The following is a 57,671-nucleotide window of genomic DNA, read 5'->3' on the forward strand; positions in this document are numbered from 1 at the left end:
GTCAGTGTAATTTTCATGGTTCGTAGCATGATCCTGCTTTAAGGAAAAATCAAGCACCTTCAATGATCACGGGTATAAAAACGCGCGAGGATAAAGAGAAATGAACGAATTCTGGCTCTCATTAGAAGGGCGCTTTGGCGAAATGAGTACGCGTGAAAAAGTGCTCACCGCATTGTGCGGTTTAGTTGTCGTGATCATGTTGCTCTTTACGCTGGTATTGGAGCCAAAGCTTAACGAGATCATCAGTAATGAGAGGCAACTAAGTAATTTAAAGCAAGCCAATCAAAAGATTGAAATCGATACGCTACGTATTCAGGCGCAACTTAAGAAAGATCCAAATGCTGAGATTGATCGCGCGATATCTAATCTGTTAGCTGAGAGTCAGCATCTTTCGATGCAATTAGCGGAGATCATCGAGCATCTTATTACACCTTCGCAAATGGCTGAGCTGCTTGAAAATGTGTTGGAGCAGCAAAGTGGCATTCACCTTTTGTCTCTGCAAACCTTGCCATCTGAGCCAATAACGGAAGATAAAGAAGCATCGCAATACTCTGGTTACTACGTGCATCCTGTTCGTATGGAACTGACTGGTGACTATTTTTCTATTGCTAATTATCTGAATAAATTGGAGAGCCTTCCTGCGAGTTATTACTGGCGCAGCTTTAGTTATAAAGTCGAAGAGTACCCGAAAGCGAAGCTTGTGTTAGAAGTCTACACACTAGGATCTAGAGAGGAGTTTATTGGTGGTTAACAAACTCATCATCTCATTGCTTGTAATGGCAGCGGTAGGAACCGCTTGGGCAAACCAAGACCCAACGGCCCCACTTGGTTGGGAAAAACCAGCGGTTGAAACGTCAGCGAAACCAAAAGTTAAACGGTACCGACTGCCTAAGCTCAACAGTATTGTGTGTAAGCCAAGTACTGATTGTATCGCGATTATGGATAACAAACTTGTCGAAAAAGGCGAGCTATTTAAGGGTTATCGCGTCGCGAGCATTAATAGTGAATTTGTAACTTTAAAGCGTGGTAACCGTCAGTGGGACCTAGAGCTTTTTGATTTAAACGTAAAACAATAATAACCAGAGCCCGATCAGATATGCGCAAATTAGTTGTAGGAATAACGATTGCTTCTTTAATGGGATGTTCAATGGGTCATCGGAATCCAGTGGAAGTTAAAGAAGCGCTCAATGAATCGATCAATCAAGCGAACAGCCGCACATTGGAAGAAATCCCTTCTTCTGTTGAGGCAGACTTGATGCCAAATTTAGACTCGAACGTTGCATCAGAGCAAGGCACCTCGAAGCGTTTTCGTATTCAAGCGAATGCGGTCGATGCAAGAAGCTTTTTCGCCTCGTTGGTGAAAGGCACAGAGTACAGCGTGGCGATTCACCCATCGGTACAAGGTAATATCACTGTCAACTTGTCAGATGTGACATTGGATGAAGTTCTGAATGTCGTACAGAATATGTATGGCTATGACGTGGTGAAGTCTGGCAAAGTTATTCAAATCTACCCAGCAGGTATGCGTACTGTGACCATTCCAGTCGATTATCTACAGTTCAAGCGTTCTGGTCGCTCATTAACCAGTATTGTTACGGGCTCTGTAACCTCGGCTGGTACGTCTAATTCTGGTGGTAGCTCAGACAGTTCTGACTCGTCAGACTCTAACAATGGAAACAACAACGATAGCTCGACCACATCTACGGGTGGTACACGCATTGAAACCATCACTGAAAGTGACTTCTGGCCGATGCTGCAGCAAGCTGTTGCGAATCTAATTGGTTCAGGCAAAGGGCAAAGTGTGGTTGTAACGCCACAAGCGGGAGTTATTACGGTTCGAGCATTTCCAGATGATATTCGCGAAGTACGCGAGTTCTTAGGTGTATCGCAGGAGCGCATGCAGCGCCAGGTCATTCTTGAAGCTAAAATCCTAGAAGTGACGTTGAATGATGGCTACCAACAAGGCATCAACTGGTCAAACTTATCGGCGTCAATTGGTAACTCGGGTAGTATCGTAGTCAACCGCCCTGCGTCGACATTACCACCATTGGATGCGATTGGCACGCTATTGGGCGGTCAAACCAACGTGACGATTTCGGATGGTAACTTCAATGCCGTGTTGAGCTTCATGTCTACGCAAGGTGACTTGAACGTCCTTTCGAGCCCTCGTATTACCGCTGCCAACAACCAAAAATCTGTCATCAAGGTCGGTACTGATGAGTACTTTGTTACAGAGCTATCGAGCAATGCAGGCAACGGTGAAAACTCAAATGCAGTTCCTGAAGTGGAACTGACGCCATTCTTCTCGGGTATTTCCCTCGATGTGACTCCGCAAATTGATAACAAAGGCAATGTGTTCCTGCATGTTCACCCCGCAGTTATTGAAGTCACGGAAGAAGTGAAGCAATTGAACTTGGGCGGAGATTTCCAAAACATCCAACTGCCATTAGCGAAAAGCTCTATTCGTGAATCAGACTCGGTTATTCGTGCTAAAGATGGCGATGTTGTGGTTATCGGCGGGTTGATGAAACAGCAAAATCGTGAGCTTGTTTCTAAAGTCCCATTTTTGGGCGATGTACCAGCACTGGGGCATTTGTTCCGCAACGTGAATAACGTAACTGAGAAAACAGAATTGGTCATCTTGCTAAAACCGACCGTAGTTGGCGTGAACTCTTGGCAGAAAGAGCTAGAGCGCTCTCGTGATCTGCTGCAAGAGTGGTTCCCAGATGCGCAATAAGCGCTGGGAAAGGTTCTGTTTTTCAATAGGTTTGTGATTCGAGTATGTACTTGTCACACTTTGGATTCCGAGTTCAGCCTTTTTCGTTAACCCCAAATACAGAAATGTTCTTGGGGTTAGTCCCTCACTATGAGGCGATCCAAACCATCCTAGCTGCCGTGCAAATGGGAGAAGGGGTGATTAAGGTGACGGGAGAAGTAGGCACTGGAAAAACCATGGTATGCCGTAAGCTGATCGAGCAGATTGAATCTGAAGTTGAGCTTATTTACTTACCCAATCCAGTGTTGAATGGGGAACAGTTGCAGTTTGCTGTCGCCAGAGAGTTGGGTATCGAGAACGATGATCCGCTGCGTATCGTTTCCCTCATTCAAGAGCACTTGATTCAAGTACATTACTTGGGAAAGAAAACCGTCTTGATCGTTGATGAAGCGCAAGCTCTTTCCCCACAAGCTTTAGAAACATTACGTCTATTTGGCAATCTAGAAACGGAACAAGATAAGCTCATTCAATTGGTGTTATTCGGACAACCTGAGTTGGATGAAAGATTGGCTAACCATGAGCTAAGGCAATTTCGTCAACGCATTACGTTTAGTTGCCAGTTACGTCCTCTCTCTATCGATGAAGGCGTGGCTTACATCAATAATCGTTTAGATAAAGCAGGCAATGGGGCGCACATTTTTTCTATTGAACAGAAAAAAGCGATTTGGCGTTCATCCATGGGGATTCCGCGCTTGATAAACCAAATTAGCCACAAGTCGTTGCTTGCTGCATTTAATGAGCGTTGCACACTATTGAAAAATCATCACGTTTACGCCGCTATGCACGATACGTTTGATGCCCGTAAACCTAAGTTTAAAACACCCGTATTTTGGGGATGGAGTCAACCTTGAGTGCCATCAATAAAGCATTATCAGAACTTGCTGAAAAAACATCGCCGTCAGAGCTTACTCGTGCGGAGATTCCAAGTGTCTCACGCAGTAAACCTTGGCTTTGGCTTGTCGCCGGTTTTTCGTTAAGCCTTGCGGTTGGTAGCTGGGCGGTCTCTCGCGGTCCTGTCCCTTCAGGCGAGCTATCACAGTTTCAAACCGACGCTATGCCACTGTCGTCTGTGAATGTCTCACCAATTGTTTCATCGGAGCGCACTCACTCGCCAACGAGTAAAATGACGCCCGATACAACTCAAGTGGTTTACACCAAACTAGCCACACAGCCGGTAGCGCAACAGCCTCACATGCAAGAGACTGATAGGTTCACGCCAAGATCTGAGATAAATATCGCCTCTGATGATGCAGTTTTACTCGCGCAGTTAGCAACGATGCCGAGCGAGGAGCAATACGATCACGTAACCCACACAACATCAGAAAACAGCTCAATGCGTATTGAGCAGGTTGAGCTTACTCACCGCCAATTATCTCTTAAAGCGGTTAGCCGAGCGGAAAAAGCACTGGATGCTAACGATATGCAAACGGCGTTATCGGCTTATGCCGAGGCGTTGCGTTATGAGCCAATGAATGCAGACACGCGTCAAAAGTTATCAGCGTTGTACTTTGGTAAAGGTGACACGCGTAAAGCATATGAGATTATTCAAGAAGGTATCAACCTAGATACGAACAACCAAGTACTCCGCTTGGCCTTGTCTAAGTTGTTAGTGAAAGCTAATCAACCTGAAGCGGCGCTGAGCCCGCTTGTTCATTTGCCTCCAGTACCAAGTCGAGATTACTTGGCGATGCGTGCGGCATTGGCACAAAAACACAAGCAAAATGACATTGCGCTTGAGAGCTATCAACTCCTCACTCAGCGTGAGCCGGAAAACGCGCGCTGGTGGTTAGGTTTGGCTATTCAACAAGAGCGCGCCCTGGCTTTTACTGCCGCGATTAACTCTTACAACCAAGCTCTGGGTAAAGTTGGCATTTCGAATCAATCGCAAGCATTTATCCGTGACCGTTTGAGCATCTTGAAAGAGTTGGAGAGCGCACAATGAAAATTCAGTTGAGAAAACGCTTGGGCGATCTTCTGGTTGAGGAAGGTATCGTCTCTGAAGAACAAATCCAGCAAGCACTAAACGCACAACGCAGTACCGGGCAGAAGTTAGGGGATGCGTTAATTGACCTTGGCTTTATTACTGAAAAGCAAATGTTGGACTTCTTGTCTCAGCAGCTTGGTTTGCCACTGATCGATCTTGGTCGTGCGCCTGTGGATGCCGAAGCCGTGCAGATTCTACCTGAGGTACACGCACGTCGCTTACGTGCGATGGTCGTTGCTCGAAATGGGGACACACTGCGCGTTGCTATGAGTGACCCTGCGGACTTGTTCATCCAAGAATCATTGATGAACTTGTTGGGCCAATACAACCTTGAGTTCATTGTGGCTTCGGAGCGTCAGCTTATTTCAAGCTTTGACCGTTATTACCGCCGTACTAAAGAGATCGCCTCCTTTGCTGAACAGCTGCATGAAGAGCATAAAGATGTACAAAGCTTTGATTACGGTATTGATGAAGCCGATAGTGAAGAGGTTACCGTTGTAAAGCTGGTTAATTCCATGTTTGAAGATGCGGTACAGGTTGGAGCTTCGGATATTCATATTGAGCCAGACGATCAAGTATTGCGTTTGCGCCAGCGAATTGATGGCGTATTGCATGAAACGCTCTTAAATGAAGTGAATATTGCATCGGCTTTGGTTCTTCGACTGAAGTTGATGGCACACCTAGATATTTCTGAAAAGCGCTTGCCGCAAGATGGCCGATTCAATATCAAAGTTCGTGGCCAATCAATTGATATTCGTATGTCGACGTTACCAACGCAGTACGGAGAATCTGTAGTAATGCGCCTGCTTAACCAGTCCGCTGGTTTGCGTCCGTTAGAAGAGTCGGGCTTGCCGCCAGACTTGCTTGCTCGCTTACGTCGACAGTTGGCGCGTCCGCATGGCATGATTTTGGTTACCGGGCCGACAGGTTCCGGTAAAACCACCACGCTTTACGGCGCATTGAGTGAGCTCAACGAACCTGGGAAAAAGATCATTACAGCAGAGGACCCGGTTGAATATCGTCTGCCTCGCATCACTCAGGTACAGGTTAACAGCAAGATCGATCTAACTTTCTCGCGTGTTCTTAGAACCTTTTTACGTCAAGACCCAGACATCATTCTTGTTGGTGAGATGCGTGACCAAGAGACGGTAGAAATTGGTCTGCGAGCTGCACTAACGGGTCACTTAGTATTGAGCACTCTCCACACCAACGATGCTGTCGACAGTGCGTTACGTATGATCGACATGGGTGCGCCGGGTTACTTGGTTGCTAGTGCAGTCAGAGCTGTGGTGGCGCAGCGTCTTGTGCGCCGAGTTTGCCCCGATTGTAAAACAGAAGACCACTTAGATGAGTCTCGCCAGCAGTGGTTAGCTGGGCGTTTCCCAAATCAAGTTAGCACCATTTTTTATAAAGGCGCAGGTTGCCAAAACTGTAATTTGACTGGTTATCGAGGCCGAATCGGTGTGTTTGAAATGCTCGAACTTGAGCAAGAGATGATGGATAAGTTGCGCGCTAATGATGCGGTTGGCTTTGCGCAAGCCGCGCGCCGCTCAGAAAACTATAAGCCACTGCTTGCTTCTGCAATGGAACTGGCGCTACAAGGCACCGTCAGTTTGGACGAAGTGATGACCCTAGGTGAGGGCGATGCTTCTGGTAAGACTGATCCCATTTTCATATAGGTAAGTGAATGCCAACTTTTCGTTATCAAGGCCGCACGCTAGACGGCTCATCCACTAACGGCAAAATCGAAGCAGTGAACTCAGAAGCTGCGGCGGAAGCTTTGATGAATAAAGGGGTCATCCCGGTCAATATACGGTTAGAGAAAGAGTCGGCAAAAAGCCAAGTGAGCTTATCTAAGCTGTTTGTGCCTGCTATTCCGTTGGAAGTAATTATTCTTTTCTCTCGCCAGTTGTTTAGTTTGACTAAAGCTGGCGTACCTTTGCTGCGCTCTATGCGTGGCTTGTTGCAAAATTGCGAAAACAAACAGCTCAAAGAGGCGCTAGAAGATGTCGTTTCTGAACTGAGTAATGGCCGAGGTTTGTCTTCTGCGATGCAGCAACACAGTAAAGTATTCAGCCCACTGTTCGTTTCTATGATCAACGTCGGTGAGAATACGGGTCGGCTTGACCAAGCGCTATTGCAACTGGCGAATTACTACGAACAGGAACTTGAGACTCGCAAACGCATTAAAGCGGCGATGCGTTATCCAACGTTTGTCATTATCTTTATCACCATCGCCATGTTTGTATTGAATATCTTGGTGATCCCTGAGTTTGCATCGATGTTCACGCGCTTTGGGGTTGAGCTACCATTGCCGACGCGTATTTTGATCGCGACTTCTAATTTCTTTGTTAATTATTGGGTGTTGCTGGTTGTGGCAATGATTGGCGCGTTTACGGTGTTCAGAGCGTGGGTGGCGACGGCTGATGGTCGGGAGAAGTTCGATAAGTTTCGGCTTCGGCTGCCAATTGTAGGCGATATCGTTAATCGTGCGCAGCTTTCTCGTTTTGCCAGAACCTTTTCGTTGATGCTGAAATCAGGGGTGCCACTTAACCAGTCTTTGGCTTTGGCCGGGGAAGCCTTAGGGAACCGTTTTTTAGAAAACCGAATTCTTGAGATGAAGTCCGCGATTGAAGCGGGTAGCACCATTTCAGTGACGGCCATCAACAGTAAAATATTCACCCCATTGGTGATTCAGATGATTGCAGTAGGGGAAGAAACTGGTCGTATTGATGAGTTGCTGCTGGAAGTGTCGGATTTTTACGATCGAGAAGTTGATTACGATCTAAAAACACTGACCGCAAGAATAGAACCATTACTTTTGGTGATTGTAGCAGGCATGGTCATGGTGCTGGCATTGGGTATCTTCCTACCAATGTGGGGAATGCTCGACATCATCAAAGGCGGCTAATAGGTGGTTGAAAATCAAAGCCGAGCAACGCTTATTGTATTTGGGGTTATTGCTACGATTATGGCGGTGGGTTTGGCGGTCAAATTACGTCCTGTGACCGAGCAAGCACAAGTAACTGGAGCGAAGTTAGCGAGAGTTTGGATGCAAGATAGTGTTCAGCGTTATCGTCAAGCTTGGCTAGTACAAGGCGAGCCAGAACATATGCTGATGGATGGCTTAAACCTTACTATGACTGAGGGCGGGTTAGTGTCTCCCTTTACTCAGCAAGGTGTATTAGATTGTGGTTATTGGCTAGCGGTGCATTACCCCCAACGTAAAATAATGACCAACAAGTTAATAGATATCAGTGGAGCCATCAAAACTGATCGTTATGTCTGTCAATACACTTATGAAAATGGTCAGTCGATTGTAGTTATCTCAACTGCTAATCAACTGAAAATAGACGTCGAAATATCGGCGGAGTGATTTTTTTGACACCTAAGCACTATAATTGGTAATGAAAGTCGGTATAATGCAATCATAACCATAAGTAACAGGCTGTAATAGTGGGTAAACAATAATGTGTTTTTCTCATTGCAGCATGAACTGAATAATGGCGAATCGTCATTCTGCTCAAGCGGTAGATACAGTATCCACTTCACGGTCAGTTTTAGTGAAGGTTGCTGCCCCAAACCGTTTTGACAATATCCAAAATGGTCGCGTGACCTAAACGAAACTTTGCAGTTGTACTGCATGCTTACATAGAGAGAGTAAACAATGAAAAGACAAGGTGGTTTCACCCTTATCGAATTGGTAGTGGTAATTGTAATCCTAGGTATTCTAGCGGTAACTGCAGCACCACGTTTCCTTAACCTACAATCTGATGCACGTGAATCAGCTCTTCAAGGTTTGAAAGGGGCTATGGATGGTGCTGCCGGTATTGTATTTGGTAAAGCGGCTATTGAAGGAAAAGAAGCCACATTTGGTCAAACGTTAGAAAATGGTATCCAGACGGACTTTGGTTATCCAAAACCTGATACTAACGGCCTAGTTAAGGCAGTTTCTGGTCTGAATGAAGATTGGGCATGGGCATCAACAGCAAGTGCTTCGGGTGCAGTGGGTACATTAGTTGCTACTTTCCCAACTTCTACGCTGAAAGCAGGCGGCACTGACAATACTGTAGATAAGATTAAAGAGACAGAATGTTACGTTACTTATACCTCTGCGTCAGGTAAAGGTATCGATGAGGGTGCTAAAACAACAGTAACTGACACTAAATGTTAATCAGTTAAGAAGTTCCTTTAAAGGTCAGCTAGTCTGACCTTTATCTCTTTATTTTGGTTAATCTCGGAATAGTTCATATGCGTAAATCATCGGGCCTTAGTGCAATAGAGTTTGTCGTTGTGCTGATTATCTTAGGTGTGATCGGTTATGTGGTATTACCAAGATTTATCAGCTTTGAACCAGAAACTTACGAAGCGAAGTGGGAGCAAACCAAGCAGACCGCTGAGCACGTTTCTGAAACGCTGAGCAATAAAGAAACTTACGATCGAATTGAAGAAGAGATTGGCCGTTCAAAAGAGTAAAGTAACTAGACATTGGTTATTTGTTCGTCTGTTCACACTTCGAATCGAAAAATTATAAACCTATCATTAATCTCATAATTTCATCGTATACTTATCTCGCTTGCTCTAAGCCTAAGGTTGGGTTATGAAAATTCGCAGCTCTGCATTAGGGTTCACGTTAATGGAGTTAATCCTCGTGATTGTTCTCCTCTCCATCCTTTCACTTTTTGCAGCCAGCCGTTTTATGGGCTCTGGCAGTTTTTCTGCATATGCATTACAAGAACGTGTGATTTCTGTGATTCGCCAAGTGCAGGTGAATCGTATGCAGTCGAATGCTACAAGTCCTGATAACAACTTTCGTTTACAAGTTTCTAGTTCATGTGTTGGTTCGGTTGCTGCCTGTGCACTAACAGGCAGTGCACGAGATGCTCGTAGTGACGTGGTTATCGATAAGTCCGCAAATTTTTCTGTTATCAGCGGTGCCGAAAATACAGTTAATTTTAACCTTCTCGGCAATCCTGTAAGTGGTGCTGTAAACATCTTAATTGAAGATAAACATGGTCGAAGCCGCTGCCAAGTTGAAATTAATTCTCAAGGTTATGTTTCTAAAGGTACATGCTCATGAAGAAATCTAGTGGCATTACGTTAATAGAAATGATCATCGCGATTGTTTTAATGGGCATTGCGATGGTGGCGTTTACTTCTTTTCTTGTCCCTCAAATTCGAGACTCAGCTATACCTCATTATCAAACTCGTGCCGCTGCATTAGGCCAAGGTTTTATGTCTCAGATATTGTCGCGAGGCTTCGATGAAAACAGCGACTTTGATGGTGGCACCGTTCGGTGTGGTGAGAATGGAGTGAGCTGCACTGACGTAAATAAATTAGGTGCGGATAAAAAACTAGACGGTTCCTTGGAAACAACGCCTAGTGATTTCAATGATGTCGATGACTATATCGGGTGTTGGAGCACATCTACAACGGCTTCTCAGTGTGATGGTGTCCCTAGAGGGAATATTAGTGATGTACTTGGTGCGGACAGTACTGAGCAGTACAAAAACTTTAGATTAGAAATTAGCGTTGCCTATGATGATCTGACGGATAAAGCTCCCGATGAAATAACCGAATACAAAAAAGTAACATTAAGGATTTTTGCGGGGAACACGCAGCCCCTTACTTTAACAGCTATTAAGGGGAACTACTGATGAAAGATCGTGGTTTCACCTTAATGGAAATGATAGTTACGATTGTGGTCGGCAGCTTCATCATGTTGGGGATAGCTGGGTATGTCCAGTTAGGAATGAAAGGTTACGCTGATACTATCGATCGCCAACGAATACAAACACAGGCTCAGTTTGTTTTAGAAAAGATGACCCGAGAAATCCGCCATGCTGTACCTAATAGTTTTCATGTGCCAAAAGGAACAACTAATTGTCTAGAGTTTGTGCCGATTGAATATTCTGGTTTTTACACGTTTAAGAATAATGATTTAGAGTTTTTGCTAGGTAATGACTCAACGCTTAATCCTATTCCTGCGAATCGCAGGATGGTGATAAATCCGAGCCGATATGAAGATTTACAATCAACTTCTTCGCGAAATATAGCCATTGGTGGTTTAGCTAAAACAGGTAAGGTTTTTGTTGTTAGTGGGGGGGCAAGTACGATTACGGGATCCTCTGTTTCTAGCCGTCTTTATATTTATCAAGAGAAGTCGGAGGTTCGCTACTGTTTTGATACCAAGCGAGTTACGCGAAATGGTATTACGGTTGCGGATAGTGTCGATTCGTCCGTAAGTGGTATGCGTTATCTAGAGCCAACTCTGCAACGAGGTGGTTTAGTTCATATCAATTTAGAGTTTGAGCAGGATGGTGAACGTAGTGTGTATCAACAAGATGTGCAGGTGCTCAATGTCCCATAGAAGAAACTCCAGCGGAAATGTACTAATCATCGTGTTGTTCGTCATTATTGTAATGGGATATTTGGCTTCCTCTTTAATGAAAGTGACATGGTCGAATCAAAGCGGATTAACAAGAGAGTTTTTGGGAACAAAAGCTTGGTTTGTTGCTCAGTCTGCAAATGAGTGGGCATTGACAAGGTTATATCCCATCAATGGTACGAGTGATAGCGTCGCGACAATCTGCACAAATACGGTAAGCGGTGCAATGCCTAATGTCACACAAGGGACCGGATGTAGGCTTAGCCCAATGAGTTGTGTAGATTTAGGCACTTTAAACTTAGGAACACCAGCAGCAGAGTCACTATTTAGGGTGCAAGCTACGGCCGTTTGTGGCTCGGGCTTATCGCAAGTTGAGCGCCAGCAAGAGATTTGGGTTCGGGAGTAATAACAAGAATGAAAAAACTGATTTGCTTAGCCTTGATATGTATGATGAGTACGGCGAACGTTCTCGCTAAGGTTCACGATATTACGCCAAGTTGGGACTGGGTGAGGTGGGTCCCTGAAGGTGCAAGCGATTTGTGTGATAACGGTAGTTACCAAGATCGATTTAATTTTTTTGTTAGGCCTACAACCTACGTATGCCCGAACGGACTCACGTTGAATAACGGCGATACTATTGTGTCTGATAGTAAAATGACGATTCGTGTACGAGGTACTATTCAACTCGCTGGCAACAACCAGATCGGTAAATCTAATGCTCATATTGACCTTATTAACGAGACCAGCGATGTTATCGGAGATAACGGTGGCTATGATATTTATGGTGATATTGAGTCGCACGGTAAAATTCAACTTAAGAACCGATCGCATGTTTATGGTTCGATCTTGTCCACGCATGGGGAGGTTATTCTTTCTCAAGCGGTTATTGAAGGAAATGTTACGAGTAAAACGAGCACGATAAAAACCGAACAAAGCGACAATATCATTCGCGGTAACGTTGAAGCTGCTGGAACGGTTACGTTGAAGCAAACCCATGTCGAAGGTAGCGTGACAAGTATCGGTGGTGAGGTGAAAACTGAGCAAAGCGGGAATGAAATTCAAGGTGATATTTCTGCATCAAGCCGGGTTACATTAAATGAAACAAAGGTTACGGGTGACGTTACCAGTAAGGGCTTAGAGGTTATTTTAGAAGCCAATAACCAAGTACACGGAAATATTCTCGCTCTACATAAAGTCGATATTAAAAACTCATTGGTTTGTGGCCGGGTAGAATCAACAGGTAGCGAAGTATCGTTGACTAACTCTAAACTCGATCAAAATCGAGGTGTTTATACTCTTAGTGAAGCGATTCAGTCCCACGGGAAAGCCACAGTAAAAAGCTCGACCGTCTGTGGTTCTGTTAACTCAAAATCACATTCTTACGAGTACAATGATAGTGACATTTATTGTGGTGTAGATGATCCCAACTGTCAGCCCCCCCAGACCGGAGAGTGCCCAATAGAGGCTGTAGCCTCACTTTGTCCTGAATTAGTTCCTGTTATTCCGCCAACACAGCAATGTTCACTATTACCAGAAGAAAACTTCAATTCAGGTTCATTGTCAAACTGGTCGGTGATGGGCTTTGGTACCAGTGACGAGCCCCATATCTCTGATGGACGTTTCATCTTAAACTCAAATAAACCAGAGCAGGCAACAGCCTCTGCATATAACTATATTTTTCCTTCAGATCAGAACTATTTAGAGATTGAGTTTGATCACAATGCATATGGTGGGAATGGTGCTGACGGTGTTGCGCTGGTGATTTCTGATGCGAGTGTCCCTCCTCAAACCGGGGCATTTGGTGGTCCGCTTGGTTACGGGATGAAGCTTCTAAAGAATCACTACCCTGAAGTCTCCAAAGATGTAGAAGGCTTTGCTGGTGGTTGGCTAGGTATTGGTATTGATGAGTTTGGTAACTACATTCGTGAAGGGAGCGAGAAAATCGTTTCAAATAGTGTTGCTGATAATGTTGGGGTGCGTGGACAGGGCGTCCAAGATGCGAATGGTAAGTGGTTGAAAGGTTATCCGTATATCACTGGCAAAAAATACAGCAGCTCGTTGGATAATCGAAAAGGTAAAGAGAAACTGCATCGTTATAAAGTAGTTTTAAATTCGCGTAACACCGATACGATAACGCTGGCTGTATTTCGAAAAGTCGGAAAAAATGGCGGATGGGATCCTGTTATCGAAGAGTTTAACGTTTTGGAAAAAGGTGGTTTTAACTATATTCCAGATAACTTCCGTCTGTCGGTAACGGCATCCACAGGTATGCTTACCAATACGCATGATATTGATAACTTCCGAGTCTGTGCGGACAAGTACTCGCGATTAACAGATGGTATTCATCATTTCGAGTTTGACTACTCAGGCTCAGGCAGTACGTGTCAGGCTTCTGATGTGACACTTAGAGCTTGTATGAATGAAAGTTGTTCTGAGCAATATCCTAGAGATGCATACGATGATGGCAGCTTAACGCCTCTCTCTGTCACTTTACTTCCATCTACTGGCAATAATGTTGCCAACTGGGTTGGTGGTACAAATGTACAGTTTGAGAATGAAACTCAGCTTGAGCTGCAAGGTTCAAGAGCTGGCGATATTACTTTGGGTATCGATCAAAGTTCCGTACCACAGTTTGGCTTTGAAGGGGCACGATGTCGAATTAATGGCGGGCCACTATCTGCTAACAACTGTAATGTAACCTTCGCTTCAAATGTGCTTGCGGTGAATGTTAATGATGTAGTTGCTAGTCGCGAAACTACGGGGGAGGACTACCTATCGTTTTGTTCAACTCGAACTGAAGACGGCGGAGAATCTCGCGGTGTTAATATGTCGATTGATTATGAAGTGGCACCGATCGATAGCTCTCAACCTGTCGTGATTTCTTACAAGAAAAAAGTGAAAGATCAGGCTGTGGAATGGAGTTCAAATGTCGAGCTAACCAGAGCTAATAAATACCTGCCTAATGTTTATTTTGATGATGAAGGCAAGGCATTCTTTAAGTTGAGATACTCTGAAGCTGGAAAGGTCAAACTTAAAGCCAGTGTTGAAGGTGTTGATGACTCGGATGGATTCGGCAGCTTCGTTAGTTTTCCTTCAAAACTGAAAGTTACTGCAAAGAGTGGTGATAAGAGCGGAGAGTGCACCAACAGTGAAAATGGCTGTTCTTCGGGGTTTGTTGCTGCTGGTGAAGTTTTTGAGTTAACCATCTCGGCATTGCAAGATGATGATACGGTTGCTGAGAACTATCAAGAGAAGACTATTACGGTTAGTAATAAAGTGAAGTACCCGTCTAATGGTTCATTAGCCAAACTTCTAAATGAGAAGCTACCAGAATCAAGTAAATGGTCTCGTGGCAGTGTGACGTTTGATCAATCGGTTTCAGAAGTCGGTGTTTTCGAGCTTATTGCTGAGGCACCAGTTGCTAAAGATGAAAATGGCGATGATATTGGCACATCTCTATATCTTGGTAGTAATGCATTTAAAATAGCCGATGGTAAGTCAACCATTGGGCGCTTCTATCCGGATTACTTTAAAGTCACCGGGACAGAGTGGACCTACCCTGATAATCAGAATCAATCTGTATATATGGGACAGAATTTTGAATCGGTTAAGTTTGAAGTCACAGCATATAACGCTAACGGTTACACAACTCAAAATTATGGTGGTTTTGCCAATTCTTTAAAAGCAGATTTGTATTTGGCTGGTGGTTACTCAGATAGACTTAGCATTTTGGATTCCGATTTGACTAGTGATAACTGGTCGGGAGCTGTGTGGAGCAAAACTTGGGATAACTCAGTTTATTGGCGTAAAGATTTATCTTTGCCGAGTCCCGATGGTCCATTTAATTCAAAACTACCGGCAGACAAGGATAGTTCCATCGAAACGTCTATTTCGCTTTCACTTAATAATAATGGAACTAAAGTATCTGGCTATGTTGATCCTACGATGTTCTTAAAAGAAGGGCAAAATAGCACTGAAGATAGAATGGTTTCGCAACAGCTACTATCGCAACCTGATGTCAGGTTTGGTCGCATAGCTCTGGATGATGTGGGAGTGAATCAGGGTAAATCTGTTAATATCCCCCTTAGAGTGGAGTATTGGAGAGATACCCGATTCGTTTTAAACAGTAAGGATAACGGGACAACAGTGTCCCCAACTCTAAAAAGCCAGGAGCCAGTTTGGCCTGATGATGGCTCCGACTGCGACATTTTACTTGAAGGCGTCAGAACGACGGTTAACGATGGTGCCATGCGTGAACTTATTGCTAAGCAAGAGCGCGCAGACTGTGGACGTCAACAAGCTGAAGTTTGGCTTAATCTCGACCCTAGTGGTAACAACCTCCCTTGGCTCAAATACGACTGGAACAATGATGGCTCCGAAGAAAACCCATCATCCGTCGTCACCTTTGGTATTCATCGAGGTAACGATCGCGTGATTTACCGTGGTGAGCCAGGGTTAACCGGACAGTAACAACTTAGGTTTTTGCCCTTAAGTTAGGAAACTGCAAGAAATTGAGGCTTTCTGCTCATGTTTGTGTACCAATACCTTGCTGTGACAGCGAGGCATTGGTACATTTAGAGCAATTTTTGTCTTCTATATTTTTGCAGGATGAGCGAAGAGTATGTTTAAGAAACTTCGTGGCATGTTTTCTAACGATCTATCTATCGATTTAGGTACAGCCAACACTCTAATTTACGTAAAAGGGCAAGGAATTGTCCTTGATGAACCTTCTGTAGTTGCTATTCGTCAAGATCGTGTAGGTTCTGCAAAAAGCGTTGCTGCAGTCGGTCACGCAGCAAAACAGATGCTTGGTCGTACACCTGGCAACATTTCCGCTATCCGCCCAATGAAAGACGGCGTAATCGCTGACTTCTACGTAACCGAAAAAATGCTTCAGCACTTTATCAAGCAAGTGCATGACAACAGCATCCTAAAGCCAAGCCCACGTGTTCTTGTTTGTGTTCCTTGTGGTTCTACCCAAGTTGAGCGTCGCGCAATTCGTGAATCAGCACTTGGTGCTGGTGCCCGTGAAGTTTACCTAATCGACGAGCCAATGGCGGCGGCAATTGGTGCTGGTTTACGCGTATCTGAGCCGACAGGTTCAATGGTGGTCGATATCGGTGGTGGTACAACTGAAGTTGCCGTTATCTCTCTAAACGGTGTGGTTTACTCATCGTCTGTACGTATCGGTGGTGACCGCTTTGATGAAGCTGTGATCAACTACGTACGTCGTAACTACGGCAGCTTGATTGGTGAAGCAACGGCTGAAAAGATCAAACACGAAATCGGTTCTGCTTACCCTGGTGATGAAGTTCAAGAGATTGAAGTTCGCGGTCGTAACCTTGCAGAGGGTGTGCCACGCAGCTTTAGCTTGAACTCAAACGAGATCCTAGAAGCGCTTCAAGAGCCGCTATCTGGCATCGTATCAGCAGTCATGGTTGCACTAGAACAGTGTCCACCAGAGCTAGCTTCAGATATCTCTGAAAACGGCATGGTGCTAACCGGTGGTGGCGCACTACTGAAAGATCTTGATCGCCTACTTATGGAAGAAACGGGTATTCCTGTGGTTATCGCGGAAGATCCACTAACGTGTGTTGCGCGTGGTGGCGGTAAAGCACTAGAAATGATCGACATGCACGGTGGCGATCTGTTCTCTGAAGAATAAAGGTTTAGGTGAAGCTCATGTCGGGCTTCACCTTCATTTCTGCTCTCTCTGTAATTCAAACATGCTCCATACCTAAAAGTATTTAGTTAAGTATTTTTAGGTTGCCAAGTAAGGCTCAATAATCATGGAAGCAATCAGGTCAAAAACAAGATGAAACCGATTTTCGGCAGAGGTCCGTCTCTGCAATTACGTCTGTTTTTTGCTGTCATCGTGTCGGCGAGCTTAATGCTGGCCGATAGTCGTCTAGATACGTTTTCCAACGTTCGATACCTACTAAACAGTATGGTTGCACCGATTCAGTACGCAGCGAATTTGCCTCGTAGTATGTTCGATGGCGTATTTGAACGTTTTAATTCTCATCAGGCATTGGTTGAAGGCAATCGCAGCTTAAAGCGAGAAGTGCTACGCCTGAAAAGCGAGCTTATCTTGCTCGACCAATATAAAGAAGAAAACCAACGCCTACGTAAGTTGCTAGGATCTTCATTTGTCCGTGATGAAAAGAAAGTCGTGACAGAAGTAATGGCGGTGGATACTTCACCTTATCGTCATCAAGTGGTGATCGATAAAGGCCGTATTGATGGTGTTTACGTTGGTCAGCCTGTTATCAACGAGAAAGGCATCGTCGGTCAGGTTACGTTTGTCGCAGCGCACAACGCACGTGTTCTGCTGCTAACGGACGCGAAAAATGCAATTCCTGTCCAGGTGATCCGCAATGATATCCGAGTGATCGCATCGGGCAATGGTGAAATGGATGAAATCCAACTGGAGCACATTCCAACCAGCACAGATATTCAGGTTGGTGATTTATTGGTGACATCCGGTTTAGGTGGCATTTACCCTGAGGGATATCCAGTCGCGACGGTTACCAATGTGGATCACGATACGCGTCAAGAGTTCGCCTCAATCAAGGCTGAGCCGGTAGTGGAGTTTGATCGCTTACGCTACCTACTGCTGATTTGGCCGAATGAAGACCGTCAACACAAAGTACTGCGGTCCAATGTAGATGAAGGGTTAGAGCAAGAACAAGAGGTAACCGATGGCCAATAATGTATTGAGTAGCCGAATGGTGATTGGCGTCAGTTTCTTCGTTGCGCTGGTACTGCAAACCATTCCGTGGCCAGGTGTGTTAGATGTGTTACGCCCTTCATGGTTGTTCCTTGTTACGTGTTATTGGGTGTTGGCACTACCACACCGAGTGAACGTCGGAACTGCGCTAGTGTTAGGCTTATTGTGGGATATCTTGATCGGTTCAATGCTTGGAATTCGTGGCATGATGATGTCGATCGTTATCTACCTTGTGGCGCTGAATTTCCTGTTGATTCGCAACATGGCATTGTGGCAACAGTCGATTTTAATTGCCTTTTTTACTGCGTTATTGGAAGTTCTGATATTCTGTGGGGAATATTTGAACCAGGACGTAGTATTTAATCCATTATCTCTGTGGACGGCGGCAATAAACTGTATACTTTGGCCATGGATGTTTTTATTAATGCGACGAGTTCGTCGCGCTTGGCACGTAAGGTAATGCGGTGAAAAAGAGCCTATCTCTCGTTCTCGCTTCGGGTTCTCCGAGAAGAAAAGAGCTGCTTGCTCAACTGGGTTATGATTTTGAGATCGTATTGCCTGATATTGAGGAAGCCAAACAGGCTCATGAGCAAGCACGAGATTACGTGTTGCGTCTTTCTTTGGAAAAAGCTCAGGCAGGCTTAGCATTGGCTAAGCCTGATTCCGTTGTATTGGGCTCTGATACGGTCGTAGTATGCGATGACCGTGTGCTAGAAAAACCAAAAAGTTTTGAAGATTCAAAGCGTATGCTTACTGACTTATCGGGTCGTCGTCATCAAGTGATGACTGCGGTGAGCGTTGTATCATCGGAACAACAACATTCAGTGGTCGTTACCACTGACGTGTGGTTCAAACCACTGACTCACGAAGAAATCGAACAATATTGGCAGTCAGGAGAGCCATGCGATAAAGCTGGAAGTTATGGTATTCAGGGACTCGGAGGACGATTTGTCACCCGAATCGAAGGCAGTTATCACGCTGTAGTAGGCTTACCTTTGTTCGAAACCGATCAGCTAATTCAAGAATTTTTATAATTGTTTTGAGGTGTGCACATGAGTGCAGAATTGCTGCTTAACGTGACCCCGAGTGAAACTCGTGTGGCCATGATTGAAGGTGGAGTACTACAAGAAATACATATCGAGCGCGAATCGCGTCGCGGTATTGTGGGCAATATATACAAAGGCAAAGTAAGCCGAGTGTTACCTGGTATGCAGGCGGCTTTCGTCGACATTGGTTTAGATAAAGCGGCGTTTTTACATGCGTCAGATATTGTTCCTCATACCGAATGTGTGGCAGAAAACGAAAAACAGCAGTTTCAAGTCCGTGATATCTCTGAGCTGGTACGCCAGGGACAAGACATTGTTGTGCAAGTGGTCAAAGATCCGCTCGGCACGAAAGGTGCGCGTTTAACGACGGATATCACCTTACCTTCGCGTTATCTTGTTTTTATGCCGGGGGCCAGCCATGTCGGTGTTTCGCAGCGTATTGAAAGTGAGAAAGAGCGTGAGCGTTTGAAAAAGGTGGTGAACCATTACTGCGATGAGCACGGTGGTTTTATCATTCGTACCGCGGCAGAAGGCGCTGATGAAAAAGAGCTCTCTCAAGATGCGGCATTTCTAAAGCGTTTGTGGCTAAAAGTCATGGAGCGTCGCTCAAAATACAAAACGCGTTCAACACTTTACGGTGAACTCGGCTTAGCTCAACGCATTCTGCGTGACTTTGTTGGCACAGAGCTCGATAAGATCATGGTCGACTCCCGCCTTGAATACGAGAACCTGAAAGAATTCACTTCTGAGTATGTACCGGAGTTAACAGATAAGCTTGAGCTTTACGAAGGTGACAAGCCAATCTTTGACATGTACGACACCGAAAACGAAATTCAGCGTTCTTTAGAGCGCAAGGTCGAGCTAAAATCGGGCGGCTATTTGATCATCGATCAAACCGAAGCCATGACCACCATCGACATCAACACGGGTGCATTTGTTGGTCGTCGTAATCTCGAAGAGACTATCTTCAATACCAATATAGAGGCAACGCAAGCTATTGCGCGTCAGCTACGTTTACGTAACCTCGGCGGTATCATCATTATTGATTTTATCGATATGGCATCCGAAGAGCATCGTCAGCGAGTACTTACCTCACTGGAAACGGCGTTGGCGAAAGACCGAGTAAAAACCAACATCAACGGCTTTACCCAGCTTGGCTTAGTTGAAATGACGCGTAAGCGCACACGAGAAAGTATTGAACATATCTTGTGTTCTGGCTGTCCTACTTGTGAAGGCCGTGGCAGCGTGAAAACGGTCGAAACCGTATGCTTTGAGATATTACGCGAGATTACTCGTGTGAACCGTGCTTACGACGCCGATAATTTTGTCGTGTACGCATCGCCGTTTGTTGCTGAAGCGCTATTGGGCGATGAGTCTCATGCGTTAGCTGAGCTCGAAGTATTTATTGGCAAGCAAGTGCGAGTTCAGGCTGAACCCCTGTACATTCAGGAACAGTTTGACGTCGTAATGATGTAATTTGGAACATTTGTGAATTCTGGTGTTAACCGTTTTGGGCGTTTTTGTGCGTGGAGTTTAGTTACTGTATTGGTGTTATTAGCCATATTAGTGACCACGCTGCGCGTCACATTGCCGCAACTTAACCATTTCCAAGATGAGATCAAAACCTGGGTCAAGCAAGGCACAGGTTTTGACGTTTCTATTGCTAATGTCGCAGGGACGTGGCGCAATAATCATCCCTCAATTGCGTTACTGGGTTTAGAGGCAAATCTACCAAACGTGCAAGATGCACGCTTCGCTGTTGAAGAAGTCCAAATTGAGTTCGACCTTATTCAATCTCTTTTTCAACTTAAACCTGTAGTTGCAGACCTTACCATTCATAACCTCGCTTTAGACATTCACACGGTAGACATTCTGCCGACTTCTCATCGTCAAGATCCGAAGCCTGAAGTGGATAAGAGCGAAGTGAAACTCATTGACCAACTCGACTCACTTCTTTTACGTCAGTTCGAAGACTTCACTATTAGCGATTCACGGATTTGGTATAAGTCGGTGTCTGGTGAAACTCGCCGTTTAGATATTGAGCAGCTTCGTTGGAGCAATCAAGGGAAACGTCACGTAGCCGAAGGCACGGTTAGCATTGCCGATGTTCGCCTGAACTCATTGTTAGTAAGCGCTAACTTTAAAGATCATGGCTCGTTGCGCGATGTATCTGGTGAGTTTTACGTGAGTGCTCAAGATGTCTCGGTCACACCTTGGCTGACCACTTACATGCAAGAAGAGTCAGGAGCAGAGTCGGGTAAAGTCAGCTTAAATACTTGGCTAACGCTCAAACATAGCCAACCGCATGATGCTTATGTTGAATTGCTGCCTTCCGAGTTGGTGTGGAATGAAGATGGACATCATGAGCTGTTTATTGAGTCTGGAATTTTCAATCTTCGACCAGATAAACAAGGCTGGAAAGTAAATGGCCACTCACTTCAGATCAGAACCGATAATACCCCTTGGCCAGAGCTAGACGTCGCGTTTGATTGGCAACCAAACGGCTGGATGCTTAATCTCTCTCAACTCGACATTGAAGCACTCATTCCGCTCATTAAGCTGGCTCCAGAGTCAGAGTCGACCAGTGACCTTATTAACAAACTAGCACCGAAAGGTCGGGTCGAAGATGTCCGATTGTCAATGAACGGTGGTTTAGACACCTTACGCTACTCGGCTGAACTGGATGAACTCGCGATGACACAATGGGAGCTCCTACCCGGGTTTCATCACGTACAGGGCAGCGTATCGGGGGGGGGGAATCAAGCTAAAGCAAAAGTCACCGTCATTGATGATGTATTTCCGTACGGCGATGTATTCCAAGCTCCGCTGAATATCAAACAAGGTGAAGTCGATATTATCTGGCAGCAAGATGATGCGGGTTGGCGTTTGTGGGCGGATAAAGTGACGGCAGCAACGCCTGATCTTCAAGTCTTGGGGGCATTCCGTCTTGATTTTCCAAAAGAACAAAGCCCATTTTTATCGTTCTATGCCGAAGCGGATCTCTACAACGCGGGTGAAACATGGCGCTATCTACCGACTCTGGCACTTGGACAAGACTTGACCGACTATCTTTCGACCGCGATTCAGGGCGGAAAAGTGAATACAGCGAAATTGTTGTGGTATGGCGAGTTAGGTGATTTTCCTTACAAAGAACATAATGGCATGTTCCAAGCTTGGGTTGGATTAAAAGACGCGAAATTTAGCTTTGATACGGCATGGCCAACCATCACGGATTTGCAGCTAGACTTGCTGTTTGAAAATGACGCCATGTATTTGGATTCAAAATCAGCCACACTAAATGGCGTTCATGCCAAGCGTATCACTGGGCGAATCCCTGAGTTGGCAGAAGGTGGACACATCGAGATTGAAGCGAAAGCAAGCGCGCCGGGTAATGAAGTCCGTGACTACATGATGGCGACGCCATTAGTGGATTCAGTCGGTGCCGCATTGACAGCGCTGCAAGTGAGTGGTCCCGTTTACTCTGAGTTTCAACTCAACATACCGTTTGATTTTGAGAAAGAGTCTCGCGCTTGGGGTTATGCAGATTTAACAGAAAATCGTGTTGATATTGAAGCGCCGCCAATGACGCTTGAAAACGCCACAGGGCGTATCACCTTCGACAATGATGTGGTTACCACATCGGGTTTGTCGGCCGAATTATTACAACAGCCTATCTCTCTTGATTTCCATGGAGAGAGTGCGGAGCAAGGCTACAACGTGACAATTAATACACTAGGAGATTGGGATGTCGAGCCTCTCAAACCCTATGTCGGTGAGCGTTGGTTAAACCTTGTTTCTGGCCATGCGCCGTGGCAAATGGACATTGACTTGCAACTCAATGATGTCGGTTTCACTTATCAGCTTGAAGTGCTGGCGCAGCTAAATCGTCTGGCTAGTCAATATCCTTATCCTTTAGCGAAAAAAATTGGTGAGTCTGGGCAAGCGAAACTGCAAGCATCCGGCAACCAAGAGAGTATTTCAGCAAGACTACAGATCCCAAATGTGAAGTATCAAACTGAGATAGATATCGCTGGCGATGTCCCGGTTCTGACTGCGACTCATTTAATGGTTGGCAAAGGTGGCTTCCGGATTAGTCCTATTGTCGGGCACGATGCTTCGGTGCGTGTCGAAGAACTGAATTTAGACCAATGGGCTGAGCTTGCGCAGGTCTCTGAGAGCAAGCCTTCATCGTCTGTTTTGGCAAGCATGAAAACGCCGACCATTCCATTGCCGACACGCATTGACGTTGAAACGCCAAACTTACAGTTCGGTGGGATTGAGTTTCATGATGTGGATTTTTCAGCAAGCAAGAAAAACTTGAGTTGGCAGCTCGATGTGGACAGTCAAGAGGTTAAAGGGAAAGCTAATTATCTGAAACCCTATGATCTATCGGTCTCTTTAGAGCACTTGCATCTGTACATCCCAGGGTTTGAAGAGATGACCAAAGAGCGCAGCTCAATCTTTGCGAGTGAAGATCAAAACGCACCTTTGATTACCAATTTTGACCGCAAGTTTCACGCTGAGATGCCAAACTTAACTTTGAACATTGATGATTTTTGGCTGCAAGGCTACAAAGTGGGCAAAGTGAATGTTGATTTGCAGCGTCGCCAGAACCGCTTGGAGTGGAAAAATATCACCTTTAGTAGCGGCAAAAACCGCATTGATATGAGTGGTTGGTGGGACCTGACGAAAGAGAGTAGCCATTCCAACTTAACCATGAAAATGAAAGGTGATAACAACACCGATCTTATGGAGCGCTTTGGTATTACATCAGGCATTCAACAAGCACCATTTGAGATCAATGCCAATATGGAATGGGACGGCGCACCTTGGTCAATGAAGACACAAACCTTGCAAGGAAACGTCTCAACGGAATTTGGTAAAGGCGTGATCAGTGAAGTTAGTGGTGCGGCACGCTTGTTAGGCTTGTTCAGCTTGGATTCTATCATTCGTAAAATGCAGCTCGACTTTACCGATGTATTCGATAAAGGCATGGCATTCAACTCGATCACGGGAACGGGCAAAATCCAAGACGGTGTGTTTATCACCAATGATATCGTAATGGATGCGTTAGCAGGGGAAATGCAAATCCGCGGTATCGCTAATATGAACAGCAGAATGGTTGATGCGGAAGTGAAATTCACACCAGACATCACATCAGGCTTACCAATGCTGACTGCGTTTGCCGTTGCGCCTCAAACTGCTTTGTATGTCTTGGCCATCTCTACGGTGATATCTCCGGTGGTTGAGGTCTTCACTCAAGTCAATTATGAAGTGAAAGGCCCACTAGATTCACCAACGGTGAAAGAAATTTCGCGAAGTAAAGGTGAATACAAGCTACCAGAAAAACTGCGTGAACAGGCCAAATAATTCACCGAATATAATGGAATAGGGAGGAAACACATGGAACGTGTTGGCATTATTCAAATGACTTCTGGTCCGGATATTAACGCGAATTTGGACTTCATCGAAAAACAGTGTGCTTTAGCGAGCAAGCAAGGTGCCAAACTTGTTCTTACTCCTGAAAATACAGTGCTATTTGCCAGTCGCGAAGCTTATCATCAACATGCAGAGCCACTTGGCAGTGGCATGATTCAACAGCGGCTCTGTGAAATCGCAAGAAAGAACCAGTTAACACTGATTGTCGGAAGCATGCCCATTCAAACCGCAAAAGGTGTCACGACAACAACACTTGTATTGCCGCCGCACGGTAAATGCATTGCTCACTATGACAAACTGCATATGTTTGATGTCGACGTAGCCGATGGTTATGGTAGTTATCGTGAGTCGGATACGTTTATGGCGGGTAATCAAATAGTCGTTGCGGAAACTGATATCGGCAGTGTTGGATTGAGTATTTGTTATGATTTACGTTTCCCAGAACTTTATAAAGTATTGCGTCAAGAAGGGGCGGATATCATTGTGGTGCCCGCTGCGTTTACCGCTGTGACGGGGCAAGCTCACTGGGAAATACTATTGCGAGCTAGAGCGATTGAGACACAATGTTGGATTTTGGCAAGCGGACAAACTGGAACGCATCCATGTGGACGAAAAACATGGGGACACTCAATGGTCGTTGACCCTTGGGGACGTATCCATAAACAGCTTCAGGATGAAGTAGGCTTATTGGTGACAGAGATAGATTTGTCACAAAGCCAACAAGTAAGGCAGAATATGCCGCTGACTCAACACAGTCGCTTTCAAAATGAATTGAGACGGAAATAAAAGAGCTAACTATGAGCACAAACCAAATAGAACAGGCACTCCTTGCCCCAAATGGTCTGACAGAACAAGACATTGCTGACACGCTTGCCAGCATTGCTACGCGCCAGATCGATTATGCGGACATTTACTTTCAGTCCAGCTGGCATGAGTCTCTGGTTCTAGAAGATAGCATCATCAAAGATGGCTCTTTTAACATTGATTGTGGTGTTGGTGTCCGTGCAGTAACTGGCGAGAAAACCGGCTTTGCCTACTCTGATCAAATCCAGCCTGAAGGCCTGAAGCAGAGTGCAATGGCGGCGCGCGGTATTGCTCAGCAAGGGCAAAATGGCAAAGTCCAAGCGTTTAAACGCACCGAAAACCAAGCGTACTACGCCGCTGTGAATCCACTAGCTGAATGGGAAAAGCAGCAAAAAACAGAATTGCTCAAATCTCTAGATGCTTACATCCGCACTAAAGAACCATTGATTAAAGAAGTTTCGATTAGCATCAGCGGTGTGCATGAGCAGATGCTTGTTGCGGCAACAGACGGTACTTATGCAGGCGACATTCGTCCTTTGGTGCGTTTGTCTATTAGTGTGCTTGCACAAAAAGGCGAACGACGTGAACGCGGTAGTGCGGGGGGCGGAGGCCGTTTCGGTTACGATTTCTTTTTAACGGAAAGCAATGGTATGAAACAAGCTTTCCATTACGCAGACGAAGCGATTCGAATGGCGTTAATCAACCTTGAAGCAGAAGCCGCACCAGCAGGCATGATGCCAGTGGTATTAGGCTCAGGTTGGCCAGGCGTGTTGCTACACGAAGCGGTAGGTCATGGCCTAGAAGGTGACTTTAACCGCAAAGAGTCGTCAGTGTTCTCTGGAAAAATGGGTCAACAAGTGACGTCTTCACTATGTACCATCGTCGATGATGGCACGTTAAAAGACCTTCGTGGTTCATTGAATGTGGATGATGAAGGGGTAAACGGCCAGTACAACACGCTTATCGAAAATGGTGTGCTGAAAGGTTACATGCAAGACAAGCTAAACGCGCGGTTAATGGGTGTGAACCCAACAGGTAACGGTCGTCGTGAATCGTATGCACACTTGCCAATGCCTCGTATGACCAACACCTACATGCTTCCAGGTGAACATACGCCAGAAGAAATTATCTCGACGGTCGAGAAAGGGTTGTATGCGCCAAACTTTGGTGGCGGCCAGGTGGACATTACTTCGGGTAAGTTTGTGTTCTCTGCATCGGAAGCGTACTTGATTGAAAACGGTAAAATTACGCGCCCTGTTAAAGGTGCGACGTTGATTGGCTCAGGTATCGAAGCAATGCAGCAAGTGTCTATGGTCGGTAACGACCTAAGTATCGACAAGGGCGTTGGCGTATGTGGTAAAGCAGGTCAAAGTGTGCCAGTTGGTGTTGGTCAGCCGACCTTGAAGCTGGACTCACTGACAGTGGGTGGCACGGAGTAACTCAGTCGAATCGTTATAAAAAGAGCGCTCATTAGAGCGCTCTTTTGCTTTGTGAGTCGGTGTCAATTACAGGTTTTCTTCAGCAAATTCCGCCAAGCGGCTACGAACCACGCCGTTGAGGTGAATATTTGCGCTGCCTTCAAAGTTCTTGAAGCGCTCAACCATGTACGTCAATCCTGATGTCACTGGGGTGAGGTAATGAGAGTCAATCTGCGCCAAGTTACCGGAGCAGACGATTTTGGTTCCTTCGCCACAGCGGGTAATGATGGTTTTGATTTGTGATGCAGTGAGGTTTTGACACTCATCAAGCAGTACAAACGCATTTTGAATCGAACGGCCACGCATAAAGTTGATCGATTTAAATTGAATGTTGGCTTTATCGCAGATGTACTTCAATGAGCCTTCAGTGCAGTGATCGTGTTTATGTAGTGCTTCCAAGGTATCGGTCACCGCCGCTAACCACGGCATCATTTTCTCCTCTTCGGAGCCGGGTAAGAAGCCGATGGATTCACCGATATCTGGCGTGTTACGTGTTACGATAATTTTATCGAACATGCTTTTTTCAATGGTTTGCTCCAATGCTGCTGCCATTGCCAGTAATGTCTTACCACTACCCGCTGCACCCGTTAGAATCACCAAGTCAATTTCTGGATCGAGTAAGGCATCTAACGCCATTCCCTGGTAGATATTTTTAGGTGTGATGTCCCAAGCCTTACGATGCATTAGACGTTCGCGGCTCAGGTCGAGAAGCGTTAGCTTGTCTTCATTGATGGTTTCTACGCGACCAGCAAAGTCACTGTCTTCATCAATAACGTATTGGTTGATAAAGGTTGGGTCGAAGGGTTCGCGACTGAGTTTGTGGTAAGTTTTTCCGCCCAGTGCATAGCTTTCTACTTCCTCAATACCGCTCCAGAAATCACCTTCACGCAATTGAAAGCCTTTGGTTAGGTATTGAATGTCGTCAATCAGTTGGTCGGTTCTATAGTCCTCAACAAAGCGTACACCAGCCCCTTTGGCTCGCAGACGCATGTTGATGTCTTTCGTGATCAGTACCACTTCACGTGGTGCACGTTTATTTTGCAGATAAAGCACCGCGTTGAGAATACGGTTGTCACCGGCCTTGTCGGCGAAGGCTTTGACGGTTTCCTGCAGTTCAAAATCCGCCAAAATGGAAATGGTACCTTGGTCGGGGTTGTCTTTAGAAACAGGAATACCTTCAGAGATTTCATCTGGCGTTGCTTCTTTAAACAAATCTTCCAAGGTGCGAATAGCTACGCGCGCATCTCTTGCAACGTCGCGCTTGCTGTCTTTGATTCGGTCGAGTTCTTCCAACACGGTCATGGGGATAACGACATCGTGTTCTTGGAAAGAGAAGATGGCAAAGGGTTCATGAAGAAGAATGTTGGTATCGAGTACAAACAGTTTCCGATCGGTATCGCCCATAGCGTCTCCTTGCCGTAGTACGGCTCTGCATGCGAGTTGTTAGGTCGTTTCCAAATAGGTGTGAAGTGACCTAACTCTGATTGCTTGCAATAGAGGTTGTCGGGCTGATGTCGGCTAGTGTGCAACCGAGTAGCAAGACAACTTACTGCAAACCCGTGTTGATCCTAATCGTGTACTAACGCGCTTAAATCATATGCAATGGTTTTAAACGCCCCTCATTAGAAGTATACGTAATATTTACGTTCTACAACTTAATAATTGGCATGAGTATTTTACAATTTGATTGCATTTAGAGTTTGGGAAAAAAAGTTTCTGCTTGGTGCGGTTTCGGCGTGACCTAAATCACAGCTTCAAGTAAGATTAGCGACCTTTTTCTGCGTATAGGCTACGTCCGATTTATCATGTTGAGCTGGCTTAAAAAATACTCAGTTCATACTGGAATGACGAATGCTATCGGCATAGCAGAAGCCAGAATCAGATCTAAACTATTATCCATGCCTACGGGCATGAGTAGACCAACAAGAAATACGAATCAAGAACTAATAACGAGGTAGTCAATTCATGACATTTGCTTTGGGGCAGCGCTGGATTAGCGATACGGAAAGCGATTTAGGTTTAGGTACCGTTGTAGCAATGGATGCTCGTACTGTGACATTGATGTTTGCAGCGTCAGAGGAAAACCGAGTTTACGCACGTAACGATGCACCTGTTACCCGAGTCACCTTTAATGTTGGGGATGTCATCGATTGCCAAGAAGGTTGGTCTCTAAAAGTAGAAGAAGTACTGGAAGATGAAGGTCTTTACACCTATTTCGGTACTCGTGAAGACACGCAAGAAACCGCTGTTGTTCTGCGTGAGATTTTTCTTAGCAACCAAATTCGTTTTAACAAACCTCAAGATAAGTTGTACGCCGGTCAAATCGACCGTATGGACAACTTTGTTCTGCGTTACCGTGCGCTAACCAACCAGTTTGAGCAGCATAAGAGCCCAATGCGTGGCCTATGTGGTATGCGTGCAGGTTTGATCCCTCATCAGCTTTACATCGCGCACGAAGTTGGCCGTCGTCACGCGCCACGCGTCTTGTTGGCGGATGAGGTAGGTTTGGGTAAAACCATCGAAGCGGGCATGATCATCCACCAACAAGTTCTGTCTGGTCGTGCCGAACGCATTTTGATTGTGGTGCCTGAAACACTGCAGCATCAATGGCTGGTTGAGATGATGCGTCGTTTCAATCTGCATTTCTCTATCTTTGACGAAGAGCGCTGTATCGAAGCTTTTGCGGATGCAGAAAACCCATTTGATACTCAGCAATATGTGCTGTGTTCTTTGGATTTCCTACGCAAGAGCCGCAAGCGTTTTGAACAAGCACTGGAAGGTGAATGGGACCTACTGGTCGTCGATGAAGCGCATCACCTTGAATGGAGCCAAGATAAACCGAGCCGTGAATACCAAGTGGTAGAAGGCTTGGCTGAACGTACTCCAGGTGTGTTGCTACTGACTGCAACGCCAGAGCAGCTTGGTCGTGAGAGTCACTTTGCTCGTCTGCGTTTGTTGGATCCAGACCGCTTCTATGATTACGAAGCGTTCGTTGAGGAAGAAGAGCAATACGCGCCCGTAGCAGATGCGATTACTTCACTCTTTTCCGGTGAAAAGCTACCTAATGAAGCAAAAAACCAGATCACTGAGTTGTTGTCTGAACAAGACGTAGAACCACTTTTCCGTATTATCGAAAGTGAAGCGGACGAAGAAGCTAAAGCGTCGGCACGCCAAGAGCTGATCGATAACTTGATGGATCGTCATGGTACAGGGCGTGTTCTGTTCCGTAATACGCGCGCGGCCATCAAAGGCTTCCCTACGCGTAACGTGCATCTGATGCCAATGGATATTCCACCGCAATACACTACATCAATGCGTGTTGCTGGGATGATTGGCGGTAAGATGAGTTCTGAAGCACGTGCGATGAAGAACCTTTACCCGGAAGAAATTTTCCAAGAATTTGAAGGCGATGACGCGAGCTGGTGGCAGTTTGACTCGCGTGTGAATTGGTTGCTTGAAAAAGTAAAAGAGAAGCGCAGCGAGAAAATCCTCGTGATTGCTTCTCGTGCGAGTACCGCGCTGCAATTGGAGCAAGCACTGCGTGAGCGTGAAGGTATCCGCGCCACCGTTTTCCACGAAGGTATGTCGATTCTTGAACGTGACAAAGCGGCGGCTTACTTTGCGCAAGAAGAAGGTGGAGCACAAGTTCTTATCTGTAGCGAAATCGGCTCTGAAGGTCGTAACTTCCAGTTTGCCAACCAACTTGTCATGTTCGACTTGCCATTCAACCCAGACTTGCTTGAGCAACGTATTGGTCGTTTGGACCGTATCGGTCAAAATCGCGATATCGACATTCATGTTCCTTACCTGAAAGGCACATCGCAAGCGATCTTAGCACGTTGGTTCGATGAAGGCCTGAACGCTTTTGCGGAAACCTGCCCAACAGGCCGTGCTGTTTACGATAAGTACTCCGATGATCTGATTGAAATTCTTGCCTCTGGTGATACCAGCACGCTAGATGAGATCATTGAAGCGTCAGCAAAAATGAATAAAGAGCTGAAATCCCAATTGGAGCAAGGCCGTGATCGCCTATTAGAAATGCATTCGAATGGCGGGGAAAAAGCACAACAAATCGTTGAGAAAATTGAATCAACTGACGGCGATACCAATCTGGTCACCTTCGCACTTTCTCTTTTTGACACGATTGGCCTGAATCAAGACGATAAAGGTGAAAACGCCCTGATTGTGACCCCATCTGAGCACATGATGGTGCCAAGCTACCCAGGTCTGCCATACGAAGGAGCGACGATCACGTTTGATCGTGATACAGCGTTATCTCGTGAAGATATGCACTTTATCAGTTGGGAACACCCAATGATCCAGGGTGGTATCGATCTTCTTATGAGTGAAGGGGTGGGGACGTCTGCGGTATCTCTATTGAAAAACAAAGCGTTACCAGTCGGGACTATTCTTCTTGAGTTGATTTACGCGGTAGATGCGCAAGCGCCAAAACGCAGTGGTATCGCGCGCTTCTTACCGAAAACGCCAATCCGTTTAATGATGGACTCGCGTGGTAATGATTTGTCTGCTCAAGTGGAGTTTGAAAGCTTTAACCGCCAGCTCAGCCCTGTAAACCGTCACTTAGGTAGCAAGTTGGTTACGTCGGTACAGAAAGACGTACACCGCTTAATTGAAGCTGGTGATGTTCTTATTGAAGAGAAGGTCGAAGAAGTACGCAAGCAAGCTCATCAAGATATGCAGCATAGTTTGAATGCAGAACTTGAGCGTTTGCAAGCACTGAAAGCGGTGAACCCAAATATTCGTGACGAAGAAATTGAAGCTATCGACGCACAAATTAAAGAGCTTACTGGTTATATCAACCAAGCTCAGGTTCAGCTCGACTCGCTGCGTTTGATTGTGGTGAGCCACAACTAAGTAAGTATTTATTGCTCATTAAAAAAGGTCTTCAGTTGAAGACCTTTTTCTTTATTTACGGTTTAGTTTCTTTATGCGGAATGCATTAATCACTGATAGCTATCTCATTTACATCAACCACTTCCACCAGATAAATACAGCCAAGAAGCCAAACAAGTAAATCAGGCCTGCAATCGACAACCACTTTAGTTTAGGTCCAACAGCCAAAGGCTCAGGTAACTCAGTTTTGCTCACTAAGGTGTAATTTAGCAGAGCAAAGAATGGCGTGGTCATAAAGGCGAGAATCATCGCAAAGTTCAGCATAGGCAATAACGCAGAAGCCCAGAAAACCACAATACCTAATGCAAGTAAGGAGACTACCAGCATGATCGCTGAAGTGGTTTTAGGGTTAGTGTCTGGTTGTGAGCGCAGTAGGCGTTGAGAATCCGAAATAACGCGCGAATAGCCATCAATAACGGTAATCGTGCTGCCAAAGATACAGAAAAACGCAATTACCGCGATTAAGTAACGAGACCATTCGCCAATCGTTGCCGCATATAAGCCAACCAATTGGTGGGAGAAGCCAACGCCAGAGCTTTCAAGCGCAACGCCAGAACCATAAAGCATCAAAGAGCCTAGAGATACAAAGATAATGGCAAGAAACGCCGTGCCAATATAACCGACATTAAAGTCAAATAGAGCAGAGCGGTATGTTACTTCTTGCTGGCTTGATTGGCGTTTTAGCCACGCTGAGGTTAAACAGGAGATCTCTATCGGTGCAGGCATCCACCCCATTGTCACGACGATAAAACCAATAGCCGCAATAGACCAAGGTGACGGCGGCTCGAAGTTGGCTACTTGCTCAACAGGGTTACCAAAGGCGATAGAAACAGCGAGTAAAGTCGCGATGGTTAACACCGACATTATCACCTTAGATAGCGTATCGAGCGCTTTGTAATGGCCAGCAAATAATATGATCAGGCAGGTGGCAATCACAATGATGCTGAGTGATGCCATTGATAGTGAAAACGGAATGAAGTAGCCCAGCAAGCTAGCGCTAAACATCAACAAAGCGGCGGTATTGATAACGGCCGATACCACGCTCAGAAATAGAAATAGCCATAGATAAGGCCGACCTAATTTCGCGTAGCCCTCAACCAAGGTGAGCCCTGTCCCCATGGTGTACTGTACGCCCGCTCGGAAAAAAGGGTATTTAAACAGGTTTACGAGCAGAATCAGTGCAGCCAATTGCCAACCATAAATCGCACCAGCCTTGGTTGATGCCACGAGGTGAGAGCCACCGACCGCAGCAGATGCCATTAATATGCCGGGGCCTAGCGAACGAAAAAATAAGGAAAGTTTGGATTGGGGTTTATCTATAACGGCGGAGTCCATTGCTTATTGTCCTTTTTATCTTATGTATCTTTCTAAAGAGATACATACCGCAGTACATGACAAACTGAGCGCTCGCCCTATACTGCGCAACGGTAATGTCTTTTAAATGCTGTGTTTTGATGTATTTATTTTAAGTATTCTTTGCGAATATCATGCTGTGTACATCTAGCACTCTATTCAGTTATGCGTCTTGTTGTCAAACTAAATTTACAATGTGCTATTTTCTATTTTTATGCTAAAGGATTGACTTTGTTTTATTGGTTTTAACTTTTCTTCCGAACCCTGCATCTGGATGCTATTTGGGTATATAATCGCGGCGTTTTATTTTTGTAGAGATCTCCCATGGCAATGCTTGAATATACCCCTCCCACCGACCCTTGGGTTGATATCGTTTTTGAGGATGACGACATTCTGGCAGTGAATAAGCCATCAGGGCTGCTGTCTGTCCCTGGTCGCCTTGCAGAGCATTACGACAGCATGTGGAGCCGCCTCAAAGAGTTGCATCCAGAAATTCAAGTTGTGCATCGCTTGGATATGTCGACATCAGGGTTGATGCTGCTGGCGAAAAACAAACCCGCGGAGCGAGCATTAAAAAAGCAGTTCCAATATCGCCTCACTCACAAGGTGTATTACGCACGTGTTTGGGGGCATGTTGAGTCGCAAGAAGGGAATATTGATCTTCCATTAATTTGTGATTGGCCAAATCGTCCACGACAAAAAGTATGTTTTGACGACGGCAAACCATCTCAAACTTTATTCCAAGTAGTGAAGCGTGAAGTGCACCCTGATGGCACCCATACGACCGTTGTGCGACTACTGCCCATTACTGGTCGATCGCATCAGTTACGCGTGCATTTGATGGCGATTGGTCATGCGATTGTGGGTGATGAGTTTTATGCAAGCGAAGAGGCGTATCAGTTTTCAGAACGTTTAGAGTTGCACGCTGCGGAGCTAAGTTTTTATCATCCAGCTACGGATCAGCTGAGCAGTATTTTTGTACCCTGTGACTTTTATTCTGAAGCCGAGGCGATGATCTTTAACTATTTTTCGCCAGAGCGTACATTGCCTGATTATAAAACGTTGCCACACCCTTAATGCCAATTGCACTCAACAGCGGTTCTTTCTAGTTCGCTATTTTTGGCTATTTCGTTACTGTGGTTGATGTATCCTGTCTTTCAGCCGTGAACAAGGAGTTGTTATGTCTTTGCCAAGCATCGTATTTTTAGATCGAGCGACCATCCCAGAACATATTGAGATCCCACGACCTGGCTTTCCGCACCACTGGCGTGAGTACGACCTAACTGCGCCTGGGCAGGTAATAGAAAGGTTAGCAGATGCCGATATCGTGATTAGCAATAAAGTCCTGCTTGACCAACATGTATTAGAGCAACTACCAAAATTACGGATGATCGCGGTTGCCGCAACTGGTTTTAACAACGTCGATGTGAACTACTGTGCTAATCATGATATTGCGGTTGCTAATGTACGTGGTTACGCGACGCGTTCGGTGCCCGAGCACGTGATGGCAATGTTATTCGCTTTAAGACGGAATTTATTTGGGTACCACCAAGATATTGCCGCAGGTGAGTGGCAGCGTAACCAGCAGTTTTGTTTTTTTACTCACCCAATCGGGGATATTGGTGGTAGCACGTTAGGTGTTGTTGGTAGTGGGGCACTAGGGCAAGCGACGGCGAATCTGGCTCAAGCGTTAGGAATGACCGTCTTGTTTTCTGAGCGTAAAGGGGCGGCAGAATGTAGACCAGGTTATGTGCCGTTTGAGGAAGTATTAAAACGCTCCGATGCGCTGACTTTGCATTGCCCGCTCAACGATCATACTCAGAATTTAATTGGTCAAGCAGAGTTGCAACAAATGAAGTCCAACGCCATTTTGATTAATACAGGGCGTGGAGGTTTGGTGGATGAGAGCGCGCTGGTGGATGCCTTAAAACAGCAAGAAATTGCAGCGGCTGGTTTTGATGTTTTTACACAAGAACCGGCTGATGAGAGCAATCCGCTGATTGCCAATATGAGTTTACCTAATTTGTTACTGACACCGCATGTTGCATGGGGCAGCGACTCATCTATCCAACGTTTAGCGGAAATCCTGATTGAGAACATTAACGCTTTCGAGCGCGGAGACCGCGTTAATCGCTTAGTGTAACGCTGACTGTAAAACCAAAGATAAAAAAGCAGACATTGACGTCTGCTTTTTGCGTTTAAATCGAATGCTCATTGCTTGAGCCGTCGAATTAAAACTCTTCTTCGTTTAGACCTTTAAGGATCTGAAAGATTTCGCGGTACGCTTTTGCTGGTTTCCCAGCTTTTTTCTCTTTCGCTGCTTGGCGAGCAAGTTGGCGTAGACGCTGACGATCCGCTTCTGGGTACATTTCCATTACGTCATCAATGGCTTTGTCACCTTCTTCCACTACGCGATCACGCAACGCTTCAAGTTTGTGGAATACCGCCGTTAATTGAGAGTGCTTATTACGAATTTTATCCAGTGCGGCTTGGATTGGCTCTGGATCTTCGTAACGCATCAATTTACCAATACGTTGTAATTGGCGACGACGCGCTTCATTTTTAAAACGTTGCGCGTCAGCAATTGCTTCTCGCAAATCTTCACTCAATGGAAACTTTTCTAGAACTGAAGGTTTGAGGCCGACAAGCTCCTCACCTAGCTTTTGCAGTTCTTCCATGTCTCGCTTCATCTCGGATTTACTTACCCAGATGATCTCTTCTTCTGGTTCCCATGGCGCTTTTTGATTCTTACGTGCCATTTCAGTTGCCTGTGTTTTGATTAATATTATGACTATTTTAACAAGAATCATGGGGAGAAAGCGAAATTCTTGTTATCCTATTGTTCATCAAAGACAAGATGTGAAAGACAATGGATATTAAACAGCAGGTTGCTGAGCAACGTACCGAGCTAGAGCAAGCCGTCGCAAGAGCCTTAAAGCTTGCATCGGCAAAATCTGACGCCGCCGAAGTCGCAATTACTAAAAGCACTGGTTTAAGTGTTTCAACTCGTATGGGTGAAGTAGAAAATGTCGAGTTCAACAGCGATGGTGCGCTGGGCATTACCGTTTACCGAGGTCAACGCAAAGGCAGTGCTTCCACGTCTGATTTAAGTGAAGCTGCGATCGAGCAAACCGTTATAGCGGCGCTAGATATTGCACATTACACATCTGAAGACCCATTTGCAGGCCCTGCAGCGAAAGAATACATGGTGCAAGAGATCCCTGAGCTTGATCTTTTCCACCCTGACGCACCCGATCCAGACTATGCTGCCAATGTGGCGATTGCAGCAGAAAAAGAGGCGCTAAGTTATAACAGTGCAATCAAACAAAGTGATGGCGCGAGTTATGATAGTCATTACGGCGTGAAAGTGTATGGCAATAGCCATGGCTTATTAGCTAGTTATGCGTCTAGCCGCCATAGTACTAGCTGTTGTGTAATTGGCGTTGGTCAAAACGGCGAGATGGAACGTGATTACAGCTACACCGTGGCACGTCATCGTGATGACTTATGGACCCCAGAAACGGTGGGTCGTAAGGCGGCAGAGAATACGGTTAACCGCTTAGATGCGCAGCGTCTAAAAACAGGTCAATACCCAATCATGTTTGCGGCTGATGTTGCGACAGGCTTGATTGGCCATCTCGTTATGGCGATCAGCGGTGGTAACCTGTACCGAAAATCTTCTTTCTTACTTGACCATCTAGGCAAACAAGTGCTTCCTGAATGGTTCAATATCTCAGAACGTCCGCATGTATTGCGTGGTTTGGCATCAAGTCCATTCGATAGTGAAGGTGTGTACACTCAAGACCGTGAGATCATTACCGACGGTGTGCTAACAACTTATCTGTTAACCAGTTATGCCGCACGTAAAATGAAGATGACGCCGACAGGTCACGCTGGTGGGATTCATAACTGGTACGTGAAGTCGACAGGCCAAAACTTCGAACAAATGCTTAAAGAGCTCGGTACTGGTCTTCTAGTGACAGAAGTCATGGGACAAGGTGTGAACGTGGTAACGGGGGATTACTCTCGCGGTGCCGCAGGCTTCTGGGTTGAGAATGGCGAAATCCAATACCCAGTATCAGAAATTACCATCGCAGGTAATCTAAAAGACATGTTCACCAAGATTGTGGCGGTTGGTAGTGATATTGAAACGCGCTCACAAATCCAAACGGGCTCTATCCTACTGGATACCATGAAAGTGGCGGGTGAATAAGCTTTTCTAGCAATTCAGAATCAAAAAAGCCTGATGTGTTCATCAGGCTTTTTCGTTTTTTCTGTTAGGTAATCAGTATTGTGGCAAGCCCTAAGAAGACAGATAAACCAATCACATCCGTCACCGTCGTTAATGCCATACCACCAGCTAAAGCAGGATCGATGTTCATTTTTTTCAATAGGATTGGAATCGTTACTCCTGCAATACCTGCGACCAATAAGTTGGTCAGCATGGCGGCGGAAATGATTCCTCCGAGCATCCAGTTACCTTTCCAAGCAACAACAATACCACCAATAATCAGCGCCCACATGATACCGTTGAGTAAGCCGATCGAAGCTTCTTTCATTAACAGTTCGCGTTTGTTTGAGTCACCGATATGACCAAGAGCAAGACCACGAATCACTAGTGCGACGGTTTGGTTACCAGCGACACCACCCATGGACGGAACAATCGTCATCAATACTGCAATGGCCGCCATTTGATCTAATGTGGCCTCAAACATATTAGAAACGGAAGCAGCAGCAAGGGCGGCTAATACGTTAGCGCCAAGCCAGATACTGCGTTTGCGAGCTGATTTTACAACAGGCGCGAAAGTATCTTCGTCATCGTCCATACCCGCCATACTCATCATCGAGTGTTCCGCGTCTTCACGAATAACGTCAACCACGTCATCGATGGTGATACGACCGACCAAATGCAAGTTTTCATCAACAACAGGTGCAGATACCCAATTACGGCGCTCGAACAGACTCGCAACATCTGAGTCGCTAGTATCGACGGTGATGGCCTCGTCCGCGTCTTCCATTACATCAATGATTTTTACGTCTGGCTGAGTGGTAATAAGCGTCGTGATCGGCAGTTCACCGATGAGCTTACTCTCTTCATCGATCACATACAGGGCATCCGTAGCTTCTGGAAGCTCGCCTTTCATACGTAGATAACGCAAAACTACGTCCACATCGACGTCACCACGAATTGTGATGACGTCGGTGTTCATCAGTCCACCCGCAGTGTCTTCTGGGTAGGATAGGGCGGTTTCGACCCGTAGACGGTCAGAGGAGTCCATTTGCGACAGGACTTCGCGTGACAGGTTGTCAGGCAAGCTACGCAGTACGTAAGCCACGTCATCGGTATCCATGCCTTCTGTCGCTTCTGCAAGCGCTTCTGGTGCCATTTTGGATACGAGGCTGTCTTTGACGTCTTCGTTCAGCTCGTCAAGGATTTCACCATAATCTTCAGGGTCGGTGAGTTGCCAAAGAACTTCACGGCTCTTACGTGGGGAGGCTTCTAAAAGGTGAGCGATATCCTCAGGTTCCATGTCCTGTAATTGACGACGAACATGGACGAAGCGGCCATTTTCTAGCGCTTCTGTGACTTCTTGGAGGGCTTGGTGAGCTTGGTCGAATTCAATTTGCTCTGCCATTCATTCCTCCCAATTCCTGATATTTACAATGCGTTGAATAATAACTTAATTCTAGGCGCCTTTTAATAACAACTTATGATACTAAGCAAATTTATTTATTAGGTCAGGGAAGAGAAAGATAATGGGAGGTAAGAAAAAAGCGAGTAAACTACTCGCCTTCATCAAATTTATCTTCGATCAAATGGCAAACGGCATCCAGTGCTTCTTCCGCTTGCCCACCCGTTGCGTGGATCGTGACGTATTGTCCTTGAGCGGACTCTAGCATTAACAGGCCCATTACGCTGTCTGCTGTGGCGGTTTTGTCTTCTTCATTGTCGATGGTGATGACCGCTTCAAAGCTCTGTGCCAGTTCGACCAGTTTGACTGCTGCACGAGCATGTAAGCCAAGGCGGTTTTGAATCAATACTTTACGACTTAACTCCACGGCTACTCCTTAGCGTTTTTCTCTAGTGAGGTATGGCGAATTTGTACTTGGTGTCCTTTGTTGGAGAAGTATTCACCGATTTGCTGAGTTAAGTACACCGAGCGGTGCTTACCACCAGTACAACCGATTGCAACGGTCAGGTAGCTGCGGTTGTTTTTCTCAAGCAGAGGTAACCAATTCTCTATAAAGCTTTCAATTTGATATTTCAAACTTAACACCGATTGGTGTTGCTCTAAAAATGCGGCGATAGGAGCATCCAGACCTGTAAGCGGGCGTAGTGCTGGTTCCCAATGTGGGTTAGGTAAGAAGCGAACGTCGAATACGTAATCGGCATCGGAAGGCAGGCCGTATTTAAAACCAAAAGACTCAAATACCATAACGAGCCCTTTGCGATCTCTGCCTTCAACGCGCATACGCACGGTTTCACTCAATTCATGCAAAGACTGCCCACTACTATTTAGGACCAGATCTGCATGCGCTTTGAGTGGCGTCAAAATTTGCTTCTCACGCTCGATGGCTTGATCGAGCGAGAGGGAGGTGCCACCTAAAGATAACGGGTGAATTCGGCGTGTTTCGCTGTAGCGTTTGAGTAGCGTTTCTTTATTAGCGTCCAAGAAAAGCACGGTCACATCAAGCTCAGTTTTTAACTGTTCTAGTGTACTCGTCAGTTCTTTTAGCTTTTTAGGAATATTACGAATATCAATGCTGACTGCAACATTCTGTTTGCTGTCAGCAACAGAATGAACAAATGCGTCCAGCAAGTTAACTGGCAGGTTATCAACACAGTAGTAACCTAAGTCTTCCAGTACACGAAGCGCAATACTTTTACCGGCACCTGAGTGCCCGCTAACAACGATTAGTCGCATGGAGTTAGTCCTGCTTATTGGTGAATCATGATGTCGTAAAGTTCTTCATCACTCTGAGCATTACGCAGTAGTTTTAATACTTGCTTATCGCTCAGACGTTCTGCCATAGAGGATAGAGTCTTGAGGTGCTCTTTGCACTGTTCTTCTGGTACAAGGAGCGCAAAAAGAAGATCGACAGGTCGATTGTCAATCGCATCAAATTCGATTGCTTCATCACATTGCAGTAAGACAGCAATGGCCTTGTCGCTTGATTGCATTCTCGCGTGAGGGATCGCAATACCGTTTCCGATACCGGTACTGCCCATTTTTTCTCTATTGAGCATGCATTCGAACAGCTCGGTAGAATCTTGGCCCGTTTGATCAGCCACGATACGGCTGATCATTTCAAGGGCGCGTTTTTTACTCGTGCAGTGGACCGCACTTTTGGTGCAGTCCAATGACAGTATTTCGCTCAGTTGCATGATTAATGACTGTTTAGTTTTTCTTTGTGCTTATTAAGTTGGCGAACCAATTTATCTACCAGCGAATCGATCGCGGCATACATATTTTCGTCATCGGCTGATGCGTGGATTTCGCCTTGATTTATGTGAAGCGTAGCTTCCGCGATTTGAGTAATTTTTTCAACTTTTAGTACAACATGCACTTGATTGATATGGTCGAAGAACCTTTCGAGCTTCTGAAACTTAGAATTTACATAGTCTTGCATTGAATCGGTAAGATCAACGTGATGGCCTTGAATATTGATTTGCATAGACTTTCCTTTTCAGTTAGTGCCTTATAATAGGCGTTTACGCTGACTTGAAGGGGCAATTCCCAAGGATTCGCGATATTTGGCTATCGTACGTCTTGCGACCTGAATCCCTTGGTCAGCCAGAAGAGCAGCAATCTTGCTATCACTCAGTGGTTTGGCAGTATTCTCTGCTGCGACCAGTTTTTTAATGAGTGCACGAATTGCTGTTGACGAACATTCTCCGCCGTTGTCAGTACTAACATGGCTAGAGAAGAAGTACTTCAATTCAAAAATACCACGTGGTGTATGCATAAACTTTTGCGTTGTTACACGAGAAATCGTGGATTCATGCATGTCCACAGCCAAAGCGACATCATTGAGTACCATTGGCTTCATGGCTTCCTCACCATACTCGAAGAAATCTTGTTGATGTTCAACAATACATCTTGCAACTTTGAGTAGCGTCTCGTTTCTACTCTCTAAGCTCTTAATTAACCATTTTGCCTCTTGCAAATTGCTGCGGATGTACTGGCTATCCGCGCTATTACCTTTGCCTAATTGAGCATATTGTTGATTTACTTTTAATTTTGGCACGCTATCCGGGTTTATAGAAACGGTCCATTTGCCATTGTCTTTAAAAACGGATACGTCTGGAATTACGTACTCGGTATCATCAGGAGTGATGCGACTACCTGGACGAGGATCTAACTGTTGGATAAGCTTTAAGACTTCACGAAGATCGGCTTCTTTCAGCTTAGTCTCTTTGATGACGAGCTTGTAGTCTCGGTTGCCTAGGTGATCAATATGATCCGCAAGTATCATTTTGGCTTCAGCAAGCCACGGCGTGTCTTCTGGGAAGGTCGTCAGTTGCAGTAACAAACATTCTTGTAAGTTACGTGATGCAACTCCAAGAGGATCGAATTGTTGAATGCGTTTACGAACGGCTTCTACTTCGTCTAACTCTATCTCTTCATTATCGAAGCTCTCATGAATCTCTTCAGGCGACAAAGTTAAATAGCCGTAGTCGTCAACAGCGTCAATAATCGCTAATGCAATCGTGCGGTCGGTTTCACTGAATGGTGTTAGGTCAAGCTGCCACATGAGGTAATCATGTAACGATTCAGTGGTTTCGCCTTGGTAGACGGGCATATCATCATCAAGAGCTAAGCCAGTGCTACCAGTATTAGCGCTGTAGACGTCATCCCAAGTCGTGTCGATTTCAAGTTCAGAGCTAATTTCTGATTTCTCTATCACATCGGAGCTATCTGGAACGTCAATTTCTGTTGGTTCGCTAGCACTGTTGCTATCAGCAGCCTCGACCGCTGACTTATCTTCACCGTTTGCTAGAGGCTCGTCTTGGCCTTCTTCAACTTCCAATAATGGGTTTGAGTCCAACGCTTCTTGGATTTCTTGTTGAAGATCGAGTGTCGACAATTGCAATAAGCGAATCGCTTGCTGCAACTGTGGCGTCATGGCTAACTGCTGACCTAGCTTGAGTTGTAATGAAGGTTTCATTCAGTGTTACTTACCTTGTAATGCTCAGAATCTTACCGTTCCTAATATAATCATAGACGGAATTGTTCGCCGAGATAAACTTGTTTCACCTGTTCATTATTGAGAACTTCTGCCGGAGTTCCCGATGCAATTAGGTGCCCTTGGCTCACGATATAGGCTTTTTCACATACGTCCAGTGTTTCACGTACATTATGGTCAGTGATTAACACTCCGAGACCACGATCGCGCAGATGCTCAATGATTTTCTTGATGTCATTAACCGAAATTGGGTCAACACCAGCGAAAGGTTCATCCAATAAAATGAACTGAGGGTTGGCCGCTAAAGCTCGAGCGATTTCCACCCTGCGTCGCTCACCCCCTGATAGTGCCATACCAGCACTGGTTCTGATGTGCTGGATGTGGAATTCTTCCAACAAATCTTCCAGTTTATCTTGGCGCTCTTCCCTCGTCATTTCTTGACGAGTTTCAAGTACGGCCATGATGTTATCTTCTACTGAAAGCTTACGGAAAATCGACGCTTCTTGCGGAAGATAGCCAATGCCAAGGCGTGAACGGCTATGCATCGGTAAAATACTGATGTCATTGTCGTCAATGGTAATGGTGCCCTCATCACGAGGTACTAAGCCGACAATCATGTAAAACGAGGTGGTTTTACCCGCGCCGTTTGGACCGAGTAGCCCAACAATCTGACCAGATTCAACTTCTAAGCTAACATCAGTGACGACTTTGCGTTTTTTGTAGCTTTTCGCCAAGTTTTTCGCACTCAGTACTGCCATATTAGTTCTCTATCTGATTGGGTTGCAAAATGGTCGTAACGCGCTCTTCCTTAGAGCTATCTGCGACTAGCTTTTGTTTACCAATTTGGTAACGAATCGAAGAACCTTTGATGGTGTTGTTGTCTTGCGCCAGCTGCGCTTGACCTTTCATGGTCAGTTCGTCTGTAGAAATACGGTAATCCAGCTCCGTAGCTTGACCACTAAGTGTTTTACCATCGTCCATCAGCTGAGAAAACTTCGCAGGTTTACCAAATGCTTGAATCTGTTTAATTGCTTCGGTTTTAGGATCGCGAGTTACCACGATTCTATCAGCATCGATATTGATGCTCCCTTGCTTAAGAGATACATCGCCTTCAAAAACAACCTGGTTACTCTTCATATCCACCTGTTGGGTGTCAGAGTTTATGTAAACCGGCTGTTGAGTATCCGACTTGAGTGCCAGCGCTTGAGGCGCCGCCAATACCAGTGCCAGTAGGCTAAGGTGTAACGGTTTCATATCGACCTTGAACTTCATCTGTCAGAGTCGCAGTATGCTGTTTTAAGTTACCTTGCATTGCGCCTCCAGTAGTTTCAAATTGTGGTCCAACCAACATTACTTGTTGGTCAGCTTTAAAATCACGATTGGTTAGATTAATGACCAATTTGTCTGTTGCCATGGTATCAAAACTCGCACCAGGCAGAAGATTTTGCATTAAGACTTTGTCATATAAAGTCAAAACTTGGTCTTCATCTAACACTGCTCTTGTGGCAGTCACCTTCCATTCAATGACGCTACCTTCACGGTAAACCATCAAAGTCGGGTTATTAAAAATAGTATCTCCACTCTTAGCATAATGGTCTAAGTTAGTGGAGCGAATGATGTAACTGCGGACACCATCTTCACCGTAGGTGATGTTTTCTAATCCAGAACCACTGAACATGGGCAGTTCAGAATCTGGTGCTACTTGAATTGCGTCGTTGCCTTTAGGGGTTAGTAGGTAATAACCGCACCACGCTACAACGAAGATCAAGAGCAAATAAATAAGGCGAGTAAAACTCATATAATGAAGGCCTATCGTTTAGCTCAGTACTTCCCTGACCATTGCCTTTATTCGTCTAATAAATGATTTAAATGTTTGTGCTGATATTACATCACGCCAGCTTTTAGTAAATCGTGCATGTTCAGTGCACCCACAATTTTTTCGTCTTTACATAAAATCAGAGCGTTAATGTTTTTATTCTGCATCAAGTTCAAACCTTCAACCGCCAGCATATCAGGGTGTGCTGTGGTTGGGTTTGTCGTCATGACCTCGCCAATTGCCGTCGTATGAATATCGATACGCTTGTCTAAGGTACGACGTAAATCACCATCGGTGAATATACCAAGCATAGCATCGTGCTCATCGACGATGGCTGTCATGCCTAACCCCTTTTCTGAAATTTCAAGCAGGGCATCGCGAATTAATGCGTCAGGAGAAACTTTAGGTAACGCTTCTCCAAAGTGCATAATATCAGACAACTTAAGTAGCAGTTTTCTCCCCAGTGCACCACCTGGGTGAGATAGGGCAAAATCTTCGGCAGAAAAACCACGAGCTTGAAGCAGAGTTACGGCTAATGCATCTCCCATCACTAATGTGGCAGTCGTACTGCTAGTTGGCGCCAGGCCTAACGGACAAGCTTCTTGAGGTACCGTAATTTGCAGGTGTAAGTCAGACAGCTTGGCCATATTTGATTCTGGCTTACCTGTCATGCTGATGATCTTAATATTCAGGCGCTTTAATACTGGAAATAGAGACAGAATTTCGTTTGATTCACCAGAGTTAGAAATTGTCAGCACAATGTCACCAGGGCTAATCATACCCAAGTCACCATGTGCGGCTTCGCCTGGATGAACGAAAAACGCCGAAGTCCCAGTGCTTGCCAGAGTGGCGGCAATCTTGTTACCAATATGGCCTGACTTGCCAATACCCATAACGACAACTTTGCCGTTGTTGGAAAGGATAAGTTCACACGCTTTTTCAAATTGATCATCAAAGTAGGTATCTAGCTCTTGCAGAGCAGCAACTTCGATATCAAGAACTTGTTTAGCAGCAGCGCGAAAATCAAATTGATTGGACATATCAGATCTCTACTTATTGATCGTGGTAATTAAGCGGTCATGTTTGCGAATAAGTACACTTGGTAACCTAAGAAGCACACAAACAAGATGGCACCTTCAATACGGTTAATACTGCGTGATTTACCCAAACACATCGCGACAAGTAACAATGAAACTCCTAACATGACCCAGAAGTCACGTCCCATCGCGTACTCACTGAGCACCGATGGATTAATGATGCCAGGAATCCCCATTACCGCCAGAATGTTAAACACATTCGAACCGATAATGTTACCGACAGCCATGTCGTCTTCACCCTTTAAAACTCCCGCAAGTGATGCGGCTAGTTCTGGCAGGCTAGTGCCAATGGCGATAATAGTTAGACCGATAACAAGGTCGCTCATACCAAAGTGTTTAGCAATAATTACCGCGTTATCAACCAGCATGCTGGCTGCCAAAGGAAGCAGTATCAAGCCAATAACCACCCACATGATTGCTTTAGGGTTACTGACGCCTTCTGGGATCTCTGACTCTTGGTCATCAAGAAAAACATCACCTGATTTTTGCTCTTTGCGGCTGATTTGCAACATAGCAAATAAAAATGCCCCAAAGAGTACAAACAATAAGACACCCTCATAAAAACCGAGATGGCTATTCCAAAGCAGAATACCAGCGAGTACGGTTACGGCTATCATGAGTGGAAGTTCTCGGCGGATGACGGCGGAGCTAATCGACAAAGGCTTGATCAGCGCTGTAATACCTAGGATTAACGCAATGTTCGCTATGTTTGAGCCTAATACGTTACCCACCGCTGTATCTGTTTTGCCATCCCAAGCAGCGGTTGCAGATACCATCATCTCAGGGGCGGATGAGCCCATCGCGAGGATTGTCATGCCGATGACAAGCGGGGAAATACCGACGTTGCGGGCTATCGCTGCAGAGCCAAAAACAAGTTTATCTGCACTCCAAACAAGCAAAACAAGACCGACTATAAGCAACGCAACGGCTTCGAGCATGAGAATTCCTAAGTATTAAATAAGTAAAATGAATAACCGCTAATTTTGACCTTTTGCGGCCTAAAATGGAAGATAAACGAAGAATAAATTAAAGGTTAGTAACGAAAATGTATGTAAATCTCACTCATTTAAATGAGCAATTCTGGTCTAGGATTTAAACACTTCGTGCTAATTCGGTCATAAACCATGAGAAATTGCAGGGATATACTCGACTTTATTTAATTGAACAGTGCTTTAAATTCAACGCCAATGTGCTTATGATTGCAGCCTAACAAATGTACCGACGTTACTTTATTAAACGTAGAATTCAACTCCGATGAGTATCTGCTTGATGATTCCGTGAGTTGCAACGCTCCTACAGTAGAAGAGATGATATGTCGAACAACGATTTAGTCACCGTGAACAACCTCACTTTTTCACGGGGAGAACGCATGATCTTTGATGATATTGATCTGCATGTTCCTGAGGGCAAAGTGACGGCCATTATGGGACCATCGGGAATTGGTAAAACAACACTGCTGCGTTTGATTGGTGGTCAGTTGTATCCCGAGCAAGGAGAGATCTGGTTTGATGGCGACAATATTCCCTCTCTCTCGCGTAAAAAACTCTACCATGCTCGAAAGAAAATGAGCATGTTGTTCCAGTCAGGGGCTTTATTCACTGATTTGAATGTTTTTGATAATGTCGCCTTTCCATTGAGAGAGCATACCGATTTATCGGAAGATTTGATTCGCACCATGGTGTTACTCAAGCTCGAAGCTGTCGGTCTGCGCGGCGCAGCGCAATTAATGCCGAGTGAGCTTTCAGGTGGTATGGCAAGACGCGCTGCTTTGGCTCGTGCAATCGCACTTGACCCTGACCTGATCATGTACGATGAGCCGTTTGTGGGGCAAGACCCAATTACTATGGGCGTTTTGGTTGAGCTAATTAGCAATCTAAACCAAGCGTTAGGTTTGACCTCTATTGTGGTTTCTCACGACGTACCTGAAGTCATGAGTATTGCTGACTGGGTATACCTGATGGCCGATGGAAAAATCATCGCCTATGGTACGCCAGAAGAGCTGACTCAAAACTCTGATCCTCGTGTCCAGCAGTTCTTACAAGGTGATGCCGACGGTCCTGTACCGTTTCGTTTCCCTTCTCAAAGTATCGAAAAGGACTTATTTGATGGTCGATAACTTCATTCACTTTGTCGCCTCGCTGGGTCGACGCACGCTTTCTATTTGCGGAGCATTTGGTCGTGCGACTTTCATGTTGATTGGGGCGCTATTTTCTAAGCCACAACCGATCAGAAGCTTTCCTCTGCTTGTTAAGCAACTTTATTCTGCTGGTGTTCAGTCGCTGGCGATCATCGTCGTATCTGGTCTGTTCATTGGAATGGTTTTGAGTCTACAAGGCTATGTTGTGTTGGTGGATTACGGCGCAGAAGGCAGTTTAGGGCAAATGGTAGCGCTTTCGTTACTCCGTGAATTAGGACCTGTTGTTACTGCACTTTTGTTTGCTGGTCGTGCCGGTTCTGCGTTAACCGCAGAGATAGGTCTAATGAAAGCAACGGAACAACTGTCTAGCCTTGAAATGATGGCGGTAGACCCATTGAAACGAGTGATTGCACCACGGTTTTGGGCTGGGGTTATCTCAATGCCTTTACTGGCTATGATTTTCATGGCTGTGGGAATTTGGGGCGCTCAGCTTGTTGGTGTTGACTGGAAAGGCGTTGATCACGGCAGTTTTTGGTCAGCGATGCAGTCCTCTGTTGAGCTAGGACAAGACATTGGTAACAGTATGATCAAATGTTTTGCGTTTGCAATTACGGTTACTTGGGTCGCTCTATTTAACGGTTATGATGCTATTCCAACATCGGAAGGGATCAGCCGAGCAACTACGCGCACTGTTGTGCATTCTTCTTTAGCAGTACTAGGATTAGACTTTGTACTGACCGCATTGATGTTTGGGAATTAATCATGCAACAAACACGTAAAACTGAATTATGGGTTGGCAGCTTTGTATTAGCGGGAATTTGCGCGATTCTTGTGATGATTTTTCAAGTTGCTGACGTAAAAAGCATTGGCTCTGGTGATACTTATACCCTCAAAGCCGAGTTCGATAATATTGGCAGTTTAAAAGTTCGTTCGCCCGTAAAAGTGGGGGGCGTTGTGATTGGTCGAGTAAGTAGTATTTCGCTTAACCCAGACAACTTATTGCCAGTTGTAACACTATCTATCAATAGCAAATACAATCAGTTCCCAGAAACGTCGAGCGTACAAATTTTGACATCTGGCCTGATTGGTGAGCAATACATTGGTTTAGTACCTGGCTTCGTTTTTGATGATGAAGTCATGCTGGTGGATGGTGATACCATCGAAGACACCAAATCGGCGCTTGTGCTTGAAGACTTAATTGGTCAAGTACTATACAGCGTAGGTGGTTCAGACGACTCAAGTAAGGAATAACTATGTTAGCGAGATTACTACTTTCAGTTTGTGCTGTGTTTAGCGTCTTTGGAGCAACAGCAGCAGAGGTGGATAAAACTGAACCTTATAAGATGATGAAGCAGGTAGCTGAAGTCACGTTCGAAAGATTGAAAGCCGAACAGCCGAAAATCAAACAAGATCCAAATTTACTTAAAGTGATCGTTGAAGAAGAGCTAATGCCTTACGTCAACTACCGCTATGCAGGGTTAAAACTTCTTGGTCCAAACTTAAAAGGTGCTAAGCGTGAAGATGTACTTGAGTTTATCGATGCATTTCGTGCTTACCTGATTGCGTCTTATGCACAAGTGTTGACGCAATACTCTGACCAAAAAATTGAGTTTGGTCCTGAGCCTAGCATTGATGACTCTAAGCGTATTACAAGCATTAAAGTTGATATCATCGATACTCCGCGTCCAAACATCAAACTTGAGTTTAAACTGCGTAAAGACAACCAGTCTGGTGAGTGGGAAGCATTCGATATGATTGCAGAGGGCATTAGTTTGCTTTCTAGTAAACAATCCGAATGGAACAGTAAAATTCGTCAAGAAGGTATTCTATCTGTTGCTAAAGACCTAGAAAAATTGGCCGCAGAACCGATCCGCTTCGAGGCGAAGAAATAATGGCCCAGACTCCCGCTCAGTGGCAATTGGATCAAAACATTCTTAAGCTAACAGGGGCACTTGATAGAGATACAGTGCCTTCATTGTGGGCGTATGCACAGCAATGGCAACCTGCTCAATCGGAGCTGGAATGCTCGCTAAAAGAGATAGAGCGCGTCGACTCTGCAGGAATGGTGATGTTAATCCACTTATTAGAGCATGCAAAAAAGCAAAACTGTCATATAATGCTCAGTTTCGTGCCGGCGCAACTGCGCACTTTGTTTCAACTGAGCAATGTTGAATCTTTAGTGGCCAAACACATACAGAATTATCAGGGGTAAATTGTGGATAGCGCAAAAGTACAACAGTTATTAGAAGAAGCATTAAACCTTCAAGAAGTGCATGTGAAAGGTGAAGGTAGCCACTATGAAGTGGTTGCTGTTGATGCTTGTTTCGATGGAATGAGCCGCGTTAAGAAGCAGCAGTTAATTTATGCTCCTCTGATGGAATACATCCAGCGTAACGACATTCACGCATTATCAATCAAAGCGTTCACACCAGAAGAGTGGGCTCGTGATAAGAAATTGATGTCGCTTTAAGGTTTATTGATGGAAAAGTTTCGAGTTATTGGGTCAGATAAACCACTAGTTGGTGAAGTGACCATTTCAGGTGCAAAAAACGCAGCACTGCCGATTTTATTTGCGTCTATCTTGGCGGAAGAGCCAGTAGAAGTGGCAAACGTACCACACCTTCGTGATATCGACACAACGATGGAATTGCTTAAGCGTTTAGGCGCGAAAGTAAGCCGCAATGGCTCTGTTCATGTTGATCCAAGCAGTATTACAGAATACTGCGCGCCTTATGATTTAGTGAAAACCATGCGTGCTTCTATTTGGGCTTTAGGTCCTTTGGTGGCGCGCTTTGGTCAAGGTCAGGTTTCTTTACCAGGCGGTTGTGCCATCGGTGCCCGTCCTGTGGATCTGCATATTTCTGGTTTAGAGCAGCTTGGCGCAACCATTACATTAGAAGATGGTTATGTGAAAGCAGAAGTGGATGGTCGTCTAAAAGGCGCGCACATCGTGATGGATAAAGTCAGCGTAGGCGCGACGATCACCATCATGTGTGCCGCAGCGCTGGCGGAAGGCACAACAACACTAGATAACGCTGCGCGTGAGCCTGAAATCGTCGATACCGCTGATTTCCTAAATAAGCTTGGCGCAAAAATCTCTGGCGCTGGCACAGATACCATTACGATTGAAGGTGTTGAGCGCTTAGGCGGTTGTAAACACAACGTGGTTGCTGACCGTATTGAGACGGGAACATTCCTTGTCGCAGCAGCAGTATCTGGCGGTAAAGTGGTATGTCGCAACACTAATGCTCATTTGCTTGAAGCGGTTCTCGCCAAGCTGGAAGAAGCTGGCGCGCTTGTCGAAACGGGTGAAGATTGGATCTCCGTTGATATGACCGACCGCGAGCTAAAAGCGGTAAGTGTACGTACTGCGCCACATCCTGGTTTCCCGACGGATATGCAAGCTCAATTTACGCTACTGAACATGATGGCGAAAGGTGGCGGCGTAATCACTGAGACTATCTTTGAAAACCGCTTTATGCACGTACCAGAACTCATGCGTATGGGCGCTAAAGCTGAGATCGAAGGCAATACGGTTATCTGTGGTGATGTTGAGTCACTTAGCGGTGCGCAAGTGATGGCAACCGATCTACGAGCTTCGGCTAGTTTGGTTATTGCAGGTTGCATTGCTAAAGGCGAAACCGTCGTTGATCGTATTTACCATATCGACCGTGGTTACGACAAAATCGAAAATAAACTGGCTGCACTTGGCGCAAATATTGAGCGAGTGAGCTAGGCAAGTTAAACTGCACCGCAGGTAACTTGGATATCAAGAGAGCCGAAACCTGAGTTTCGGCTTTTTTATATCACTCTCATGACCATATTTTCCCTTTATGGAAAGAGAGATATTAATAGCTGTATCTGGCAAAAGCCGGTTCCTGGAGAACAAGAATGATTGCACTGTTACGTGTATTTGCTGTCGCTATCTTTGCGATTGTTATGTTTATTGGTGGTTGTGGTTACTGCCTATTAAGCCCTAGAAACCCTAAGCACGTTTTCACTTTTGGCCGTTTGTTTGCCAAGATGTCTCGTGTGTTTGGGATTAAGTTAGAGTTGCGTATCCCTGAAGATGCGTATTCACGCGGCCAACATGTTTACATTGCTAACCACCAGAACAACTGGGACATGTTTACTGTTTCTGCGGCTGTGACTCCGAAAGTTGTGACAGTAGGTAAAAAGAGCTTGGCTTGGATGCCACTGTTTGGTCAGCTTTACTGGCTTACGGGTAACATTCTGATTGACCGAGCGAATCGTTCTAAAGCAAAAGGTACTATCGATCAGGTCGTGAGCAGCATGAAAGAAAGTGATGTTTCGGTGTGGATGTTCCCAGAAGGCACGCGTTCTCGTGGGCGTGGTTTGCTGCCATTCAAAACAGGTGCTTTTCATGCGGCAATTGGTGCAGGTGTGCCAATCATTCCTATCGTATGTAGCTCGACGAATAAAATTAAGCTGAACCGTTGGAACAATGGTCATGTGATTGTTGAAATGCTACCTCCAATCAGCACTGAAGGCTATGGTAAAGAGGGCATTCGCGAGTTAGCGAATATCTGTCGTGAACAGATGAAAGAGAAGCTTGAATCGTTAGATGAAGAAGTCAAACAGCGCAACGCTGCTTAAGTTTTACTGCGATATCATCACGAAAAGACAATAAAAAACGGGTAGCCTGAGCTACCCGTTTTTTTATGTTTGTCAGCAAGTGCAATTATTTGCGAACAGCGATTGCTTCAATCTCGATGCCAACATCTTTTGGTAGGCGAGCCACTTCTACACAAGAGCGTGCAGGGTAGTTTGCTACGCCGTGCTCATCAAAGAACTTGCCGTAAACTTCGTTCACTGTGCCAAAGTCATTTAGGTCTTTAACAAAAACCGTTAGCTTTACAATATCAGATACTTTAAGACCTGAAGATTCAACTACAGCCTTTACGTTTTCTAGAGACTGACGAGCTTGTTCTGCGATATCAGCAGACACTTCACCTGTCGCTGGGTTTACTGGGATTTGGCCTGAAGTAAGAACCATGTTACCTAGATCTACGCCTTGAACGTAAGGACCGATTGCTGCTGGTGCAGACTCAGTGTGAAGTACTTTCGTCATTTGATTTTTTCCATCAGTTGTAGGGAATAAAGATTCTCAGTTTGCCTCTAAACCCTCGGTAGGTAAAGAGCAAAATACCCTGACATTGCAGGGTATTTTAAACGTATCACAGCCTAGTCGTGCGGCGTGTTTATCGCTCGGTTACGATCTCGCGTGAGAACACTTTCTCGCAGTATTTACACTTTAGGCGGATTTCTTGTTTCTTCTCGAACACGCTAAAGCTGCTTTCTACTGGTTCATTATGAGAAATACAGTTTGAATTCGGGCATTCAAATACATCATTGATGCGCTCAGGAAGCTCTAACGCGAGCTTTTTCACCACTTCATAATTCTCGATTTGATTCACGGTCGCGTGAGGAGCATACAACGCTAGCTTGCTAGCTTGCTCTTCATTGATAAACACATTTTCGATTTTGAGTAGATCTTTATGACCGAGTGCTGATGATGGCAAGTTCAGTCCAATCGTTACGCGTTGTGATGAATTGTGCATATCGAACAGTCTTAATACTTTGATGCCGATTTGCGCAGGGATGTGGTCGATGACCGTACCATTTTTGATTGCTTCTACCTGCAATTGAGTTTCTTTAGCCATGATTTTTCCCCTCGATTACAGTGTTTCGTTTAGAACAAGCGCCAGCAGTGCTTGGCGAGCATACACGCCATTTTGAGCTTGCTGGAAGAAGTAAGCATGAGGCGTTTTATCAACATCAGTTGTAATTTCATCCACACGTGGTAGTGGGTGCAGTACTTTCAAGTTCTCACGCGCGCCTTCTAGTAGTGCCGCCGTTAGGATGTAAGCCGACTTAATATGTGCGTATTCCGATTCGTCAAAGCGTTCTTTCTGTACGCGTGTCATGTACAGAATATCCAGTTCAGGAATCACACTTTCCATGTCTGTGTGTAGGCTATATTGAATGCCAGCTTCGTCTAGTTCTTCGCAGATGTAATCTGGCATTGCCAGCGCATCTGGTGCAACAAAGAAGAAGCGGATGTTGTTAAACTTTGCTAAGGCTTGAGTCAGTGAGTGCACTGTGCGGCCATATTTTAGGTCACCTACGAATGCGACGTTCAGGTTGTCTAGACGCCCTTGTGTTTCCGCGATGGTGTATAAGTCGAGTAGCGTTTGAGTTGGGTGTTGGTTTGCACCGTCGCCCGCGTTGATCACTGGCACGCCATTTGAAAATTCAGATGCCAAGCGAGCGGCGCCTTCTTGTGGATGACGCATCACAAAGGCATCGACGTAAGAAGAGATGACTTGTACTGAATCTGCGAGTGTTTCGCCTTTCTTCGCCAGAGAGGTATTACCATCATTATCAAAGCCAATCACGTCACCACCAATGCGCTGAATCGCTGTTTCAAACGATAAACGTGTACGTGTTGATGGTTCAAAGAAACAACTTGCAACGACTTTGTTTTTAATCAGTTCTGGTCGAGGTGCTTTTTTAAGGCTACCTGCTGTTTCTACGATAAGTTCCAGTTCTTCGCGTGAAAGCTCTGGAATAGAGATGATGTGCTTCTGGTAAAGCGAGTTCGCCATGATCTTCTTCCCTATAACATTGATGACTACATCCAAATAACCGAAAGGAATTTTGGACATAAAAAAACCTCCCCAATGGGGAGGTTTTAAAATTCAATAGAATTAACGAAAATAACACCACGTAAGCGTAGTCGCTTAGCGAGAGCAAATCGCGTTTTTACGTCAGCAATCAGCGTGGTCATTTCTTAATCCTCAGACAAATTGCCGAGCATTATACGCTTAACTTTCGTGAGCGCAAGCGATTACATCATGGTTTTTATCGGCTGTTTTTGCGCACTGGTTTAGCTTCCTAGCGTCGCAACCATCACGGCTTTGATGGTATGCATACGGTTTTCAGCTTCGTCGAATACGATGGAGTATTCCGATTCAAATACCTCTTCTGTTACTTCAAGGCCTTTCATACCGTATTTTTCAGCGACTTCTTTGCCGACGGTGGTTTCATCATTGTGGAAAGCTGGAAGGCAGTGCATGAATTTCACATGTGGATTACCCGTTTGCTCAATCACGTCCATATTGATTTGATAAGGTGTCATTAACGCTACACGTTCATCCCATGCCTCGGCAGACTCACCCATAGACACCCAAACGTCGGTGTATAGGAAGTCACAACCTTTCACACCTTCCTCAACGCTTTCTGTTAACGTGATTTTTGCACCGGTTTGTTGCGCGATAGTTTGACAAGTTGCCACGAGCTCTTCTTCAGGCCAGAACGCTTTTGGCGCGACAAGGCGAATATCCATGCCCATTTTCGCTGCGCCCACCATAAGTGAGTTACCCATGTTGTTGCGCGCATCACCTAGGTAAGCGAAGGTTATTTCATGCAGCTGTTTACCACGGCCGTGCTCTTGCATGGTCAGGAAGTCAGCAAGGATCTGGGTTGGGTGGAACTCATCCGTTAAACCATTCCACACTGGAACACCAGCATAAGTACCAAGCTCTTCAACAATGGATTGGCCAAAGCCTCGGTATTCAATCCCGTCGTACATACGACCAAGAACACGAGCGGTGTCTTTCATCGATTCCTTATGACCGATCTGCGAGCCAGAAGGGCCGATGTAAGAGACTTGAGCACCTTGGTCAAAGGCAGCGACTTCAAACGCACATCGGGTACGAGTCGAAGATTTCTCAAAGATTAGTGCGATGTTTTTACCTTGAAGTTTCTTCTGCTCTGTTCCTGCATATTTAGCTTTTTTCAGCTCTGCAGACAGTTCGAGCAAAAACTGGATTTCTTTGGTTGAGAAGTCCAATAGCTTCAAAAAGTTGCGGTTACGTAAATTGAAAGCCATAGCTCGTCCCTTAGTACATGTGATTAGATTAATAGAATTCATTAAAACATATAAATGCTTTTATTGTGAATAATTATTTTCAAATAAAGCTAAAAAAGGTTGATGTATTCACATCAACCTTAGTTTTGATTCACCTAATGTAAAGGGACGAGTAAGTTATATATCGTCTCGCTCTATTGGACAGCTCATACAGCGAGCGCCACCGCGACCACGACCAAGCTCGTTACCAGGTACTGTCAGTACTTTGATGCCAGCTTTATCGTATTTTTCGTTGGTGTATACGTTGCGTTCGTAACCAATTACTACGCCCGGTTTTACAGTTAGAACGTTATTGGCATCATTCCATTGTTCGCGTTCCGCTTCATAGCTGTCGCCACCAGTGGTGATGATTTTCAGCTGATCTAAGCCAAGAGCGGACTCAATCGCGTGCAGATAGTTATGTGAGGCTTCAACATGCATTTCACCGTTGCCTTTTGGTGTTAAGCGCCATGTGTCGAGATCTTTGCGCATGATCTCTGGGTAGACAGAGAAAGTATCTACATCCATATGGGTCATCACGGTGTCTAAATGCATACATGAGCGGTGTTTAGGCAGATCAATTGCAATCACTTCGGTCGCTTGGCCTGCTTTAAATAGGCTCGCTGCAAGGTTCTCTACGCCTTGCGCGGTCGTACGCTCAGACATACCGATCAGAACTGCACCTTTACCAATAACCAACACATCACCGCCTTCGACATTAGCATTATCATAATGCAGATCATCGTCACCGAAGTATTTGATAAAATCTTGGCCAGCAAAAATTGGGTGCCAACGATAAATCGCACGTAGGTGGTTTGTTTCACGTTGGCGTGCAGGCATCATCATCGGGTTAAGAGAAACGCCGCCATAAACCCAACATGAGGTATCACGAGTAAAGAGGTGATTAGGCAGTGGCTCAATAACAAAGTCGAGAGGACGCTTCATTTTTGGCAGCATAGAAGATGAGGAGATCGGTAGCTCTGAGTATGCTAAGCCACCTAAAAAGATGCAGGCAAGATGTTCATCATCCATTTCTGAAAAGTATTGGCGTAGGTCTCGCGCAAATGTTGGCCCGTAGCGAAAGTCAGAAATCTGAGTGTTCAGCAGCCATTGTTTTGCTTCTGGAACAGCGAGGGTTTCGACCAGTAAATCGTGGAGGAGAAGCACTTCAACGTCTTGCTCGCGCAGCGTACGTGCGAATGCATCGTGCTCTTCACCTGCCGCTTCTACAGCAAGAACGTCATCAAATAGCAACTCATGACAGTTTGACGGAGTTAAGTGGGTTAGGGCGCGTTCAGGGCGATTTAATAGAACTCGTCGAAGTTGACCAACTTCTGATCCAACGTACAGCTTGCTCATTTTGTATCCTTACAAATTTTCCAGCCATTAGTTATGACAAGCTTCCTAGAAAGATGCAAGTTATCAAGCTTTGTTTATATTCTGGTGTTTCTGGTTTTGTGAGTTTTTTATTTTTATTTTGATTCTTATGAAATTTATTATTAGATATAAATGCTATTTTACTAAAATTAGAGTGCGTGCGTTTTTATTCTAATTTTCCCGTTGAGAAAGAATACACGCACAGTGCATAAAACGTGCATTTTTATTCTAAATTATGCATTATTAAAGTGAATTTATTCGTTATGCTTCTTCGTTTTACACGTGAGTGTATTCAAGAAAGCATCATAAACACGCATAGAAAGAGAAAATAACCACATTAAGTGTCAATTAGGATGTTCTGAATATTAAAAAATGCCATTCTTTGTTAATTTTTTGTTTCTTTGTGTGGTCGGTTTAATATTTAGATTCAAATAACCGATAAGAATCGCAGTGGTATGATGTTTGTTTGTGGCTTTTCATCGCAATCCATGCCATATTTCACCGGATCAGCATACTCAGTATCGGGTATTGTGTTTCCATCAAGTAACTAATCTGGAGCCAAAACATGTCTCACGAAGATGAATATCTATCAGTAGAAGAATTAATTGAGATTCAAAAGGAAGAGACTCGCGATATCATTGCAGCATTGCTAGAAGATGGCAGCGATCCAGATTCGCTATACGAAATTGAGCACCACCTGTTTGCAGAAGATTTTGACACGCTAGAAAAAGCGGTAGTTGAAGCATTCAAGATGGGCTTTGAAGTTCTTGAAGCAGAAGAAACTGAAGATGAAGATGGTAACAAGTTGCTTTGCTGTGATGCGACTATGGAGTCCGCACTAGACGCAGAAGCGATTGATGCGCAAGTTGAAAAATTGATTCACTTGGCAGAAAAATACGACATCATCTATGACGGTTGGGGTACGTACTACGAAGGCGAAGATGCGCTTTACCCTGAAGAAGATGAAGACGACGAGTAATCAAAGCTCACTACTTTTGGAAAAACCAGCGTTTAACGCTGGTTTTTTTATACCTTGAAAAACTGACGAATGTGGAGGCGATAAATAATTCACATTGAGTTTATAGGGGATTTCTCCCTATAATGCGTGAAAATTGATCTAGCTCAAGGTGTATATGCAACTCTCACTCGCCGGTTTATGGCAAGTCTCTCCACTGACGGACCTTTCTATCCCACAGGATGACATTACTT

At 45.2% G+C, this 57,671-nt stretch carries 57 protein-coding genes (1 of these 57 running past the window's edge); 37 read left to right on the plus strand and 20 right to left on the minus strand.

What is annotated here, in order from left to right; all coding sequences use genetic code 11:
* Positions 1–100 precede the first annotated feature (100 nt).
* The 23 genes from gspM to tldD all read left to right on the plus strand — a co-directional run bounded on the left by gspM (position 101) and on the right by tldD (position 26,607).
* Positions 101–751, plus strand: coding sequence for a type II secretion system protein GspM (gspM, locus tag R8N28_RS14155; protein ID WP_005381197.1), 651 nt, complete (start codon positions 101–103; stop codon positions 749–751).
* Entirely contained in the window at positions 744–1,076 is a 333-nt protein-coding gene (locus R8N28_RS14160) for an MSHA biogenesis protein MshK (protein WP_065274907.1), read from the plus strand. Before gspM ends, R8N28_RS14160 begins: the two co-directional genes overlap by 8 nt.
* A gap of 20 nt (positions 1,077–1,096) precedes the next feature.
* A complete protein-coding gene (mshL, locus tag R8N28_RS14165; protein WP_005388471.1) occupies positions 1,097–2,737 on the plus strand; it encodes a pilus (MSHA type) biogenesis protein MshL in 1,641 nt (546 codons plus the stop codon).
* 44 nt (positions 2,738–2,781) lie between these two features.
* Positions 2,782–3,627: an ExeA family protein gene (locus tag R8N28_RS14170; RefSeq protein ID WP_053303467.1), complete on the plus strand. Its 846-nt coding sequence runs from the start codon at positions 2,782–2,784 to the stop codon at positions 3,625–3,627.
* Positions 3,624–4,718, plus strand: coding sequence for a tetratricopeptide repeat protein (locus R8N28_RS14175; protein ID WP_206959925.1), 1,095 nt, complete (start codon positions 3,624–3,626; stop codon positions 4,716–4,718). Before R8N28_RS14170 ends, R8N28_RS14175 begins: the two co-directional genes overlap by 4 nt.
* Positions 4,715–6,439, plus strand: coding sequence for a GspE/PulE family protein (locus R8N28_RS14180; RefSeq protein WP_005381188.1), 1,725 nt, complete (start codon positions 4,715–4,717; stop codon positions 6,437–6,439). Before R8N28_RS14175 ends, R8N28_RS14180 begins: the two co-directional genes overlap by 4 nt.
* A gap of 8 nt (positions 6,440–6,447) precedes the next feature.
* Positions 6,448–7,671: a type II secretion system F family protein gene (locus R8N28_RS14185; protein WP_206959926.1), complete on the plus strand. Its 1,224-nt coding sequence runs from the start codon at positions 6,448–6,450 to the stop codon at positions 7,669–7,671.
* A 3-nt stretch (positions 7,672–7,674) separates the two neighbouring features.
* Positions 7,675–8,136 carry a hypothetical protein gene (locus R8N28_RS14190; RefSeq protein ID WP_054579426.1) on the plus strand — a complete coding sequence of 154 codons (462 nt, stop codon included), beginning with the start codon at positions 7,675–7,677 and terminating at the stop codon, positions 8,134–8,136.
* A 291-nt stretch (positions 8,137–8,427) separates the two neighbouring features.
* The gene (locus tag R8N28_RS14195; RefSeq protein ID WP_047103654.1) at positions 8,428–8,934 is read left to right on the plus strand and encodes a type II secretion system protein; all 507 of its coding nucleotides are present in this window, start codon (positions 8,428–8,430) and stop codon (positions 8,932–8,934) included.
* Positions 8,935–9,011: 77 nt separating this feature from the next.
* Positions 9,012–9,236 (plus strand): type II secretion system protein, encoded by a 225-nt coding sequence (locus tag R8N28_RS14200; protein ID WP_199266800.1) that lies wholly within the window; start codon positions 9,012–9,014, stop codon positions 9,234–9,236.
* A 124-nt stretch (positions 9,237–9,360) separates the two neighbouring features.
* The gene (locus R8N28_RS14205) at positions 9,361–9,840 is read left to right on the plus strand and encodes a type II secretion system protein (RefSeq protein ID WP_206959928.1); all 480 of its coding nucleotides are present in this window, start codon (positions 9,361–9,363) and stop codon (positions 9,838–9,840) included.
* Positions 9,837–10,418: a prepilin-type N-terminal cleavage/methylation domain-containing protein gene (locus R8N28_RS14210; protein WP_132937235.1), complete on the plus strand. Its 582-nt coding sequence runs from the start codon at positions 9,837–9,839 to the stop codon at positions 10,416–10,418. The genes R8N28_RS14205 and R8N28_RS14210 overlap by 4 nt, the downstream gene beginning before the upstream one ends.
* Positions 10,418–11,131 carry a PilW family protein gene (locus tag R8N28_RS14215; RefSeq protein WP_104979757.1) on the plus strand — a complete coding sequence of 238 codons (714 nt, stop codon included), beginning with the start codon at positions 10,418–10,420 and terminating at the stop codon, positions 11,129–11,131. Before R8N28_RS14210 ends, R8N28_RS14215 begins: the two co-directional genes overlap by 1 nt.
* Positions 11,121–11,555, plus strand: coding sequence for an MSHA biogenesis protein MshP (locus tag R8N28_RS14220; RefSeq protein WP_186584633.1), 435 nt, complete (start codon positions 11,121–11,123; stop codon positions 11,553–11,555). Before R8N28_RS14215 ends, R8N28_RS14220 begins: the two co-directional genes overlap by 11 nt.
* An 8-nt stretch (positions 11,556–11,563) precedes the next feature.
* Positions 11,564–15,619 (plus strand): DUF6701 domain-containing protein, encoded by a 4,056-nt coding sequence (locus R8N28_RS14225; protein WP_206959930.1) that lies wholly within the window; start codon positions 11,564–11,566, stop codon positions 15,617–15,619.
* Between the two features lie 151 nt (positions 15,620–15,770).
* Positions 15,771–16,814, plus strand: a complete 1,044-nt coding sequence (locus tag R8N28_RS14230) for a rod shape-determining protein (RefSeq protein WP_005381144.1) — start codon at positions 15,771–15,773, stop codon at positions 16,812–16,814.
* 150 nt (positions 16,815–16,964) lie between these two features.
* Positions 16,965–17,861 carry a rod shape-determining protein MreC gene (mreC, locus tag R8N28_RS14235; protein ID WP_005381142.1) on the plus strand — a complete coding sequence of 299 codons (897 nt, stop codon included), beginning with the start codon at positions 16,965–16,967 and terminating at the stop codon, positions 17,859–17,861.
* On the plus strand, positions 17,851–18,339 hold the full coding sequence (mreD, locus tag R8N28_RS14240; RefSeq protein ID WP_262635465.1) for a rod shape-determining protein MreD: 489 nt from the start codon (positions 17,851–17,853) through the stop codon (positions 18,337–18,339). The genes mreC and mreD overlap by 11 nt, the downstream gene beginning before the upstream one ends.
* Before the next feature lie 4 nt (positions 18,340–18,343).
* Entirely contained in the window at positions 18,344–18,913 is a 570-nt protein-coding gene (locus tag R8N28_RS14245; RefSeq protein ID WP_005381139.1) for a Maf family protein, read from the plus strand.
* An 18-nt stretch (positions 18,914–18,931) separates the two neighbouring features.
* Positions 18,932–20,401 carry a ribonuclease G gene (gene rng, locus R8N28_RS14250; protein WP_005381138.1) on the plus strand — a complete coding sequence of 490 codons (1,470 nt, stop codon included), beginning with the start codon at positions 18,932–18,934 and terminating at the stop codon, positions 20,399–20,401.
* Between the two features lie 12 nt (positions 20,402–20,413).
* On the plus strand, positions 20,414–24,295 hold the full coding sequence (locus R8N28_RS14255; protein ID WP_262635464.1) for a YhdP family protein: 3,882 nt from the start codon (positions 20,414–20,416) through the stop codon (positions 24,293–24,295).
* A gap of 33 nt (positions 24,296–24,328) precedes the next feature.
* Complete coding sequence (locus R8N28_RS14260) at positions 24,329–25,150, plus strand: carbon-nitrogen hydrolase family protein (RefSeq protein WP_085570016.1); 822 nt, start codon at positions 24,329–24,331, stop codon at positions 25,148–25,150.
* 11 nt (positions 25,151–25,161) lie between these two features.
* Positions 25,162–26,607 (plus strand): metalloprotease TldD, encoded by a 1,446-nt coding sequence (gene tldD / locus R8N28_RS14265; RefSeq protein ID WP_065274895.1) that lies wholly within the window; start codon positions 25,162–25,164, stop codon positions 26,605–26,607.
* A 66-nt stretch (positions 26,608–26,673) separates the two neighbouring features.
* Here the strand turns inward: tldD and R8N28_RS14270 are convergent, their stop codons facing one another.
* Positions 26,674–28,050, minus strand: a complete 1,377-nt coding sequence (locus tag R8N28_RS14270) for a PhoH family protein (RefSeq protein WP_005381133.1) — start codon at positions 28,048–28,050, stop codon at positions 26,674–26,676.
* Positions 28,051–28,611: 561 nt separating this feature from the next.
* On the opposite strand from R8N28_RS14270, the gene rapA reads away from it, so the two are divergent.
* Complete coding sequence (rapA, locus tag R8N28_RS14275) at positions 28,612–31,521, plus strand: RNA polymerase-associated protein RapA (protein WP_005388434.1); 2,910 nt, start codon at positions 28,612–28,614, stop codon at positions 31,519–31,521.
* A gap of 108 nt (positions 31,522–31,629) precedes the next feature.
* On the opposite strand, the gene R8N28_RS14280 is transcribed toward rapA, so the two are convergent.
* Positions 31,630–32,895, minus strand: coding sequence for an NRAMP family divalent metal transporter (locus R8N28_RS14280; protein WP_065274894.1), 1,266 nt, complete (start codon positions 32,893–32,895; stop codon positions 31,630–31,632).
* Positions 32,896–33,237: 342 nt separating this feature from the next.
* Here R8N28_RS14280 and R8N28_RS14285 point away from each other — a divergent pair, with 342 nt between their 5' ends.
* Both R8N28_RS14285 and R8N28_RS14290 read left to right on the plus strand, forming a co-directional pair.
* Positions 33,238–33,990: a pseudouridine synthase gene (locus R8N28_RS14285; protein WP_005381128.1), complete on the plus strand. Its 753-nt coding sequence runs from the start codon at positions 33,238–33,240 to the stop codon at positions 33,988–33,990.
* 103 nt (positions 33,991–34,093) lie between these two features.
* Positions 34,094–35,056, plus strand: coding sequence for a D-2-hydroxyacid dehydrogenase (locus R8N28_RS14290; protein WP_065274893.1), 963 nt, complete (start codon positions 34,094–34,096; stop codon positions 35,054–35,056).
* Positions 35,057–35,144: 88 nt separating this feature from the next.
* Here the strand turns inward: R8N28_RS14290 and yjgA are convergent, their stop codons facing one another.
* Positions 35,145–35,672 (minus strand): ribosome biogenesis factor YjgA, encoded by a 528-nt coding sequence (gene yjgA, locus R8N28_RS14295; protein ID WP_005381124.1) that lies wholly within the window; start codon positions 35,670–35,672, stop codon positions 35,145–35,147.
* Between the two features lie 110 nt (positions 35,673–35,782).
* Here yjgA and pmbA point away from each other — a divergent pair, with 110 nt between their 5' ends.
* On the plus strand, positions 35,783–37,126 hold the full coding sequence (gene pmbA, locus R8N28_RS14300) for a metalloprotease PmbA (RefSeq protein ID WP_065274892.1): 1,344 nt from the start codon (positions 35,783–35,785) through the stop codon (positions 37,124–37,126).
* Positions 37,127–37,190: 64 nt separating this feature from the next.
* Here pmbA and mgtE read toward each other — a convergent pair whose 3' ends face one another.
* The 11 genes from mgtE to R8N28_RS14355 all read right to left on the minus strand — a co-directional run bounded on the left by mgtE (position 37,191) and on the right by R8N28_RS14355 (position 45,953).
* On the minus strand, positions 37,191–38,549 hold the full coding sequence (mgtE, locus tag R8N28_RS14305; protein ID WP_005381121.1) for a magnesium transporter: 1,359 nt from the start codon (positions 38,547–38,549) through the stop codon (positions 37,191–37,193).
* 148 nt (positions 38,550–38,697) lie between these two features.
* Positions 38,698–38,973, minus strand: a complete 276-nt coding sequence (locus R8N28_RS14310; protein ID WP_005381120.1) for an HPr family phosphocarrier protein — start codon at positions 38,971–38,973, stop codon at positions 38,698–38,700.
* 2 nt (positions 38,974–38,975) lie between these two features.
* The gene (gene rapZ, locus R8N28_RS14315; RefSeq protein WP_054577138.1) at positions 38,976–39,839 is read right to left on the minus strand and encodes an RNase adapter RapZ; all 864 of its coding nucleotides are present in this window, start codon (positions 39,837–39,839) and stop codon (positions 38,976–38,978) included.
* A 14-nt stretch (positions 39,840–39,853) separates the two neighbouring features.
* Positions 39,854–40,300 (minus strand): PTS IIA-like nitrogen regulatory protein PtsN, encoded by a 447-nt coding sequence (gene ptsN / locus R8N28_RS14320; protein ID WP_005381116.1) that lies wholly within the window; start codon positions 40,298–40,300, stop codon positions 39,854–39,856.
* A 2-nt stretch (positions 40,301–40,302) separates the two neighbouring features.
* Complete coding sequence (gene hpf / locus R8N28_RS14325) at positions 40,303–40,590, minus strand: ribosome hibernation promoting factor (protein ID WP_005381114.1); 288 nt, start codon at positions 40,588–40,590, stop codon at positions 40,303–40,305.
* A 24-nt stretch (positions 40,591–40,614) separates the two neighbouring features.
* Positions 40,615–42,084 carry an RNA polymerase factor sigma-54 gene (locus R8N28_RS14330; protein WP_005381112.1) on the minus strand — a complete coding sequence of 490 codons (1,470 nt, stop codon included), beginning with the start codon at positions 42,082–42,084 and terminating at the stop codon, positions 40,615–40,617.
* A 50-nt stretch (positions 42,085–42,134) separates the two neighbouring features.
* Complete coding sequence (gene lptB, locus R8N28_RS14335) at positions 42,135–42,860, minus strand: LPS export ABC transporter ATP-binding protein (RefSeq protein ID WP_005381111.1); 726 nt, start codon at positions 42,858–42,860, stop codon at positions 42,135–42,137.
* A 1-nt stretch (position 42,861) separates the two neighbouring features.
* A complete protein-coding gene (lptA, locus tag R8N28_RS14340) occupies positions 42,862–43,356 on the minus strand; it encodes a lipopolysaccharide transport periplasmic protein LptA (RefSeq protein ID WP_005381109.1) in 495 nt (164 codons plus the stop codon).
* Positions 43,337–43,900 (minus strand): LPS export ABC transporter periplasmic protein LptC, encoded by a 564-nt coding sequence (lptC, locus tag R8N28_RS14345; RefSeq protein WP_005381106.1) that lies wholly within the window; start codon positions 43,898–43,900, stop codon positions 43,337–43,339. Before lptC ends, lptA begins: the two co-directional genes overlap by 20 nt.
* 86 nt (positions 43,901–43,986) lie before the next feature.
* A complete protein-coding gene (kdsD, locus tag R8N28_RS14350) occupies positions 43,987–44,958 on the minus strand; it encodes an arabinose-5-phosphate isomerase KdsD (protein WP_318183389.1) in 972 nt (323 codons plus the stop codon).
* 29 nt (positions 44,959–44,987) lie between these two features.
* The gene (locus R8N28_RS14355; RefSeq protein WP_005381102.1) at positions 44,988–45,953 is read right to left on the minus strand and encodes a calcium/sodium antiporter; all 966 of its coding nucleotides are present in this window, start codon (positions 45,951–45,953) and stop codon (positions 44,988–44,990) included.
* A gap of 374 nt (positions 45,954–46,327) precedes the next feature.
* On the opposite strand from R8N28_RS14355, the gene mlaF reads away from it, so the two are divergent.
* The 8 genes from mlaF (at position 46,328) to R8N28_RS14395 (ending at position 51,769) form a co-directional block, all read left to right on the plus strand.
* Complete coding sequence (gene mlaF / locus R8N28_RS14360; RefSeq protein ID WP_005388422.1) at positions 46,328–47,131, plus strand: phospholipid ABC transporter ATP-binding protein MlaF; 804 nt, start codon at positions 46,328–46,330, stop codon at positions 47,129–47,131.
* Positions 47,121–47,912, plus strand: a complete 792-nt coding sequence (gene mlaE / locus R8N28_RS14365; RefSeq protein WP_065274890.1) for a lipid asymmetry maintenance ABC transporter permease subunit MlaE — start codon at positions 47,121–47,123, stop codon at positions 47,910–47,912. Before mlaF ends, mlaE begins: the two co-directional genes overlap by 11 nt.
* A 2-nt stretch (positions 47,913–47,914) precedes the next feature.
* Positions 47,915–48,403 carry an outer membrane lipid asymmetry maintenance protein MlaD gene (gene mlaD / locus R8N28_RS14370; RefSeq protein ID WP_005381099.1) on the plus strand — a complete coding sequence of 163 codons (489 nt, stop codon included), beginning with the start codon at positions 47,915–47,917 and terminating at the stop codon, positions 48,401–48,403.
* Positions 48,404–48,405: 2 nt separating this feature from the next.
* Positions 48,406–49,044, plus strand: coding sequence for a phospholipid-binding protein MlaC (mlaC, locus tag R8N28_RS14375; RefSeq protein ID WP_005381098.1), 639 nt, complete (start codon positions 48,406–48,408; stop codon positions 49,042–49,044).
* Positions 49,044–49,364 (plus strand): lipid asymmetry maintenance protein MlaB, encoded by a 321-nt coding sequence (locus R8N28_RS14380; protein WP_005381093.1) that lies wholly within the window; start codon positions 49,044–49,046, stop codon positions 49,362–49,364. The genes mlaC and R8N28_RS14380 overlap by 1 nt, the downstream gene beginning before the upstream one ends.
* A 3-nt stretch (positions 49,365–49,367) precedes the next feature.
* On the plus strand, positions 49,368–49,622 hold the full coding sequence (ibaG, locus tag R8N28_RS14385) for a BolA family iron metabolism protein IbaG (RefSeq protein WP_005381092.1): 255 nt from the start codon (positions 49,368–49,370) through the stop codon (positions 49,620–49,622).
* A gap of 9 nt (positions 49,623–49,631) precedes the next feature.
* Positions 49,632–50,888 (plus strand): UDP-N-acetylglucosamine 1-carboxyvinyltransferase, encoded by a 1,257-nt coding sequence (murA, locus tag R8N28_RS14390; protein WP_005388419.1) that lies wholly within the window; start codon positions 49,632–49,634, stop codon positions 50,886–50,888.
* A gap of 155 nt (positions 50,889–51,043) precedes the next feature.
* On the plus strand, positions 51,044–51,769 hold the full coding sequence (locus R8N28_RS14395) for a 1-acylglycerol-3-phosphate O-acyltransferase (RefSeq protein WP_005381088.1): 726 nt from the start codon (positions 51,044–51,046) through the stop codon (positions 51,767–51,769).
* 85 nt (positions 51,770–51,854) lie between these two features.
* Here the strand turns inward: R8N28_RS14395 and R8N28_RS14400 are convergent, their stop codons facing one another.
* The 6 genes from R8N28_RS14400 to arcA all read right to left on the minus strand — a co-directional run bounded on the left by R8N28_RS14400 (position 51,855) and on the right by arcA (position 56,444).
* A complete protein-coding gene (locus R8N28_RS14400; protein ID WP_005381087.1) occupies positions 51,855–52,244 on the minus strand; it encodes a RidA family protein in 390 nt (129 codons plus the stop codon).
* A gap of 130 nt (positions 52,245–52,374) precedes the next feature.
* Entirely contained in the window at positions 52,375–52,836 is a 462-nt protein-coding gene (gene pyrI / locus R8N28_RS14405; protein ID WP_005381086.1) for an aspartate carbamoyltransferase regulatory subunit, read from the minus strand.
* A 15-nt stretch (positions 52,837–52,851) separates the two neighbouring features.
* Positions 52,852–53,781, minus strand: coding sequence for an aspartate carbamoyltransferase (gene pyrB, locus R8N28_RS14410; RefSeq protein ID WP_005381085.1), 930 nt, complete (start codon positions 53,779–53,781; stop codon positions 52,852–52,854).
* 86 nt (positions 53,782–53,867) lie between these two features.
* Entirely contained in the window at positions 53,868–53,963 is a 96-nt protein-coding gene (locus tag R8N28_RS14415; RefSeq protein WP_005381084.1) for a hypothetical protein, read from the minus strand.
* A gap of 99 nt (positions 53,964–54,062) precedes the next feature.
* Positions 54,063–55,067 (minus strand): ornithine carbamoyltransferase, encoded by a 1,005-nt coding sequence (locus tag R8N28_RS14420; protein WP_005385520.1) that lies wholly within the window; start codon positions 55,065–55,067, stop codon positions 54,063–54,065.
* A 156-nt stretch (positions 55,068–55,223) separates the two neighbouring features.
* Positions 55,224–56,444, minus strand: coding sequence for an arginine deiminase (gene arcA / locus R8N28_RS14425; RefSeq protein WP_005381082.1), 1,221 nt, complete (start codon positions 56,442–56,444; stop codon positions 55,224–55,226).
* Between the two features lie 583 nt (positions 56,445–57,027).
* On the opposite strand from arcA, the gene rraB reads away from it, so the two are divergent.
* Complete coding sequence (rraB, locus tag R8N28_RS14430; protein ID WP_005381081.1) at positions 57,028–57,441, plus strand: ribonuclease E inhibitor RraB; 414 nt, start codon at positions 57,028–57,030, stop codon at positions 57,439–57,441.
* Positions 57,442–57,595: 154 nt separating this feature from the next.
* Positions 57,596–57,671, plus strand: the 5' end (the start) of a protein-coding gene (locus R8N28_RS14435) for a glycosyl hydrolase 2 galactose-binding domain-containing protein (protein ID WP_005381080.1). Its footprint extends 725 nt past the window's final position; the window shows 76 of its 801 coding nt (coding positions 1–76); the start codon lies at positions 57,596–57,598; its stop codon lies beyond the right edge, outside the window.

It is taken from the genome of Vibrio sp. Vb1554 (assembly GCF_033344235.1).

Bases quoted from the DNA above. Each gene is read 5' to 3' on its own strand.
- R8N28_RS14200 (WP_199266800.1), top strand. From the start codon at position 9,012: ATGCGTAAATCATCGGGCCTTAGTGCAATAGAGTTTGTCGTTGTGCTG.
- gspM (WP_005381197.1), top strand. From the start codon at position 101: ATGAACGAATTCTGGCTCTCATTAGAAGGGCGCTTTGGCGAAATGAGT.
- R8N28_RS14205 (WP_206959928.1), top strand. From the start codon at position 9,361: ATGAAAATTCGCAGCTCTGCATTAGGGTTCACGTTAATGGAGTTAATC.
- rapA (WP_005388434.1), top strand. From the start codon at position 28,612: ATGACATTTGCTTTGGGGCAGCGCTGGATTAGCGATACGGAAAGCGAT.
- murA (WP_005388419.1), top strand. From the start codon at position 49,632: ATGGAAAAGTTTCGAGTTATTGGGTCAGATAAACCACTAGTTGGTGAA.
- R8N28_RS14230 (WP_005381144.1), top strand. From the start codon at position 15,771: ATGTTTAAGAAACTTCGTGGCATGTTTTCTAACGATCTATCTATCGAT.
- R8N28_RS14170 (WP_053303467.1), top strand. From the start codon at position 2,782: ATGTACTTGTCACACTTTGGATTCCGAGTTCAGCCTTTTTCGTTAACC.
- R8N28_RS14225 (WP_206959930.1), top strand. From the start codon at position 11,564: ATGAAAAAACTGATTTGCTTAGCCTTGATATGTATGATGAGTACGGCG.
- R8N28_RS14215 (WP_104979757.1), top strand. From the start codon at position 10,418: ATGAAAGATCGTGGTTTCACCTTAATGGAAATGATAGTTACGATTGTG.
- mreD (WP_262635465.1), top strand. From the start codon at position 17,851: ATGGCCAATAATGTATTGAGTAGCCGAATGGTGATTGGCGTCAGTTTC.
- lptB (WP_005381111.1), bottom strand. From the start codon at position 42,860: ATGGCAGTACTGAGTGCGAAAAACTTGGCGAAAAGCTACAAAAAACGC.
- tldD (WP_065274895.1), top strand. From the start codon at position 25,162: ATGAGCACAAACCAAATAGAACAGGCACTCCTTGCCCCAAATGGTCTG.
- R8N28_RS14290 (WP_065274893.1), top strand. From the start codon at position 34,094: ATGTCTTTGCCAAGCATCGTATTTTTAGATCGAGCGACCATCCCAGAA.
- mgtE (WP_005381121.1), bottom strand. From the start codon at position 38,549: ATGGCAGAGCAAATTGAATTCGACCAAGCTCACCAAGCCCTCCAAGAA.
- R8N28_RS14380 (WP_005381093.1), top strand. From the start codon at position 49,044: ATGGCCCAGACTCCCGCTCAGTGGCAATTGGATCAAAACATTCTTAAG.
- rraB (WP_005381081.1), top strand. From the start codon at position 57,028: ATGTCTCACGAAGATGAATATCTATCAGTAGAAGAATTAATTGAGATT.
- R8N28_RS14395 (WP_005381088.1), top strand. From the start codon at position 51,044: ATGATTGCACTGTTACGTGTATTTGCTGTCGCTATCTTTGCGATTGTT.
- pyrI (WP_005381086.1), bottom strand. From the start codon at position 52,836: ATGGCTAAAGAAACTCAATTGCAGGTAGAAGCAATCAAAAATGGTACG.
- R8N28_RS14260 (WP_085570016.1), top strand. From the start codon at position 24,329: ATGGAACGTGTTGGCATTATTCAAATGACTTCTGGTCCGGATATTAAC.
- ptsN (WP_005381116.1), bottom strand. From the start codon at position 40,300: ATGCAACTGAGCGAAATACTGTCATTGGACTGCACCAAAAGTGCGGTC.
- R8N28_RS14285 (WP_005381128.1), top strand. From the start codon at position 33,238: ATGGCAATGCTTGAATATACCCCTCCCACCGACCCTTGGGTTGATATC.
- R8N28_RS14210 (WP_132937235.1), top strand. From the start codon at position 9,837: ATGAAGAAATCTAGTGGCATTACGTTAATAGAAATGATCATCGCGATT.
- mreC (WP_005381142.1), top strand. From the start codon at position 16,965: ATGAAACCGATTTTCGGCAGAGGTCCGTCTCTGCAATTACGTCTGTTT.
- R8N28_RS14180 (WP_005381188.1), top strand. From the start codon at position 4,715: ATGAAAATTCAGTTGAGAAAACGCTTGGGCGATCTTCTGGTTGAGGAA.
- yjgA (WP_005381124.1), bottom strand. From the start codon at position 35,672: ATGGCACGTAAGAATCAAAAAGCGCCATGGGAACCAGAAGAAGAGATC.
- R8N28_RS14400 (WP_005381087.1), bottom strand. From the start codon at position 52,244: ATGACGAAAGTACTTCACACTGAGTCTGCACCAGCAGCAATCGGTCCT.
- R8N28_RS14220 (WP_186584633.1), top strand. From the start codon at position 11,121: ATGTCCCATAGAAGAAACTCCAGCGGAAATGTACTAATCATCGTGTTG.
- mshL (WP_005388471.1), top strand. From the start codon at position 1,097: ATGCGCAAATTAGTTGTAGGAATAACGATTGCTTCTTTAATGGGATGT.
- hpf (WP_005381114.1), bottom strand. From the start codon at position 40,590: ATGCAAATCAATATTCAAGGCCATCACGTTGATCTTACCGATTCAATG.
- kdsD (WP_318183389.1), bottom strand. From the start codon at position 44,958: ATGTCCAATCAATTTGATTTTCGCGCTGCTGCTAAACAAGTTCTTGAT.
- R8N28_RS14330 (WP_005381112.1), bottom strand. From the start codon at position 42,084: ATGAAACCTTCATTACAACTCAAGCTAGGTCAGCAGTTAGCCATGACG.
- R8N28_RS14270 (WP_005381133.1), bottom strand. From the start codon at position 28,050: ATGGGCGATACCGATCGGAAACTGTTTGTACTCGATACCAACATTCTT.
- R8N28_RS14355 (WP_005381102.1), bottom strand. From the start codon at position 45,953: ATGCTCGAAGCCGTTGCGTTGCTTATAGTCGGTCTTGTTTTGCTTGTT.
- mlaD (WP_005381099.1), top strand. From the start codon at position 47,915: ATGCAACAAACACGTAAAACTGAATTATGGGTTGGCAGCTTTGTATTA.
- mlaF (WP_005388422.1), top strand. From the start codon at position 46,328: ATGTCGAACAACGATTTAGTCACCGTGAACAACCTCACTTTTTCACGG.
- mlaC (WP_005381098.1), top strand. From the start codon at position 48,406: ATGTTAGCGAGATTACTACTTTCAGTTTGTGCTGTGTTTAGCGTCTTT.
- R8N28_RS14195 (WP_047103654.1), top strand. From the start codon at position 8,428: ATGAAAAGACAAGGTGGTTTCACCCTTATCGAATTGGTAGTGGTAATT.
- mlaE (WP_065274890.1), top strand. From the start codon at position 47,121: ATGGTCGATAACTTCATTCACTTTGTCGCCTCGCTGGGTCGACGCACG.
- rapZ (WP_054577138.1), bottom strand. From the start codon at position 39,839: ATGCGACTAATCGTTGTTAGCGGGCACTCAGGTGCCGGTAAAAGTATT.
- lptC (WP_005381106.1), bottom strand. From the start codon at position 43,900: ATGAGTTTTACTCGCCTTATTTATTTGCTCTTGATCTTCGTTGTAGCG.
- lptA (WP_005381109.1), bottom strand. From the start codon at position 43,356: ATGAAACCGTTACACCTTAGCCTACTGGCACTGGTATTGGCGGCGCCT.
- pmbA (WP_065274892.1), top strand. From the start codon at position 35,783: ATGGATATTAAACAGCAGGTTGCTGAGCAACGTACCGAGCTAGAGCAA.
- rng (WP_005381138.1), top strand. From the start codon at position 18,932: ATGAGTGCAGAATTGCTGCTTAACGTGACCCCGAGTGAAACTCGTGTG.
- pyrB (WP_005381085.1), bottom strand. From the start codon at position 53,781: ATGGCGAACTCGCTTTACCAGAAGCACATCATCTCTATTCCAGAGCTT.
- R8N28_RS14415 (WP_005381084.1), bottom strand. From the start codon at position 53,963: ATGACCACGCTGATTGCTGACGTAAAAACGCGATTTGCTCTCGCTAAG.
- arcA (WP_005381082.1), bottom strand. From the start codon at position 56,444: ATGAGCAAGCTGTACGTTGGATCAGAAGTTGGTCAACTTCGACGAGTT.
- R8N28_RS14185 (WP_206959926.1), top strand. From the start codon at position 6,448: ATGCCAACTTTTCGTTATCAAGGCCGCACGCTAGACGGCTCATCCACT.
- R8N28_RS14420 (WP_005385520.1), bottom strand. From the start codon at position 55,067: ATGGCTTTCAATTTACGTAACCGCAACTTTTTGAAGCTATTGGACTTC.
- R8N28_RS14280 (WP_065274894.1), bottom strand. From the start codon at position 32,895: ATGGACTCCGCCGTTATAGATAAACCCCAATCCAAACTTTCCTTATTT.